This window comes from Shewanella algicola, assembly GCF_014648035.1.
Lineage (GTDB): Bacteria > Pseudomonadota > Gammaproteobacteria > Enterobacterales > Shewanellaceae > Shewanella > Shewanella algicola.
The window spans coordinates 1-50929 of sequence record NZ_BMQI01000035.1 but is presented as its reverse complement, the minus strand read 5'-3'; the positions used below and the strand labels follow the sequence as shown (position 1 = coordinate 50929).

Annotated in this window: 43 protein-coding genes, 1 tRNA gene and 2 pseudogenes; 32 read left to right on the top strand and 14 right to left on the bottom strand. The window is 43.2% G+C overall.

Annotated elements, in window-relative coordinates; all coding sequences use genetic code 11:
- The first annotated feature begins 297 nt into the window (after nt 1-297).
- The 3 genes from IEY42_RS14925 (at nt 298) to msrA (ending at nt 4243) form a co-directional block, all read left to right on the top strand.
- A complete protein-coding gene (locus tag IEY42_RS14925; protein WP_188925984.1) occupies nt 298-2253 on the top strand; it encodes a DNA topoisomerase III in 1956 nt (651 codons plus the stop codon).
- An 85-nt stretch (nt 2254-2338) separates the two neighbouring features.
- Nucleotides 2339-3487, top strand: coding sequence for a hypothetical protein (locus IEY42_RS14920; protein ID WP_188925983.1), 1149 nt, complete (start codon nt 2339-2341; stop codon nt 3485-3487).
- 162 nt (nt 3488-3649) lie between these two features.
- Nucleotides 3650-4243 (top strand): peptide-methionine (S)-S-oxide reductase MsrA, encoded by a 594-nt coding sequence (gene msrA / locus IEY42_RS14915; protein WP_188925982.1) that lies wholly within the window; start codon nt 3650-3652, stop codon nt 4241-4243.
- Nucleotides 4244-4356: 113 nt separating this feature from the next.
- On the opposite strand, the gene IEY42_RS14910 is transcribed toward msrA, so the two are convergent.
- On the bottom strand, nt 4357-4896 hold the full coding sequence (locus IEY42_RS14910; RefSeq protein ID WP_229780088.1) for a substrate binding domain-containing protein: 540 nt from the start codon (nt 4894-4896) through the stop codon (nt 4357-4359).
- A gap of 135 nt (nt 4897-5031) precedes the next feature.
- Here IEY42_RS14910 and tnpB point away from each other — a divergent pair, with 135 nt between their 5' ends.
- The 7 genes from tnpB to IEY42_RS14875 all read left to right on the top strand — a co-directional run bounded on the left by tnpB (nt 5032) and on the right by IEY42_RS14875 (nt 11830).
- Nucleotides 5032-5379 carry an IS66 family insertion sequence element accessory protein TnpB gene (gene tnpB, locus IEY42_RS14905; RefSeq protein WP_188925981.1) on the top strand — a complete coding sequence of 116 codons (348 nt, stop codon included), beginning with the start codon at nt 5032-5034 and terminating at the stop codon, nt 5377-5379.
- Nucleotides 5380-5490: 111 nt separating this feature from the next.
- Nucleotides 5491-7047 carry an IS66 family transposase gene (gene tnpC / locus IEY42_RS14900; protein WP_188925980.1) on the top strand — a complete coding sequence of 519 codons (1557 nt, stop codon included), beginning with the start codon at nt 5491-5493 and terminating at the stop codon, nt 7045-7047.
- A gap of 41 nt (nt 7048-7088) precedes the next feature.
- Nucleotides 7089-8114, top strand: a complete 1026-nt coding sequence (locus IEY42_RS14895; protein WP_188925979.1) for a zinc-binding alcohol dehydrogenase family protein — start codon at nt 7089-7091, stop codon at nt 8112-8114.
- Nucleotides 8115-8187: 73 nt separating this feature from the next.
- Nucleotides 8188-8478 carry a putative quinol monooxygenase gene (locus IEY42_RS14890; RefSeq protein WP_188925978.1) on the top strand — a complete coding sequence of 97 codons (291 nt, stop codon included), beginning with the start codon at nt 8188-8190 and terminating at the stop codon, nt 8476-8478.
- 166 nt (nt 8479-8644) lie between these two features.
- The gene (locus IEY42_RS22675) at nt 8645-10123 is read left to right on the top strand and encodes an ATP-binding cassette domain-containing protein (protein ID WP_188925977.1); all 1479 of its coding nucleotides are present in this window, start codon (nt 8645-8647) and stop codon (nt 10121-10123) included.
- A 248-nt stretch (nt 10124-10371) separates the two neighbouring features.
- Entirely contained in the window at nt 10372-10917 is a 546-nt protein-coding gene (locus IEY42_RS14880) for a thioredoxin family protein (RefSeq protein WP_188925976.1), read from the top strand.
- Nucleotides 10918-11173: 256 nt separating this feature from the next.
- Nucleotides 11174-11830: a nitroreductase family protein gene (locus IEY42_RS14875; protein ID WP_188925975.1), complete on the top strand. Its 657-nt coding sequence runs from the start codon at nt 11174-11176 to the stop codon at nt 11828-11830.
- A gap of 105 nt (nt 11831-11935) precedes the next feature.
- Here IEY42_RS14875 and IEY42_RS14870 read toward each other — a convergent pair whose 3' ends face one another.
- Nucleotides 11936-13225, bottom strand: a complete 1290-nt coding sequence (locus IEY42_RS14870) for an alpha/beta fold hydrolase (RefSeq protein ID WP_188925974.1) — start codon at nt 13223-13225, stop codon at nt 11936-11938.
- 169 nt (nt 13226-13394) lie between these two features.
- Here IEY42_RS14870 and IEY42_RS14865 point away from each other — a divergent pair, with 169 nt between their 5' ends.
- The 9 genes from IEY42_RS14865 to IEY42_RS14825 all read left to right on the top strand — a co-directional run bounded on the left by IEY42_RS14865 (nt 13395) and on the right by IEY42_RS14825 (nt 24703).
- Nucleotides 13395-14039 (top strand): MBL fold metallo-hydrolase, encoded by a 645-nt coding sequence (locus tag IEY42_RS14865; protein ID WP_188925973.1) that lies wholly within the window; start codon nt 13395-13397, stop codon nt 14037-14039.
- A gap of 120 nt (nt 14040-14159) precedes the next feature.
- Nucleotides 14160-15179, top strand: a complete 1020-nt coding sequence (locus IEY42_RS14860; RefSeq protein WP_188925972.1) for an XdhC family protein — start codon at nt 14160-14162, stop codon at nt 15177-15179.
- A gap of 2 nt (nt 15180-15181) precedes the next feature.
- Nucleotides 15182-15799: a nucleotidyltransferase family protein gene (locus IEY42_RS14855; RefSeq protein WP_188925971.1), complete on the top strand. Its 618-nt coding sequence runs from the start codon at nt 15182-15184 to the stop codon at nt 15797-15799.
- Between the two features lie 133 nt (nt 15800-15932).
- Entirely contained in the window at nt 15933-16385 is a 453-nt protein-coding gene (locus tag IEY42_RS14850; RefSeq protein WP_188925970.1) for a (2Fe-2S)-binding protein, read from the top strand.
- 2 nt (nt 16386-16387) lie between these two features.
- Nucleotides 16388-18631, top strand: a complete 2244-nt coding sequence (locus IEY42_RS14845) for a xanthine dehydrogenase family protein molybdopterin-binding subunit (protein ID WP_188925969.1) — start codon at nt 16388-16390, stop codon at nt 18629-18631.
- 241 nt (nt 18632-18872) lie between these two features.
- Nucleotides 18873-20318 (top strand): methyl-accepting chemotaxis protein, encoded by a 1446-nt coding sequence (locus IEY42_RS14840; RefSeq protein ID WP_188925968.1) that lies wholly within the window; start codon nt 18873-18875, stop codon nt 20316-20318.
- A gap of 88 nt (nt 20319-20406) precedes the next feature.
- On the top strand, nt 20407-21096 hold the full coding sequence (locus tag IEY42_RS14835) for a cupredoxin domain-containing protein (RefSeq protein WP_229780086.1): 690 nt from the start codon (nt 20407-20409) through the stop codon (nt 21094-21096).
- Between the two features lie 2 nt (nt 21097-21098).
- A complete protein-coding gene (locus tag IEY42_RS14830) occupies nt 21099-23432 on the top strand; it encodes an EAL domain-containing protein (protein WP_188925967.1) in 2334 nt (777 codons plus the stop codon).
- A 5-nt stretch (nt 23433-23437) separates the two neighbouring features.
- Nucleotides 23438-24703, top strand: coding sequence for a hypothetical protein (locus IEY42_RS14825; RefSeq protein ID WP_229780084.1), 1266 nt, complete (start codon nt 23438-23440; stop codon nt 24701-24703).
- A gap of 85 nt (nt 24704-24788) precedes the next feature.
- Here IEY42_RS14825 and xthA read toward each other — a convergent pair whose 3' ends face one another.
- From xthA to IEY42_RS14780, 9 genes and pseudogenes are all read right to left on the bottom strand, one after another.
- Nucleotides 24789-25595, bottom strand: a complete 807-nt coding sequence (xthA, locus tag IEY42_RS14820) for an exodeoxyribonuclease III (RefSeq protein ID WP_188925966.1) — start codon at nt 25593-25595, stop codon at nt 24789-24791.
- The gene (locus IEY42_RS14815) at nt 25595-25894 is read right to left on the bottom strand and encodes a YciI family protein (RefSeq protein WP_188925965.1); all 300 of its coding nucleotides are present in this window, start codon (nt 25892-25894) and stop codon (nt 25595-25597) included. Before IEY42_RS14815 ends, xthA begins: the two co-directional genes overlap by 1 nt.
- Nucleotides 25895-25929: 35 nt before the next feature.
- Nucleotides 25930-26481 carry a septation protein A gene (locus IEY42_RS14810; protein WP_188925964.1) on the bottom strand — a complete coding sequence of 184 codons (552 nt, stop codon included), beginning with the start codon at nt 26479-26481 and terminating at the stop codon, nt 25930-25932.
- A 328-nt stretch (nt 26482-26809) separates the two neighbouring features.
- The gene (gene trpA, locus IEY42_RS14805; protein ID WP_188925963.1) at nt 26810-27613 is read right to left on the bottom strand and encodes a tryptophan synthase subunit alpha; all 804 of its coding nucleotides are present in this window, start codon (nt 27611-27613) and stop codon (nt 26810-26812) included.
- Nucleotides 27606-28773 (bottom strand): annotated as a pseudogene (gene trpB, locus IEY42_RS14800) (tryptophan synthase subunit beta). Before trpB ends, trpA begins: the two are co-directional and overlap by 8 nt.
- 56 nt (nt 28774-28829) lie before the next feature.
- Entirely contained in the window at nt 28830-30233 is a 1404-nt protein-coding gene (trpCF, locus tag IEY42_RS14795) for a bifunctional indole-3-glycerol-phosphate synthase TrpC/phosphoribosylanthranilate isomerase TrpF (RefSeq protein WP_188925962.1), read from the bottom strand.
- Nucleotides 30226-31269: an anthranilate phosphoribosyltransferase gene (trpD, locus tag IEY42_RS14790; RefSeq protein WP_275974617.1), complete on the bottom strand. Its 1044-nt coding sequence runs from the start codon at nt 31267-31269 to the stop codon at nt 30226-30228. The genes trpCF and trpD overlap by 8 nt, the downstream gene beginning before the upstream one ends.
- Nucleotides 31269-31871 (bottom strand): aminodeoxychorismate/anthranilate synthase component II, encoded by a 603-nt coding sequence (locus tag IEY42_RS14785; RefSeq protein WP_188925987.1) that lies wholly within the window; start codon nt 31869-31871, stop codon nt 31269-31271. Before IEY42_RS14785 ends, trpD begins: the two co-directional genes overlap by 1 nt.
- A gap of 29 nt (nt 31872-31900) precedes the next feature.
- Complete coding sequence (locus IEY42_RS14780; protein ID WP_188925986.1) at nt 31901-33472, bottom strand: anthranilate synthase component 1; 1572 nt, start codon at nt 33470-33472, stop codon at nt 31901-31903.
- 444 nt (nt 33473-33916) lie between these two features.
- Between IEY42_RS14780 and rnm the strand changes: the two genes are divergently transcribed.
- From rnm to scpB, 4 genes are read left to right on the top strand one after another with little or no spacing between them, the layout of a single operon-like run.
- On the top strand, nt 33917-34777 hold the full coding sequence (gene rnm / locus IEY42_RS14775; protein WP_188925961.1) for an RNase RNM: 861 nt from the start codon (nt 33917-33919) through the stop codon (nt 34775-34777).
- A complete protein-coding gene (locus IEY42_RS14770) occupies nt 34774-35394 on the top strand; it encodes an L-threonylcarbamoyladenylate synthase (RefSeq protein ID WP_188925960.1) in 621 nt (206 codons plus the stop codon). Before rnm ends, IEY42_RS14770 begins: the two co-directional genes overlap by 4 nt.
- A 33-nt stretch (nt 35395-35427) precedes the next feature.
- A complete protein-coding gene (locus IEY42_RS14765) occupies nt 35428-36216 on the top strand; it encodes a segregation and condensation protein A (protein WP_188925959.1) in 789 nt (262 codons plus the stop codon).
- A gap of 35 nt (nt 36217-36251) precedes the next feature.
- A complete protein-coding gene (gene scpB / locus IEY42_RS14760; protein WP_188925958.1) occupies nt 36252-36899 on the top strand; it encodes an SMC-Scp complex subunit ScpB in 648 nt (215 codons plus the stop codon).
- A 22-nt stretch (nt 36900-36921) separates the two neighbouring features.
- Here the strand turns inward: scpB and IEY42_RS14755 are convergent, their stop codons facing one another.
- Nucleotides 36922-37845 (bottom strand): LysR family transcriptional regulator, encoded by a 924-nt coding sequence (locus tag IEY42_RS14755; RefSeq protein WP_188925957.1) that lies wholly within the window; start codon nt 37843-37845, stop codon nt 36922-36924.
- 186 nt (nt 37846-38031) lie between these two features.
- Here IEY42_RS14755 and IEY42_RS14750 point away from each other — a divergent pair, with 186 nt between their 5' ends.
- The 6 genes from IEY42_RS14750 (at nt 38032) to IEY42_RS14725 (ending at nt 45831) form a co-directional block, all read left to right on the top strand.
- On the top strand, nt 38032-39111 hold the full coding sequence (locus IEY42_RS14750) for an efflux RND transporter periplasmic adaptor subunit (RefSeq protein WP_188925956.1): 1080 nt from the start codon (nt 38032-38034) through the stop codon (nt 39109-39111).
- A gap of 3 nt (nt 39112-39114) precedes the next feature.
- The gene (locus tag IEY42_RS14745; RefSeq protein WP_188925955.1) at nt 39115-42198 is read left to right on the top strand and encodes an efflux RND transporter permease subunit; all 3084 of its coding nucleotides are present in this window, start codon (nt 39115-39117) and stop codon (nt 42196-42198) included.
- A 213-nt stretch (nt 42199-42411) separates the two neighbouring features.
- A complete protein-coding gene (gene rluB / locus IEY42_RS14740; protein ID WP_188925954.1) occupies nt 42412-43284 on the top strand; it encodes a 23S rRNA pseudouridine(2605) synthase RluB in 873 nt (290 codons plus the stop codon).
- Nucleotides 43285-43471: 187 nt separating this feature from the next.
- Nucleotides 43472-43804, top strand: coding sequence for a hypothetical protein (locus tag IEY42_RS14735; protein WP_229780083.1), 333 nt, complete (start codon nt 43472-43474; stop codon nt 43802-43804).
- Between the two features lie 247 nt (nt 43805-44051).
- A tRNA-Leu gene (locus IEY42_RS14730) sits at nt 44052-44137 on the top strand.
- Between the two features lie 332 nt (nt 44138-44469).
- On the top strand, nt 44470-45831 hold the full coding sequence (locus tag IEY42_RS14725) for a DUF4397 domain-containing protein (protein WP_188925953.1): 1362 nt from the start codon (nt 44470-44472) through the stop codon (nt 45829-45831).
- Nucleotides 45832-46224: 393 nt separating this feature from the next.
- Here the strand turns inward: IEY42_RS14725 and IEY42_RS14720 are convergent, their stop codons facing one another.
- Nucleotides 46225-46500, bottom strand: a complete 276-nt coding sequence (locus IEY42_RS14720; RefSeq protein WP_188925952.1) for an HU family DNA-binding protein — start codon at nt 46498-46500, stop codon at nt 46225-46227.
- Nucleotides 46501-46769: 269 nt separating this feature from the next.
- Here IEY42_RS14720 and IEY42_RS14715 point away from each other — a divergent pair, with 269 nt between their 5' ends.
- The 3 genes from IEY42_RS14715 to rplY all read left to right on the top strand — a co-directional run bounded on the left by IEY42_RS14715 (nt 46770) and on the right by rplY (nt 49434).
- Complete coding sequence (locus IEY42_RS14715) at nt 46770-48191, top strand: L,D-transpeptidase family protein (RefSeq protein ID WP_188925951.1); 1422 nt, start codon at nt 46770-46772, stop codon at nt 48189-48191.
- Between the two features lie 287 nt (nt 48192-48478).
- A complete protein-coding gene (gene mepK, locus IEY42_RS14710; protein WP_188925950.1) occupies nt 48479-49030 on the top strand; it encodes a peptidoglycan L,D-endopeptidase MepK in 552 nt (183 codons plus the stop codon).
- A 116-nt stretch (nt 49031-49146) separates the two neighbouring features.
- On the top strand, nt 49147-49434 hold the full coding sequence (gene rplY / locus IEY42_RS14705) for a 50S ribosomal protein L25 (RefSeq protein WP_188925949.1): 288 nt from the start codon (nt 49147-49149) through the stop codon (nt 49432-49434).
- Between the two features lie 296 nt (nt 49435-49730).
- Here the strand turns inward: rplY and IEY42_RS14700 are convergent.
- Nucleotides 49731-50858 (bottom strand): annotated as a pseudogene (locus IEY42_RS14700) (translocation/assembly module TamB domain-containing protein); the annotation flags it as partial.
- Nucleotides 50859-50929: the final 71 nt, after the last annotated feature.

Genomic DNA, 50929 nt, shown 5'->3' with positions numbered 1-50929 from the left:
TACGACTGCATGGATGCAGGAGGTAGAGCAACGCAGGAGCAGTTGCCGAGAACAACTATGCCTGCAATTCTATTATTTGCCTAGAAGGCACAGAACTCCCGCTGAATGACCAGATAATTAGTGGAATTGGTATTATTCGTTTATAAAAATAAAACCCGCATTGTAATGATTTTTGTCGTGAATACTATGTGATTTGCAGCAAGATAAATTAACAGGTAATCTATACTGTAATTTTATACAGTTAATTGGCGCGATTTATGTTTTGTTCATTGAATCTTTGCTGCCTGATAATGGATTATGATTTTATATATTGCTGAAAAACCCAGTTTAGGCCGAGCCATTGCTGACGTACTGCCAAAGCCTCATAAAAAAGGTGATGGTTTTATAACCGCCGGCAACGGTGATTGTGTGTCATGGTGTATTGGCCATTTGCTCGAACAGGCTGAGCCAGATGCCTATGACGATGCCTTTAAGTCATGGAAGCTTGAGCATTTGCCCATAGTGCCACAAACCTGGAAGCTACAACCAAAACCTAAAACTCGCAGCCAACTGACCGTGTTGCGTAAACTGGTTAAGCAAGCATCATCAATTATCAATGCGGGCGATCCTGACAGAGAAGGGCAATTGCTGGTTGATGAGGTGATTTCATATCTGGGCGTAAAAGGCGACAAACTCAATCAAGTTCAGCGCTTATTAATTAGCGATTTAAACCCACAAGCGGTAAAACGAGCTTTAGGGCAGTTACGCAGTAATCGTGAGTTTGTGCCATTATCAACCTCTGCATTGGCACGCAGTCGCGCCGATTGGTTATACGGTATGAACATGACCCGTGCTTATACTATTCAAGGTCGTAAAGTGGGTTATCAGGGGGTACTGTCGGTTGGCCGAGTTCAAACGCCTGTGCTCGGGTTAGTGGTGCGCCGCGACGATGAAATTGCCAACTTTAACCCAAAAGCATTTTACGAAGTGCTAGCCCATTTACTGACAGACCAACAACAAGCGTTTACTGCCAAATGGCAACCTAGCGAAGCGTGCCAACCCTACATGGATGAAGATGGCAGAGTGTTAGCCAAAGGATTAGCTGAAAACGTGGTTTCGCGCATATCAGGTCACCCCGCTGAAGTTACCAAGCTTGAAGCTAAAGATAAACGGCAAAATCCGCCACTTCCATACAGCTTATCGGCGTTACAAATCGATGCCGCTAAACGCTTTGGCTTGTCGGCGAAAGAGGTGCTCGACACTTGTCAAAGTTTATATGAGCGACATAAGCTCATTACTTATCCACGCTCAGACAGCCGTTATTTGCCTAAAGAGCAGCATGCGTTAGCGCCTAAAGTGTTAGATGCCGTGCTTAAAGGTGCCGCTGGGTTAGTTGAAGGCTGCGATAGCCCTAATGCCAAGCTTAAATCTAAAGCCTGGGATGACAGTAAAGTCGATGCTCACCATGCGATTGTTCCAACCGAAAAAGTCGCTAACTTATCGGCATTATCAAGTAATGAGGCTAAGTTGTATCAACATGTGGCGCGCCAATACCTTGCGCAATTTTACCCCGCTTATGTGTATGCCGAAACCGCCGTTGAAGTCACTATTGCTGGTGGCTTATTTACCACCAAAGCGCGTCAGGATAAAACCCTAGGTTGGAAACAACTGTTTAAGCGGGCAGTAGCAAACCAAAACCAATCAAGTAACAATGAAGATGAAAACGACGATGTCGTACAGTCATTGCCGCCGTTAGCAAAAGGCCAAATACTGCAATGTGAGCGTGGTGAGTTATTAGAAAAAATGACTCAAGCGCCCAAGCATTTTACTGACGCGACCTTATTAGGTGCCATGACGGGTATTAGCCGTTATGTGACCGATAGTGAGATTAAAAAAATCCTCAAAGAAACTGATGGTCTAGGCACAGAGGCCACACGGGCAGGCATTATTGAGTTGCTGTTTAAACGCGGATATTTGGTTCGCCAGGGGAAAGCCATTAAAGCGACGCCAGTGGGCGTTGGCTTAATACGCAGTTTGCCCGAATCATCCACTACACCCGACATGACTGCCTTATGGGAAAACAGCCTCGATGCCATCAGCCAAAAACGTTTAAAGTACGATGCCTTTATGCAGCCATTGCTGAGCCAGTTAGATGGGCTAATTACTCAAGCGTCAAATCAGTTACCCTCAGCATTACAAGGTGTTGCCAGTACTGCGCCAAAGCGCAGTTTTAAAAAACCGTATAAAAAGAAGACCAAAGCAAAAGCGAAATAATGGTAAGGTAATGTAGCGCTTGAGGTTTTTCTCAGTTGAAGGGGTTTACAGCTGTTTTACCCATATACTTAATGGAAACAATAAAATGGATCTTTTAACAAGAATAAAAAACTTGCTTAAGAAGCAAAATATTAATTTTGAAACTGATTTAGGTGATCTCGAGTCGAGCAATGATTTATTTCAAATTTTCGAAAGTCTGACACCAGAACGCTTTCTTCATTATGATCCAGAGTGTATCGATGGGATCGAATCCTATATCAACGTATTTAAGCAGCATGTAGATGTGACTCTTGGCGAATTTAAACCTAGCAATATTTCTGTTACTGGGAGTATAGATACAACTGTCACGTTACAGTTTGAATATAGTGAGAAAAAAAAGAAATTTAACATTCTTCAAGATGGGTCTAGCTGGGTTACAGATAGTTTTTATGACAAGCTAAATAATTATATTCAAAAAGAATTGCAAAGTAAGTACCTGATCCTTCCGACTAATGATCAAACGATGGCTGTGGTTTATTTACCTAAAAAAGCCGCTAATACAATTAATAAGCATTATATGGGCATGAATAGTGCCGATGATATTGTCGCGTTTTTGGTTAAAGGCGGGCTTATTGAGCATATTAATTGGGAGCATACCGCACCAGATGCATATAATGGTTATACCTCAGAAGGCGAAACCATTGCGACCGCAATACTAAAAGCAAAATTACCCAAAGGCACTCCTTACCCGCCAAATCCGCGTATAGACGGTATGTTTGAAATGTTCACTCAGACAATACCTGTTAATGTTCATCTACAGAATAAAAAGGGAGAAACACCTTACCGCTTGGCGCTGACTGGTGACTCCGTATTTTTGAAAAAATCTTTAGGTGAAATAAGTCAAGATTGCATCAGTTTTTCTAAGTTACTTAGTAGGGAATTGCTTTCTATTAATCCGGAAATTTTGAAAGTTATTGAGCCAATGAAAGACAGTTTGCAGCGCGCTAAATTCCATTCTCACTCTGGTTTTTATAGTGTGCTATTTTCTCTAGAAGACAATTTCATCATTAGTGAAAATGCATTTTCTATCGAGGGTATAAAAAATACTGAGGGTGCTTTTTATTATAAAGTGTTCATTCAGAAAGCTGGAAACGGTAATAACACGATATTAAGAAACTTCTCTGAAACAGAAATTGAAGATATCCAAGCTCTCATCAAGCAGTATTGCGATAATACCCTTTGGCACGAGAGCTAAGCGGAAAACACGTATGAGTCTTGTGCCATTTAGGGTTAACGGAGGTTATTTGACTCTGGCATTTAAAGTTTAATCAATGCCATAGTGAACCTTTAGCCCTTTAAATTCATATAGTAGTGTTGTGATCGGTAGCATAATCAATAAAAAATTAAAGGAGGGTGTATGAAAAGCACACCAGTATTAACAATATTAGCAGTAAGTTTATTGGCTTATGCATCGAATGCCAGTGCAGATAAAGCCATTTTGGCTGGTGGATGTTTCTGGTGTATGGAGTCTGATTTTGAAAAACTTGATGGTGTAACAGATGTTATTTCAGGTTTTACTGGCGGAAACATTAAAGACCCTACCTATAACGGCAACCACCGAGGTCATTATGAAGCGGTTGAAATTACCTATGATCCTAACAAAGTTAGCTACAAAGAGTTGTTAGATTATTACTGGGTTAACATTGACCCTTTTGATACCCAAGGGCAATTTTGCGATAAAGGCTCGAGCTATTTAAGTGCGATTTTTGTGGCAAACGATGCCGAAAGAGCGATTGCGCAACAGTCTAAAAGCCAGGTTGAAAAGCAATTCCCCAATAATAAAGTGGTCACGCCTATTTTAAATGCATCTATATTTTATCCGATAAAAGGCGATGAGAGTTACCATCAGGATTACTATAAAAATAACCCTATTAGATATAATGCTTACCGCTGGAGCTGCGGCAGAGACAAAAGATTAGCAGAGATTTGGGGAGATAAAGCAACACATTAAGTTTAACGTTTAAGGGATTTTGAGCTGTTACTTATAATCTGCGGTGTCGAATGTCGTCACCGCAGGACATTAATGGTGTAAATAAGAAATCGCTGAACCTCACCTTAACAATATTAATCCAGCACGCTTTTATCTAAAATGCCTTTAGCGATTAATTGTTGCAAAATAACTCTGGTTTTTTGTTTCAATGTATCGCGAAGTAGGCGAGCAGCAGGAGTGATAGATTGTCTGCTAGGGAAGATTAACCACAGTTCTGTCGCGTTGGCGCTGTATTCAGGCAGAATATTGATGAGTTTTCCGGACAATAAATCATTTGAGATATCAAGAGATGACTTTAACCCGATCCCTTTGCCTGATAGGCTCCAGCGGTGGACTAGTTCGCCGTCGTTAGACACTCGATTGCCTTTCATTTTAATTTTAAACTGTTCTTTATCTTTAGAGAATTCCCACACGTCGTAGGTTATATCATTCAGTTGGTATAATAATCCGTTGTGGGATACTAAGTCTTGTGGGTGGGTTGGTGTGCCGTATTTATCTAAGTAGGCTTGAGATGCACACAATAAACGAGGCACGTTACAAATTTTAAAACCATATAAGTTGGCATTGACTGAAGGCGCCTTTCTCTGCGCCCAAATATCACAACATAAAGTCACTGAACACCAAGTGACTCAGCTCAAATTCGAGCAGCCACAAGCTGCTATCACTTTAGAATTCGCTCATGCCAAATTGCATTTACCTCACTCAGCCACGCCGAGTTTTCTTGCGCAATTATTGCGAGAGCTTACGCCATGAAGATGTTTATCAACCCTCCTACCATTTATTTGCATCGTGATGCCGTTGATTTTCGTAAATCCATTGATGGCCTTGTGGCGATTGTTGAACAAGAACTCGCGCATGATGCTTATACTGGCGCATTGTTCGTGTTTTGTAATAAAGCTAAAAATAAGCTCAAATTGCTGTATTGGGATAAAACGGGATTTGCGCTGTGGTATAAGCGCTTGGAAAAGCAAAGATTTAAATGGCCAAGCAAAGTTGACCATCAAGCCTACAGCTTAACCGAGCAGCAACTTTCATGGCTGTTATCAGGCTTTGATGTGATTGGACATCAATCACTTAACTATCAATCTTTAACTTAAATGAGACAAATAAACGCGATCGTTTTGTAGTGAAGGATCGTTGACAGTCCCCCTGACACTGATTAATGGCTAACCCCTTATTTGACTTGCTATTTCTGATACACTGCGGGCATGAAAATCTTGCCTCATGAATTACCTGACGACCCAGCACAACTCAAGCAAATGCTGCTTGAGTTGCAGCAAACGTTGGCTCAAAAAGATGCCTTGATTGCCGAGCAAAGTGCGCAAATCCATGACTTATTAGCCCAATACAACGCTAAGCTCGCCAGAGAGTTTGCTAAAAAGTCAGAGAAACTGCCTGGCGCAGGGGAAGTCTTTAATGAAGCGGAAGCCGAGTTAGATGCAGAGCAAGTCGATACTCTTGATGCGCAAGATAAGGCGCTGCTTGCAGATAAACCAGTAACAAGTGGCACATTAAGCCAACCTAAGCGTCAACCATTGCCAGCTGAACTTCCTCGTGAAGAGGTCATTGTTGATATTGATGAAGCCGGCAAATACTGTGATTGTTGCCAAGGACCGCTGCATCAAATGGGGCAAAGCAGTAGCGAGACGTTAGAATTCGTCCCCGCACACATCAAGGTGATTAAAACCATTCGACCGAAATATGCTTGTCGTCAGTGTGAACAACAAGGTGTTGAGGTAGCGATAAAAACCGCATCAATGCCAGCCACGCCCATCCCAAAAAGCATGGCGACGCCGAGTTTGCTCAGCCATATCATCACTTGTAAATATCAGTTTGGCCTGCCTTTATACCGCCAAGAAACCTTGTTTGCGGATATTGGTGTTGTGCTCAATCGTAAAACCATGTCGAGTTGGATGATACGCTGCGCCGACTTTCTTGAGCCTTTATATCAACGCCTGAAAGTCAGCTTACTGGAGCAAGATGTTATCCACGCTGATGAAACCCCGCTTAAGGTATTAAAAGCCGATAAACTGACCAGTTACATGTGGTTGTACTGCTGTGGTGATGACTCTCCCAAGGGGAATATCAACATCGTACTCTATGATTATCATAACAGCCGAGCAGGCCAATGTGCCGTTGACTTTCTTGCGGGATTTTCTGGTTATCTGCATGTGGACGGTTATCAAGCCTACGCGCAAACCGATGCGACCTTAGTTGCTTGTTTGGCGCATATTCGTCGCAAATTTATCGAAGCCAAGGGGAATAATAAAAAAACAGGCAAAGCTGATGTGGCATTAAACCTTATCGGTAAACTTTATGGCATAGAGCAGCAGATTAAAGGTAAGTCAGCTGAAGATAAATATGCCATAAGGCAGCAAAAATCTAAAATCATCGTAGATGAACTTCATCAATGGCTATTACAGCATCAAGATAAAATCCCCCCGAAAATGCCATTGGGTAAAGCCATCCTTTATGCGCTGAATCAATTTGAAAAGTTCAGGCGCTACTTAGATGATGGCCGATTGAATATCGACAACAACCGCGCTGAGCGGGCAATAAAACCTTTTGTGATAGGTCGCAAGGCATGGCTATTTTCAAATACACCGCGTGGTGCACGTGCCAGCGCAATACTTTACAGTCTCATCGAAACGGCGAAAGCCAACGACCTAGTCGTACATACGTATATCGCTGATTGCTTGAAAGGCTTGGCGGATAACCCAAGTGACGTTGAGTCTTTATTACCGTGGAATATCAAACAAAGCTAAATGGCTAAGTGTCTTTGCCTAGACGCTTACGGAACAACAACATGAAAGCCATCGGATATAAGCAGTCTCTACCTATCAATAACCCAGAATCATTAATCGACATTACTCTAGCGCAGCCTATTGCAACTGGTCGTGATTTATTAATTAAAGTCGCAGCCATTGCAGTTAACCCTGCTGATTACAAAGTGCGTTTAAACATGCCACCTGCTGAGGGTGAAGTTAAAGTGATTGGTTGGGATGCAGTAGGCGAAGTGATTGCGGCCGGTGACAAAGTGAGCCAATTTAAACCAGGTGATCTTGTATATTATGCGGGCGATATTACCCGTTCAGGTAGCAATGCTGAATATCAATTGGTTGATGAGCGATTAGTGGGTTTTAAGCCAAAAAGCTTATCAAATGCAGAAGCCGCCGCTTTACCATTAACAGCCATTACCGCATGGGAATTATTGTTTGAACATTTAACCATTAAGCAGCAGAGCCCAACTTCAGTAGAAAAATCAAATGAAGTGATTTTAGTGGTTGGCGCTGCGGGTGGTGTGGGTTCTGTTTTTGTGCAAATTGCTAAAGCCATTACAGGTGCAACTATTATTGCAACGGCATCACGTGAAAGCTCAAGTGATTGGGTTAAAAAACTGGGCGCTGATTATGTTGTTGACCACACTAAGCCACTGACTGGGCAAATCGAAGCATTAAACATTGGTCCTGTAACGCATGTAGCTAGCTTAAATAGTACCGATGCTTACTTTGAAAGTTACACAGAAGTGTTAGCGCCATTTGGCAAGATTGCCATGATTGATGATCCAGAAGCGCTTGATGTGACTAAACTGAAGTTAAAGAGCTTGTCATTGCACTGGGAGTTCATGTTTGCTCGCTCAATGTTTAATGCAGCAGATATGCAAGAGCAAAGCCGTTTACTAAACCGTGTGGCTGATTTAGTTGACCAGGGTTATATTCAAACGACTTTAGGCCAACACATGGGCGAAATTAATGCCGCTAACTTACGTGCAGCTCATGAGGCATTAGAAGCTGGCCGTTCTATTGGCAAAATTGTACTCGAAGGTTTTTAATTTTAAGTCATATAAAGTATAAATATATCAATATTATAAAAATATCAATTAGACTCAAAATAGAGGATCCAAGATGTCACAATTAACGATTGTTGCCAATATTAAAGCGAAAGCGGACAAAATCGAGTTAGTGAAAGCTGAATTACTTAAACTGGTTGAAGCCACGCGCGCTGAAGAAGGTTGCATTAACTACGACCTACACCAAGATAATGCTAACCCAGCTCATTTTATGTTTTATGAAAACTGGCAGAGCCGTGAGTTATGGCAAGCACATATGGGTAACCAGCATATTGCTGAGTACGCCGCCGCTGTTGAAGGTGCTGTTGTAGAGTTTGTATTACATGAAATGACCATTATTGCGTAGTGTTTACCGTTGCTACAATTAACATAAAAAGCAGATCATAATCATGATCTGCTTTTTGTGTTGTAAAGTTAATGCTTGGTTGGACACTCAACCAATGTAACTGATATAACAGGTATATTTATCCCTAATTTAGATTGTTTAGTGTAAAGCGTATGGAAGGGTAACAATGGAAATTAGATTTGCGCAACTGCAATGCAGCTCATCGAGCGTCACGATGAATATTGATGACTGGCGTATTGAGTCGCAACAATCTTGGGGGGTGTTTAGTACCGAAGGTGATGTGGGTGAAATGCTCGGCCAATTACTGACCCAATCAGCTGACGACAAAACCCTTGCGTATTCGGGGCAAATCACTGGGGCCGACCCATCACAAGTTGCATTTGTGTCATTGCAACAACAACAGCAATTGCTTGAAGATATTTTAGAGCAGGATGACAGCGAATCTCTGGGGTATACCGACCCTAAAACCACTGTTTTTAGAGTTATTTATGATCAGTGCCATGATAACAATTTAAGCCATCAATTATTGCAACAGTTAGATTTAACCCACCTCAGTCAAAGCAGCTTTAGTCAATTATCTACCGGTGAAGGTCGCAGAGTCATGTTAGCCAGAGCTCTGGCGACAAAAGCGCCTTTTTTAGTATTAGATGAACCCTATGCAGGGCTTGATATTGAGCATCGAAGCACCTTGACCCCGTTTCTTGAGCAACTATCACACACCATGCAAATGTTGGTTGTGGTATCGCGCGAAGAAGATATGCCGCAGTGGATAGAGAAAATAGCCTTGTTTAACCAGGGTAAACTCGACAGTGTGATGAGCAAAGACCAATGGGTTAATCATCCAGTTATTCATCAATTAACCGCACAGTCTGGGCAGCAAAGTGAAGAGCTATTAGCACTTATTCGACGTCACCGTCACTGTGCCAAGTTTGCCGACCCGGTATTTGAACTGCATAACGGCCGAGTTGCTTACAGCGATAGAGTGATTTTTTCTGGGGTGAACTGGCGTATTGATAATGGTGTGCATTGGCAAGTAAAAGGGCCAAACGGTTGTGGTAAAAGTACCTTGTTAGGCCTTATTTTTGGCGATCACCCGCAGTGCTATAGCAACGATATCGATATCTTTGGTAAAAAACGAGGCTCGGGCGAAAGCATCTGGGAAATCAAACAACATATTGGCATGGTGTCGTCAGCGCTGCATATGCAGTATCGTGTTAACTGCAGTACCATTGATGTGATTGTGTCGGGCTTTTATGACTCGATTGGTTTGTATCAAAAGCCTACGCAACAGCAAGTGGCTATAGCAACCGAATGGTTAGCCATGTTACATATGGGGCATTTAGCTAAAACCGCATTTAAACAGTTAGAGTATGGCCAACAACGTTTATTGTTAATTGCGCGGGCAATTGTTAAGCAGCCAACATTATTGATCCTCGATGAACCCTACCAAGGCTTAGATTACTTAGGCCGCAGGCTGATTAAAAACTCACTTGAGCTTATTGCCAAAGAGCAGTTAACCCAATTGCTATATGTATCACACTATCAACAAGATAGCCTTGATAGCATTGAGCACTTTATTGAGTTTGTTGCCGATGATAGCCATCAAGGTTATCGGGCCGAGGTCTCTGGGCCAACGCTAAAATAAATCCTTATATATGCCATTTATTTTGCTGTACCGCTTAAGGGGCTGGCAATCTTGTGGGTAATTTTCATCCGCCAAGCTCGTTAGCCCTTCATTCGATTATTAAATAAAAATTGAAAATGTTTCAATTTTTATGATGTTTATGGCGATTTAAAATATCGGTATGATGACTTCAACAAAATATGGTTTGCCAAAGAGTTGGTGTCAGTGAACTCAGTGCAGCATCAACCCATCAATATTGGTAAATAAATATGTTACTCGATACGCCGATTTGTGACTTTGGCTGGAAAGCACCCGATTTCACTTTAAAAAATCCTAATGGTGATGCGTTTACCATGAGTGAACATTTGGGTGAAAAGGGTTTGTTGATTATGTTTATTTGTAATCATTGTCCTTATGTTAAAGCCATCGCATCGCGTTTGGCTAAAGACACCCAGCAATTGATGGCAGAAGGAATTAACGTGTTGGCTGTGATGTCGAATGACTATCAAACAGTTGACGCAGATTCGCCAGCTAATATGCTTCGCTTTGCCGAGCAACACGGTTTCTCATTTCCGTATTTGGTCGATGAAGACCAGCACGTCGGCAAGCAATATGGCGCAGTGTGTACCCCTGATTTTTTTGGTTTTAATCACCTTGGTGAGTTGCAATATCGTGGTCGCCTAGACGATGCACGTTTGGAAGATGATCCAAATCGTGAGCCTGAATTAGTCAATGCGATGCAGATGATTGCAGCCATTAATAAAGGCCCGAAACAGCAAACGGCCAGCATGGGCTGTTCAATTAAATGGCGTTAAAGCTGTTTACCGCATTGAAAAAGCAAACCTAAGCACCATATAGCTGTAATCACAAAATAGCGCTGATTAAACGGTGCTATCGAATACCGATTTTTTAACCATACAGCTCAGACTCGTTTGAATTGTATTATCCAGATTTTGCAAATTATCAGCACTCAATTGCTGAGCAGATAATGAGCATAAAAATTTATCGATAATCCAGTTGATATCGATATCTAAACATTATTAGTTGTTTAACATTTTTACGGAGCATCACATGACCCACGCTATTATTTCTGATTTAGAAAAACGTTACACAGCAAAACGCTACGATGCGACTAAGCGCGTATCAGCTGAAGACTTAGCCGTTATTTATGATGCAATGGTGTTATCACCTTCATCAATTAACTCTCAACCATGGAAGTTTATCGTGATTGAAAGTGATGAAGCCAAGCAACGTTTGCATGACTCTTTTGCTAACAAATTCCAGTTTAACCAACCACATGCTAAAGCGGCTTCGCACACAGTATTGTTTGCTTATAACCCTAAGTATACTCGTGACGATTACGCCAAAGTGGTAGATCAGGGCATTACTGATGGCCGTACTAAGCCAGAAGATCGTGAAGGTGCATTTGGCGCGTTTGCGTTTGTGGATTTAAACACAGACGAAGCGGGTAATAACGCAGCTTGGACTAAGTCACAAACTTATTTAGCACTGGGTAACACCATGCACACACTTGCACGTCTAGGTATCGACTCTACTCCAATGGAAGGTGTTGACAGCGAAATGCTTGGTCAAATCTTTGCTAAAGAGCTTGATGGTTTTGTATGTGATGTGGCATTAGCTTTTGGTTACCATCATTCAGATGAAGACTACAATGCTAAACTACCTAAGTCTCGCTTAGCGGCTGAGCAAGTATTGCAAGTATTGTAATGGCTTAATCGTTGTAAAACGGTACAATCCCCATAAAAAGAGGCATAAGATTCAATCTTATGCCTCTTTTTTATGCTCGGGTTATTTGGTATTGATTATCAGAGTTTAACGCAAACAATGGCCGCGATTAAGGCTAATGAGCTTATCGAGAATACGTTCGCCATCCATTCTAATGCCGTTGTGCTCATACTCTGAAGTGAGCCAATATTTAAGATTACCCACCTGTTTGGCTGTTTCTAGGCTGTATTGCATTTCAACATACATATCTTCACTATAAATGGCTGCCGCCACCGGAACCTTATTCGCGGACAGTGTTTCAAGGTTATACAAATTTGGCCAATCTTTTTTCGCGGCGATTAAATCTGCTGCTTGCTGTAAAGGCTCAAGTTGTTCAAATTGTGCAAACATCCACGGATATATCATTTCGCCAGTAAATAATAATGCTTTATCTGGTCGATAGTTAAATTGGCTTAACTCGGCTCTGACTCTATGCGCTGCCCAGGCTGAAGCGTGTTGCTGGCAGTAAATTGACTCATGCATTAAGGCAAAAATGGGGTTGGTGTTGTAATCAAGAAACTGGTTAAATTGATGTAAAAATAATGGGTTTACATCAATACCATGGGGCGTGTCTATTAAGGCCTGTTCCAGCAAATAATAAACAGCTTCTGGCCCTTGCTCCATACCTAAATTAATGCCAAGGAGCTGGAGTTTTTCAACGGTGAGTAATTCGCCTGTCGCTAAATACACTTTATTGTCGAAAATATATTTGGCCAAATTGTCGACTAAGCTGCGCGCATCTTTAAAGCGAGTAAAAAAGTCATTATTTTTGGCAATCACGCGCTGATAAGTCGCTCGATACACCTCATCTGCCGTGCGGGTTAATGATGGAATACCGCCAGTAATATAAGCTTCTTTTAAGCCTTCTGGCGCGGCAGATAAATAATGCAATACACAAAATCCACCAAAGCTTTGGCCTAAAATACTCCATGGCTCGCCGGGTGACAGCTTAGTGCGAATATACTCGGCATCGCGAATAATATTGTCAGCACGAAAGTGAGTTAAATAATCAGCTTGGTCTGTGGCGCTCATGTAACTTAAGCTGGTGGCATTGACTGGTGTTGATAACCCCGTGCCACGTTGATCAAGCAATAATACTCGGTACTCGGTTAACGCCCGTTTAATCCAACCACTATTGCTCACAGGCCTTACGGCCGCAAAGCCCGGACCGCCTTGAAAAAACACTAAATAAGGTAGTTGCTTATGTTGATTTTCAACGCTAACAATTTCTCTCACAAAGACGGTAATTTGCTTACTGGGGCTTTGTTGATAATCGAGCGGTACCGAGAAAAAATGTTTACGAACTTTGATGTCTGATAAGGTGTTATCAATGTGCATATATCGCCTACTGAGTCTTTGCGGGTTGCAATCGCATTTTTTTATTACTTATATTGTACATCAACAATGCAAAGCTTGATGGGTATCACATTAAAAAGCTATCTAGATCAACACTGCCTAGGTAAAATTAACTGATAATCAACATATGATCATAAGCGCGAGGTTGTCGATGAAGTATCAAATCATCCCTGTCACCCCTTTTCAACAAAATTGCAGTGTTATTTGGTGTGAAAAAACCTTAAAAGCAGCGGTGGTTGACCCCGGTGGCGATATAGAACGTATTTTGGCTGAAGTGACCAAATTGGGTTTAACAGTGGAGAAAATTTTACTGACTCACGGCCATATTGATCATGTTGGTGGCGCTGCCAGTTTAGCGGCTAATTTATCGGTGCCCATTATTGGCCCGCATGAGGCAGATAAATTTTGGTTAGAAAACTTAGTGAAGCAGAGCCAAAATTTCGGTTTTCCGCGTACAGAAGCATTTGAACCCACGCAGTATCTCAAAGAAGGTGATGAGGTGAGCGTTGGTGAGCAAACCTTAAGTGTATTGCATTGCCCAGGCCATACTCCGGGCCATATTGTGTTTTACAACGCCAGTTCAAATTTAGCCTGGGTGGGCGATGTGTTGTTTCGTGGCTCCATTGGTCGTACTGATTTTCCGCAGTCTAATCACCAGGACTTATTACATTCTATTACCACTAAACTATGGCCATTAGGGAAAAATGTGAACTTTATTCCCGGTCACGGACCTATGTCGACTTTTGAGGATGAACGCCAGCATAATCCGTTTGTTGCTGACCAGTTATTTGACTAAAAATTATCTATTTGTAAGCCATTCATAAAATTACGACATAAATTGAAACCATTGATTATTTGCATTGTAAAGGCAGTCTGTTAGCTTAGAAGGCTGCGTTTATTATGATGGACAGTTTTCATGGTTCAACACCTTGTTGATTTACTCGATACCTGGTTACCTACTTATCAAGAAGACTGGGTTGTAGCAGTGTTAACTCAAGTGCAAGGGTCTTCTTATCGTAAACCCGGCGCTATCATGTTATTTCACCCTATGGGTAAAAGCTTAGGCATGTTAAGTGGCGGTTGCCTTGAGGCCGATCTTCGTCGCCATGCCCAGCGTGCAATCCAAACCCAGCAAGTTTTGCAATTAACTTACGATGCCACAGATGAGTCTGATACCAGTTATCAACTTGGTTGTGGTGGTATCGTCAACATTATGATGGTGTCGCTCAATAAGGCGAACAATTACTTAGGGTTAGTGAACGTTCACGATGCATTAATGCGCGGTGATAGCGGCTTATATCAGCTTAATATTGCCGATGATGGCGCGCCGAGCAATGCGGTTTCTGGTAAGTTCATTGAACAAAATCAAGATGGCCAGATTACGGTTACCCTGAATACCAAAACTAAAAAAGTGATTGAGCAAGATACGACGCTATTAAATATTCCACTTCGTCCTCCGGTGCACATTGGTATTTTTGGTGGCGGTTTAGACGCGAAACCTATTGCACAAATGGCCCAAACCATGGGTTGGAAAGTCACTGTTTTTGATGAGCGTACCGCTTATGCTCGCACTTATGACTTTCCCGGTTGCCAAATTATTAAGCACCCGTGCCCAAGTGTCTCTTCTGACTTACTCAATACTTTAGATGCGGCATTTGTGATGAGCCATAATTTGCAAATAGATGCTAAAACATTGGCCACTTTGCAACCTTTGTCATTAGCGTATATCTCGTTATTAGGCCCAGTGCATCGCCGTGACAAAGTGCTTGAATTAGCCCAATTAAGTCTAGATGATTTTAATGGCTATTTCTCAGCACCTGCAGGTTTAGCGTTAGGTGGTGAGCTACCGGGCTCTGTAGCATTGAGTATTTTATCTCAGTGTCATGGCGTGCTGTATCACAGCAAATTAACCAGCCTTGATAGTGTGATGTTATAACCATGACAGCGCAATTAACGGCCAATATTACCACGGTTATTTTGGCTGCAGGTGCCAGTAGTCGCTTTAATGGTTGTAAAATTACCGCCCCAATTCAGGGCGGGCAAAGCCTTTTAGCGCATAGCATTGCAATACTCAAAAAGGTGACTCAAACTGCCAATATCGCCCCTGCAGCAGTGGTGTTAGGCGCGCATATTAATGATGATATTCTGTCGATGACTGAAGGTTTGCCGAGGATAATCAATCCACATTGGCAAACTGGGTTATCGAGTTCTGTAAAACAGGCTGTGGCTTATGCAATTGACGCTAAAGCGGATGCGTTATTGTTGGTATTAGCCGATCAAGTCGCCATCACTGCAAATGAGTATTTGAGTTTAATAGAGGCTTTTTTGCATAACAGGCAAACCTGCTGCAGTTTTTACCTGCAAGATGTGGGTGTGCCTGCCATTTTTTTAGCGGATGATTTTAGCGCGCTAATGTCGATAGAAGGCGATAAAGGCGCTAAAAGCGTGTTAAAGCAACATGCAAAAAATAATAATGTCACTATATTGCCTATCGATAATGCCGCCCGCGATATTGATACCCCTGCCGATTTAGCTCATTGGCTAAATCAACCATAATCCGCTGAACTTAACTTAAGCCAGTTCAGCTAAGTTTAATCGAATTCAAGTAACGTGATGTAGCTGCAAGTCATTGCGACGAGACTGCAATAATTTATATCAGTATACCGTCTGCCCTAATTAAGGAGTGATTATGACAACCTCAACACAAAAACTACTGGTCAACGGTAAGGACTTTACCCTTGATGCCGACCCCAACATGCCGGTGTTATGGGCATTGCGTGACATCCTAGGTTTTACTGGGACCAAGTTTGGTTGCGGCGCGGGCTTATGTGGTGCGTGTACTATTCATGTGGATGGCAGCCCCATGCGCGGCTGTTTAACCAGTCTAAAGCAAGTGCAGGGTAAACAAGTCACTACGATTGAAGGTCTTGAAGCACAAAAACTTAAGCAAGCCTGGTTAGAACACAACGTGCCTCAATGTGGTTATTGTCAGGCAGGACAATTAATGTCTGCTGCTGCACTATTAAAAACCACAGCAAAACCAACCGATGCACAAATAGATGATGCCATGTCGGGCAACATATGCCGCTGTGGAACCTATCCGCGCATCAAAGCGGCAATCAAATCAGTATCGGAGGCTTAATCATGACGACATTTACCGCAGTTGAAAATATTAGCCGTCGTAATGTGCTTAAGTTATTTGGTGCAGTGGGTGGTGGTTTAGCCCTTGGTGGAACCAGTTTAGCTTGGAGTCCAATGGCGCTCGCCCAAGACAAACAAGCATTAATGAATTTATTTGTCGCCATAGGTGAAGACAACAAGGTTTACCTAACGTGCCATCGTTCTGAAATGGGCCAGGGTATTCGTACGGGTATTCCACAAGTATTAGCCGATGAGCTTGAAGCGGATTGGGGAAACGTCGTTGTGGTGCAAGGTTTAGCCGATAAGCGTTATGGCAGCCAAAATACCGACGGCAGTCGCAGTATTCGTAAGCATTATCAACGTATGCGTCAAATGGGCGCTACCGCCCGTACCATGTTAGAACAAGCCGCTGCACAGCAATGGAATGTCCCTGTCACTGAAGTGTTTGCTAAAGCACATAAAGTGCATCATAAAGACAGCAATAAAACACTCTCTTATGGTGATTTAGCGCTTGCAGCTTCAAAGCTTGCTATGCCTGACTTAGAAACGGTGAAGTTGAAACCTGAAAGTGAATTTATTCATATTGGTAAGTCACATACCATTGTCGACATGGACGCTATGCTCACAGGCAAAGCCAAGTATGGTTATGATATTAAGCTTGATGGCATGTTATACGCCAGTATTACTCGACCACCTGTTCTGGGGAGTGATGTTGTCACTCTGGATGACACTAAAGCGCGCAGCATTGCGGGTGTTGTCGATATTATTACCTTACCGGTGCCTAAAGGTGCGCCGTTATTTCAGCCACTTGGTGGCGTCGCTGTGATTGCCACCAACAGTTGGAGTGCGATTGAAGCGCGTAAAGCGTTGAAAATAACCTGGTCTGAGTCTATCAACGACAGTCACGACTCAGATGAGTACCTTAAAGGGCTTGTTGAGCGGGTTAATCAGCCAGGTAAGATTGTCCGCCAATTGGGTGCAACTGTTAACGACTGGCCAGCTGAAAATATGGTTAAGGCTGTGTACACCGTGCCTTATTTGACCCATGGCATGATGGAACCTCCCGTGGCAACGGCGAGTGTGACCAAAGATGGTTGTGAGTTATGGGCATCAAGCCAAACGCCGCAAAGCACTCAACAGAATGTAGCAGGTGCATTAGGGCTTAAAGAAGAACAAGTTAAGGTTAATGTAACCTTACTGGGTGGCGGCTTTGGACGTAAATCAAAGCCTGACTTTAGTGTTGAAGCCGCTATTTTATCGCAAAGACTTAATAAGCCGGTTAAGGTTTGTTGGAGCCGTGAAGACGAAATTCAAAATGGTTATTACCATGCGATTAGTGCGCAAATGTACCAGGCAAAAGTTGATGACAACAAGTTGCCCACGGCTTTACTTACGCGCACTGGATTTCCTGCGATTAGTTCAACCTTTGCTGAAGGAGTTGAATATCCGTCAGACGGAGAGCTAGATCTTGGTTTTCGCGATGTGCCATTAGCACTAGAGCATATTCAACTTGAAGCCGTTAAGGCCACTGCCCATACTCGTATTGGTTGGATGCGCTCAGTGTGTAATATTCAGCATGCATTTGGCATGGGCAGTTTTGTAGATGAACTTGCGGTCAATGCCAACAAACCCTGTATTGATATGTGGCGCCAATTATTAGGTAAACCACGTATCGAAAACTTTGAAAATAATCACTTTAAATACGCAAACTATGGTGAAGAGTTTGCGGATCATCCGGTTGATGTTGCTCGATACCTTAAGGTGTTAGATGCTCTAGAAGCTGCGCTGGCCAAAGCGCCTAAAGCGACTAAAAACCAGGGGTGGGGCATGGCGGTACACCGCAGTTTTGTGAGTTATGTGGCGGTAGCGACATTAGTTGAAGTGGTTGATAATCAGCTAAAAGTGATTAAATCTATCGCGGTAATGGACGCCGGCACTGTGGTGAATCCTGATCGCGTTCATTCGCAGTTAGAAGGTGCGGTGATTTTCGGGTTAAGCCTTGCGATGATGGGCGATATTAGCTTTAAAAATGGCAAAGTGGTGCAATCTAATTTTCATGATTATCCGCAGCTGCGTTTACCGCAATGCCCTGACATTGAAACGCATATTGTCTCGTCGACGGCCAAACCTGCTGGTGTCGGTGAGCCTGGGGTACCGCCTGTTGCGCCAAGTTTAACCAATGCCATTTTTGCCGCAACGGGTAAACGTTATCGTGACTTACCGTTAAATAAGGTGCTCGCGGTGTAGTGTTAACTGCCTTAGACAGTAAATTTACTGGATGTAGCACTTAAGTTTTACTAATTTAAGTCGATAAAAGTTAAGCCAAATGCCTAAGTGTATTCGCACTTAGGCATTTTTACTTTTTTTTGATTGGCTCAACAATGGAATCGACTCGCTCGGCTATACTGATATAGAGTTGAATCCCACAAATAGATTGATTTTCCAATAAAGTTTTCGTTTGCATTAAATTGCCTTAGGAAGCGTAAAGATGAAGCAAATCCAGTTTAGAAAAATTGACGCAATCATGATTAAATTCAGCCTTAACGGTAAATTTTGGATTGTGTGTTCAATGGTCGCGGCAATTACCTGTGTGATTGCATTACTTAACTACCAGCAAGCAAACGCTCTTATCGGGCAGGCATCACAAGCCAGAGTCAGCGCCAGTGTGCAAAGTTTTGCCGCTGTCGCCAACCAACAGAATTTACCCGCAGCTGAACTTCAGCAATTTGCCTCTGACAATCAATTACAATTAACCTCTCGTGAGAACACTGGCCGAGTAGGGGATACCGTCACCGCTGCTGCAAGAGTTGGTAATCAGTATTTGTCTTTAAATCAGAATGTAGCCCAGTGGGAGCAAGCTCCTTTGGGGGATGCGCAATTTATGCTGATCATCGCACTAGTGGGATTACTGCCGCTGTTTCAATTAAGCTATTGGATTTCGACCTCATTAGGCGGTGGACTGTGGGACATGTACATGGCCATTAAACGCTTAGCTGATGGGGATTTAAGTTTTAGGTTAAACTTTTTTGGTACCGATGATTTTAGTTTAATTGCCAAAGATATTGACCGCTGCGCTGATAACATGAGTGAAATGGTTAAGGCCATACGCGACAATGCGCAAACGTTAGCAACTGCGGCGAATGAGTTTAATCATCAGGCGGTGACAAATGATGAGCTAATAGATCAACAACATCACTTTTTAGATTCAGTGTCTCATGCAATGGAGCAAATGACCTCAGCTATTGCTGATGTGTCTCATCATGCGGGTGAAACCTCGTCATATACGCAAAATAATGCGCAGCAAATGAAGCAAAGTCAGCAAAAAATTGACGACGCGGTTAAGCGAATTAACTACCTATCTGAGCGCATAGGCGAAGCGTTTTCATCTGTAGAACAATTGTCTCTTGATGCCACTCAAATTAATGACGCTGTGACGACCATCGACAGTATTTCTGAACAAACTAATTTATTGGCATTAAATGCTGCCATTGAAGCGGCTCGCGCAGGTGAACAAGGCCGAGGCTTTGCCGTTGTTGCTGATGAGGTGAGAACCCTTGCTGGCCGCACGCAGGAAGCCACGGTGCAAATTCAAAAAATGATTGAAGGGCTGCAAAAGGGCTCTAAAAATTTAACCCATATTACCAACGTGATTGTTGAACAGGCCGATCAAGGCTGTGTGAGTATTAAAGGTGTGGGTGATGATATTAAACAAATGGCGGGTTCAATTGAATCGGTGTTTGATATGAGCAGTCAGATTGCTGCATCAGCCGAACAGCAGAGCACGTCGGCGAGTGATATTTCAGGGCAAATTAATCGTATTCGCCAACAATCAGAAACCATTAGAATCTCGGGTAAGCAGTCAACCGCATTAGCTAAAGAGCTTAATGACTCATCTAAAGGTCTCGCTGAAATTTTAAGCCAATATAAAATATAACTAACATGAAATAAATCATGCTGTTGTTTGGTCTATTATGATTGGTATGACTCAGAGAATGAAAGCTTAGTTTAATAAAGGAGTGTTGATGGCTGTTTTGTGTGTAAGTGGTGCTAAATTAAAGTCTAGTTTTAGAATATTGTTGGCTAGCGTAATCGGTTTGTTGTTTACGCTCAGCGCCAACGCGCAGCAAATTACTGTGCTCAATCAACAAGGCCAACCCGCAGCAGATTTAGTGGTGTACTTACAGCCGCATCATGATGCTAATCTTGTGGTTGATTTTGTGCCAGTAAAAGCTGAGGTTCATCAAAAAGATAAACAATTTTCACCTTATATTACTGTGGTGCAAAAAGGCCAAGAGGTTGCGTTTGTCAACGAAGATGACATCACTCACCATATCTATTCAGCCTTAGGCCCAAAGCGATTTTCATTTAAATTGCGTAATGAGCAAGCACAAGAGTTAATGTTGTTTGAAAAAGCAGGGCATGTGTCGATGGGATGTAATATTCATGACTGGATGTCAGGACATTTACTGGTGGTTGATTCGCCATTTTATGCTATCACTGACAGCCAAGGGCTGGTTGTGTTTAATTCACTGCCAGAGGATGACTTTACTGTGCAGGTATGGCATCCGCAATTAAAGCTCACCGACAACCAACAGTCACAAACATTTCATTTACCTCAAGAACAACCACTCACCATTACCTTAGAGGCAGAATTTGATAGTATCCCTAAACAACAAAGTTTAGATGAATTTGAATTCCTAGAGGGATATTAATATTGGTTTTGTTTAATCGTCTGCAGACACGGATTTTTGCGTTTTTTGTATTGGTTATTATTGCGGTACTGGCCCTGTCTTTTTGGCTTTCATATCAATCTAATCAACGGCTCGAACAACAATACGTTGCCAATCAACTTGAGGTAGCGAGTTTAGTGTTTGAGTCGCAATACGATAATCGTAATTATTATTTGGCGGCGTTTGCCTCTACCGCGGCAAAAGACTTTGGCTTAAAAGACATATTTATTGACGGTGACAACCGCAGTTTTTTGGTGGCGCTCAATAATCATCGTAGCCGAATTAATGCGTCACTCGCCATGGCGGTGTCCGGTGACGGTACGATAATAGGGCAGTTGGTTGCCTCGCAAGATGATTTGGGTCAAGAAGTGGTGGCGTTAGGTTCAGAGCAACATGCGCCTTTTCGTTACCAAATTGACACTGAGTTTGACCAAATCAGTCCGTTTTATTTGCTTGATGACAAGTTATATCAAATCAAGTTTTCGCCGCTGACCAGCGGTGGTAATAGCGTAATTGGTTGGGTGGGTTTTGGTTTTTTAATTGGCGATTCATTAGCTAACTCTTTGCAAAAACTCACCGGGTTGAACAGTGGCTTTATGTTAATTGAGCAAGACACCATTACTAATGTAGGTCATTCTGGCTTGGCAATAGAGCAACATGATACCCAACTAGTGACTCAATATATTGTTAAAGATCAGCTCGATAATGACTTCATTTTATGGAAGCAATTTTTAGGTGAGGTGGATAATAAATCATTACATGCCTACATGTTTAAATCGCGCTCTGATTTACTGGCCTCACTAGAGTCGCAATGGTTACAACAAGTGGCGGTGTTGCTGCTAATGCTGCCTGTATCATTATTATTGGCTTTTTGGATTTCGGGCACAATTACTCGGCCCATTAAGCAATTAATTGGCCAAGCGCGGTTTATTGCTAAAGGAAACTACCATTCGAATGTGAGTGTCGATTCGAGCGTTGAGTTACAGCAGCTAGCGAGTGAGTTTACCTCAATGCAACAGGCGATTGTGGCGCGTGAGCAAGCTATTGAGCATCAAGCCTTTCATGATCCCTTAACTAATTTAGCTAATCGAAACCAACTACACCGGGTGTGTAAACCTTGGATTGAGGCGGGTTCATCGATGGCGATATGCTTAATCAATATTCGCCGTATGACCGAGGTGAACGTCACGTTAGGTCATGTTGTGGGTGATGAAGTGATAAAAGAAGTGGCTAAGCGTTTGTGCCATATCAACCCTAACGCCTTGGCATGTCGTTTATCGGGTGATGAGTTTGTACTGGCTTTTAAAGAGTTTGAGCGCTCAACCTTTGACGCTTTTCTTGCCATGTTGCAAGTACAAATTGGTCAACACTATTGTTATAAAGATATCTCGCTGCATTTACAGTTTACCGCGGGAGTGAGCTTTTCTCAGCCTGGTGTTGATATTGTGACCTTATTAAGGCAAGCCGATACTGCGTTGCAGCATGCTAAAATGAACAAGCGCGATTATCAAATTTACGATGCTAATATCGATAAAAACAGTATTGAACGTTTTCAATTAATTAATGAACTGAAAGAAGCAATTGAACAAAATCAATTAGTGCTTTACTACCAACCTAAATTGAATTTAGCCCAGCAGAAAATTACCCATGTTGAAGCCTTAGTGCGCTGGATACATCCTAAACGCGGCATTATTCCGCCTGATACATTTATTCCTATTGCTGAAAAAACCATGCAAATGGATGCGCTCACTCGCTGGGTCATTACCGAGGCAATGGCGCAATATCATCGTTGGCAAACACAAAGCATCGATATGTGTATTGCGGTAAATATTTCAGCTGAGAACTTAAAAGACGAACAGTTTTGTTATTGGGTGATAAATACCTTGGCTGAACAAAACGTGCCCGTATCGGCAATGACCCTTGAAATCACCGAAGATGCGGTCGTGTCAGATCCTGAGCTTGCGATTAAACAGCTGACCTTATTACGTAACAATGGTTTGACCTTATCTATTGACGATTATGGAACGGGTTATTCATCATTAGCGCAATTAAAACAATTGCCTGTAGATGAACTTAAAATTGATAAGTCTTTTGTGCAAAAATTACTGCATACCGAGGCTGACCAGATCATTGTGCAATCAACCTTACAATTGGCGCATAACCTAGGACTTAAAGTCGTTGCAGAAGGTATTGAAGATAAAGAGACCTTGCAATGGCTCACTGAGCGCCATTGTGAAATGGGTCAAGGGTTTTATTTGTCTAGGCCATTACCAGAGCGGCAATTTAATGATTGGTTAAGCCAATCTGCTTATGTATAGGAGTGATGATTATCAACCGCTTAATAACTCGCAGCATCTGTTTATCGCTTTTAACCTTGCACATAAGCGTCGCGGCGATGGAATGGGGTGGTGTTGAGCATCATGTCAGTGGCGTACTTGATACCCGTATAAAGTATGCAGACAGTATCGATTCTTACCTTGATGGCGGATTGGGTAAGTTTGCTGCCAACAATGGCGGCCAAATTGCGTTGTCGCAACTTGGGCTGAATTACCAGGCTCAGTGGGGCGACGCTTGGTCTAGCCGTATTGTTGCGAACGGCTATATGGATGGTTTCAACAATGGCATTGGCTTAACTGAAGCCAGGGTGCGTTATCGCGATATTCCAAGCGAATCGGGTATTCGACTCGATGTCGAATTTGGCTTAATGTACCCCCAAATTTCATTAGAAAACGTCGCCACAGCATGGGCATCGCCTTACAGTTTAAGTTATTCGACAATGAACAGCTGGCTTGCTGAAGAGGTAAGGCACATCGGTTTGTCAACCACGGTAGAGTCTTTAGGCAAATACCGCCAATCAGCTCATGATTTTTCGGTAACAGCCGAAGCATTTATGTATAACGACACCACGGGTGCCATGCTCGCGTGGCATGGTTGGACGCAAAGTTCGCGGCAAACATTATTACAAGAAACCCTTCCCATCACCACCATACCGGCAATGCAACCTGGCGGTATGCTCGACGAGCAAGCAGCAAACTCAGACCCCTTTACTGAGCTCGATGATCATATTGGTGCTCATGTTGTAGCTAAGTGGACCTGGCGCGAAAAAGGCAGTGTCCAAGCCGGATATTACGACAATAACGCGGATACCTTAATTGTTAAGCAAGGCCAGTATGTGTGGTTAACTCAATTCGGTCATATTGGCGCCAAATGGCGTTTGCCCATGGGGATCAATTTAATCAGCCAGTATATGCAAGGCAATACCTTAATGACCAATACCGATGGCTGGCCCGTGGTCGATAATGACTTTCACTCTGGTTATATCATGCTTAGTAAGCGTTGGTCGCAGCACAGAGTCAGTCTACGAGTAGAAGATTTCTCGGTTACTGATAACGATGACACACCTGAAGATGATAACAACGAGGATGGGCAGTCGTTTACTATAGCTTATCAATATCAGCTTGATAGACCCTGGTTTATGCAGTTTGAATACAATGTGATTGATTCAACTAGGCCTGCAAGAAAGTATCTAAACCAACCAATCGATCTTGTTGAACAGCAATGGCAAGTGTCTAGCCGCTACTTTTTTTAAAGCCAATAAAAAATGCTACACCATTAATGGCGTAGCATTTTTTGTTGAACAAGTTTTAGCTAGACTGTCTAAGTCACAAGACTGCTTAACTTAATGTTGTCCAGATGGGCGCATGATCAGACGGTTTTTCAATGCCGCGTAAATCATAATCAACGTCAGATTCAACGAGGCGGGCAACCATAGGCTGAGTGACCAAAATCACGTCAATACGCAGTCCGCGGTTGTCATCAAAGCCTTTGCTGCGATAGTCAAACCATGAATAACGCTCAGTTCGACTTGGGTGTAAATGACGGAAACTGTCAATAAAGCCCCATTGTTGCAGACGCGCTAACCACTCACGTTCTTCTGGCTGAAAGCTGCATTTACCGGTTTTTAACCAACGCTTTGCATTGACATCGCCAATGCCGATATCTAAATCAGTGGGTGAAATATTAATATCACCAATAATCGCGATGTCTTCATCTGCTTGATGGTGCTTTTCTAAGTGCAGCATCAAATCTTGATAAAACTTACGTTTGGCTGGGTATTTCGTTTCATGGTTAATGTTTTCGCCTTGGGGGAAATAACCATTGAATACGGTTAATGTACGGCCATTATCTTGTTTGAACTGACCAATGATTAAACGGCGCTGAGCATCTTCTTCGTCGGTTTCAAAGCCTTTAATAATGTTTAAAGGCTCAGCCTTAGACAGCATAGCCACACCATAATGGGCTTTACCACCATGATAATGAACCTTATAACCCATGGCTTCAATGTCTGCCAATGGGAAGGCTTCGTCGTGCACTTTGGTTTCTTGCAGGCCAATAATGTCTGGCGAATGGCTGTCGATTAGCGCTTGCAATTGATGCAAGCGTGCGCGCAGACCGTTAATGTTAAATGAAACAATCTTCATTAAGGCAATACTCGTTTAAATGGCTTAACGATAACGCTTTTATAAACACCTGCAGCAATATACGGGTCAACGTCAGCCCAGGCTTGTGCGTCTTCTAAAGATGGGAAATCAGCAACCACCAATGAACCAGTAAAGCCTGCGTCACCTGGATTTTCGTTGTCAATGGTAGGGTGTGGCCCAGCCGTTAATAAGCGACCTTCATCAGCTAAAGCTTGTAAGCGAGCTAAATGGTCTGCGCGAACTGACATACGTTTTTCTAAGCTATTCTTTACGTCTTGAGATGAAATCATGTACCACATATTGACGGCTTCCTTATTGAAATACGAATTGATGATCACTGACCATCTTCAGGGTTAATTGGTTCTTCTTGCATATTTCTGTACAGATAAACAACGGTTATTACTGTATTAATTAAGGTGAGGGCAGTAAGGCCGAACACCTTGAAGTTTACCCAGGTTTCAAGCGGTAAACTAAAGGCAATATAAATATTTGCTAAACCACATAATACAAAAAAACTGACCCAATACCATGTGAGCTGAGTCCAGATTTTATCGCCTACTGTCATTTCTTTTCCGAGCATGCTTTTCAGCGCTGGTTTTCCCATGACTTGTGACACAATTAATCCAATCGCAAACAAGGCGTAGACGATAGTGACTTTCCATTTAATGAAGGCATCGTCATGAAAAAACAAGGTTAACGACCCAAATACTGTCACCATTGCAAAAGTGGCTAAATGCATCTTTTCAATGTGTTTATACAATAAGTAGGTGACAACTAATTGAATGGCCGTTGCCGCGATTAATACGCCCGTTGCGGTGTAAATATCGTAAAATTTATACACGGCAAAAAAGATCACTAAAGGTAAAAAATCTAACAGTTGCTTCATAAATATCTCAAACAAAAAAAGGTCGAAAATCGCACTAGCAAGGCGATCAACTAGGTAATGACGTTCGATTGTACATGAGGCTACAGCGTTTATGAACAGTAAGCACTAGGTGATTGGCAATTGAAGCAGGTTTTACCCTCGAATGTGATCCACTGATACGACTTGTAAGCAATGCAATATTTTTTAGCCGCACTAGAGAGGAGGAGGGAGAATAATATTTGAAGCGTTTATTATCCCGAGCTCAGGTTATTTAGGTATGATTATGTCATGGTCATAAAAAAAGGAGCAAACCTGTTGCTCCTTTTATTTGGTATATACCCAATCGACGTTAAGTTGCCGCTTTCATTGCGCGGGTAAACTCCGCTAGCTTAGCCAACAGTGTGGCTTCATCATGTTGATGCGCTTCAATAATTTTAACCACAGCAGACCCTGAAATAGCACCAGCAGCACCTGCGCTGATAGCGGCACGAACTTGTTCAGGCTCGGCAATGCCAAAGCCAAGTAATGGCGGTGGGGCATTAAACTCTGCAAGCTGAGCTAAAATATTTTCAATCGGTTGGCCTGCTTTTGACTCAGTACCTGTTACGCCTGCGCGCGACAATAAGTAGGTATAGCCTTCGCCACTGCCACTGACAAGTTTTAATGTGTCAGCGTCGGCATTAGGAGGCGCAATAAAAATAGGCGCAATACCGTGAGCTTTAGCTGCTTGACCAAAAGGTGCTGACTCTTCAACAGGCACGTCGGCAATAAGCACTGAATCAACGCCAACCGCTTGTGCTTTGGCATAAAATGCATCAATACCGTTAGCAAACACCAAGTTCGCGTACAGTAATAAGCCGATTGGTAAGTCTGGGTGTTGTGCGCGGATGTTAGCGATAAGCTCAAAACAATCATCAGGTTTAGTGCCTGCGGCTAAAGAGCGCAAATTGGCACCTTGAATGACTGGGCCGTCAGCGAGTGGGTCTGAAAACGGAAAGCCTAATTCAAGGGCATCGGCGCCATTATCAACCAAGGTTTGAATAATTTTTAACGATAGCTCAAGGTCTGGGTCGCCAATGGTCACAAACGGAACGAACGCGCCTTTTTGTTGGGCTTTAAGGGCTGCAAATGTTGCTTGATAACGGTTACTCATTGCCGCTCTCCTGTTGTTTGGCTTCTAGAATATCTGCCACGGTGAAAATATCTTTGTCACCACGTCCTGATAAGTTAACCACGAGGATGGTTTCTTTAGTGGCTTCTTTTGCCATACGAACGGCATACGCCAGTGCGTGGGCAGATTCTAATGCAGGAATAATCCCTTCACAGCGAGCCAGAGTTTGGAACATGTCTAGTGCTTCATCATCGGTGGCAGACTCGTAACGAGCACGGCCAATGGCATTCAAATGTGCATGCTGTGGTCCAACAGACGGGAAATCAAGCCCGGCAGACACTGAGTATGATTCTTCAATTTGGCCTGAAGTGTCTTGCATTAACGGTGACTTCATCCCAAAAAATATACCGGTTTTACCGTGTTTAAGCGGCGCGCCGTGCATTGGGGTGTCGATACCTTTACCTGCAGGTTCTACACCAATCAGCTCAACAGATGGCTCATCGATAAAGTCAGCAAACATACCAATGGCGTTTGAACCACCGCCAACACAGGCGATCACGGCATCAGGCAAGCGGCCTTCTTTTTCAAGCATTTGCTTTTTATGTTGGGAAGGGATGTGGACCCGCGGCGGTGCCTAATAAGTAATGCGCTTTGTCGTAGCTTGCTGACCAGTCGCGCATGGCTTCGTTACAGGCATCTTTTAGGGTTGATGAGCCAGAGGTGACTGGAATAACTTCAGCGCCCATTAGTTTCATGCGGAACACATTTGGCGACTGGCGTTCAATGTCTTTTGCGCCCATATAGACTTTACATTTTAAACCTAAAAGCGCGCAGGCTAGGGCGGTTGCTACACCATGTTGGCCAGCGCCTGTTTCGGCAATAATTTCTTTTTTACCCATGCGTTTAGCCAATAATGCCTGGCCTAATACCTGGTTTGTTTTGTGCGCGCCACCGTGGAGTAAGTCTTCACGCTTAAGGTAAATTTTTACCATTGGGTTCGGGCTTAAGTTACGGGTTAAGGTCAATGCTGTTGGGCGACCCGCATAGTTTTTCAGTAAGTCAGTAAATTCAGCCTGAAAGCTTTCATCTTGCTGCGCTTCAACAAAGGCGGTTTCAAGTTGCTTTAAGGCTGGCACTAGAATTTGCGGTACGTACATGCCGCCGTATTCGCCGAAATAAGGGTTAAGCTTGAGCTCGGTCATAAATGTTCCCTTCGAGTAATCGTGTTATCGCTAAAAATCGTGTCGTAATATACAAATTAGTTACGGCGTAATTGGGTAAATGCAGCAATCAGTTTTTGATGATCTTTATGACCAGGCGCTGATTCTACACCAGAGTTAATATCTACCCCATAAAAGCCTTGCTGACTGGCCTGATAAACATTGTCTGGGGTTAAACCGCCAGCCAACATGGCATCAGCCTTATTGTCGATGTCAGCTTGCCAATTAAAGGTTTGGCCTGTACCGCCAAATTGTTCGGCCGATTTGCTGTCATACAAATATCGGTCAGCACCTTTCGGTTTGTTAGCCACGGCACCTGTTTGATTGTCGATGGCAATGGCTTTCCAAATTTGTGTACTGAGCTGCTTTTGTGTCAACAATGCGCGCAGGGCATCAATTTCAAGTTCGGTTTCATTGCCGTGTAATTGCACAGCAAAAAGATTGAGTGTTTGCGCTAAAGTTGCAATGGTTTCAACCTGTTCGTTAACAAATACCCCGACCATATTAAGTGCGATGTGTTGTTGCTGCATTTGGGCAATGAGTTGGGCGGCTGTTTCTGCGCTGACGGCTCGTGGCGATTTAGGGTGGAAAATCAATCCACCAAAAACGGCACCCGCTTTAGCGACTGCAGCAATGTCATCAATACGGGTTAAGCCACAGACTTTATTGTTGCCATAAATAAGCTGACGGCAGGCAAGGTCGATATCGGCTTGTGCCATGATTGAACTGCCAACAAGGTAGCCATCCACTAACGGGTTAAGACGACGTGTTTGCTGGTGGTTATAAATGCCTGACTCGCTAATCACTACGCGATCCGCTGGGATTTGCGGCGCCAAAAGTTCGGTGGTGGCTAAATCAGTACTCAAGTCACGTAGGTTGCGATTGTTAATACCAATAATCGGCGCATTAAGATCAATCGCTCGCTGTAGCTCTGGCTCATTACTGACTTCCGTTAAGGTATCGAGTTGATACTTAGCGGCTTCGTCGGCCAACAGGCGATATTGAGCATCATCGAGCACCGAGAGCATTAATAAGATGGCATCAGCGCCTTGATGGGCCGCGAGCTTCACTTGATATGGGTCGACAAAGAAATCTTTACAGATGATAGGTTGAGTCACTCGAGCGCGTACCCGAGGAATGTAATCCATGTCGCCCTGGAAAAATTCTTCGTCTGTTAACACCGAAATACCCGCAGCATAATGATTGTAAATATCGGCAATGGCTTCGACGTTAAAATCTGGGCGGATAAGTCCTTTAGACGGACTGGCTTTTTTACATTCTAAAATAAATTGTGCATTAGGCGCTTTAAGCGCCGAGTATAAACTGCGATCAGATATCTTAGGCTGCAAACTGGCTTCAGGAAAGCGCAGTTTAAGGGCTGCAATATGGGCAACTTTAGTATCAACAATGCGCGTTAATACATTACTTTCTGGGTTACTCATTGTTTTCTCCAGCTTGGCTAGCAGCGGCTAAATCGGTTAAAAGTGTGTAGGCTTTACCTGTGGCTAAGGTGGCTAACGCTAATTGTGTACCTTGCGCAACAGAGGCGCAAATACCGCTAACGTATAAGGCGCACCCGGCATTGATGGCAACCGCATCACGATGTGCGCTCTGGCCTTGTCCTTGTAAAATGGCTTGAGTGATCAGCGCATTGTCACTAGGCTCGCCGCCGGTTAACGCGGTGATATCCGCGCGCGTGACCCCAAGGTCTTCAGGGGTAAGCTGATAAGTACGTACCACGCCGTCTTTTAGTTCTGCGACATGGGTAATGCCGTGCAGTGCCACTTCATCTAAGCCGCTACCGTACACAACCATGGCGCGTTTTACCCCAAGGGCATTGAGCACTTGTGCTATCGGCTCAATCAATTCGAGCGAATAAACCCCAAGTAGCATTGACTCAGGCTTGGCAGGGTTAATTAATGGCCCAAGTACATTAAAAATGGTACGGGTTTTGAGTGCCGCTCTAACCGGCACTGCATGTCTGACACCGCCGTGATAATGCGGCGCAAATAAAAAGCATAACCCTAGCTCATCTAAACATTGGCTTGCCGCTTCTGGTGCCATCGTGAGCGCGATACCACAATGGGATAATAAGTCAGATGAGCCTGATTTACTCGACACACTGCGGTTGCCGTGCTTGGCCACTTTAGCGCCAGCAGCGGCGGCCACAAAGGCTGCCGTGGTTGAGATATTAATGGTGTTATAACCATCGCCGCCTGTGCCGACAATATCGACAATCCCAGTTTCTATCGATGCTTTAGAGCGAGGGAACGCCTTAGCGGCGTGTCTTAAAGCATCTGCAGCACCAGTGATTTCGTCAATGGTTTCGCCGCGCATTTTAAGAGCTACTAACATTCCCGCCATGGTGGCCGGTTCCATTTCGCCCTCAATAATCGTACTAAACAGCTCGGCGGTTTGCTCACGGTTGAGGTGTTGCCCCTGGTAGAGTTGGTCGAATAAAGGTTGTAAGTTAGCCATTATGCGCCTCCAATAGCAGTATTGTCTTGGGTTAAATAAGCCAGTGTTTGCGTCAGCAATTGGCTACCTAGGGTAGTTAATATCGATTCTGGATGAAACTGAAATCCAACGGCTTGATGTTGAGGGTGTAATATTGCCATTGGCATGTCCTCGGTGGTGGCGATAACCTCTAGGCAATCAGGCACGCGAGTGGCCACTAAGCTGTGATAGCGGGCCACCGGCAGTGGCGATGGTAAGTTAGCAAATACACCCTGGCCATTATGAAATGTTGGGCTGGCTTTACCGTGTACGACAAATGGCGCGCGCTCAACTTTGCCGCCATAGTATTCCGCCATGGCTTGATGACCTAAACAAATGCCTAGCATAGGCACTTTGCCGGCAACCTTACCGATAAGCTCCATCATGCAGCCAGCTTCGTGTGGCGCGCCAGGCCCTGGTGATAGCACTAAGGCCGCTTTGCCAGTTTCGTTAATCAGTTTTTCAGCTAAATAGTCGGCGCTCACATCGTTACGATAAATCAATACTTCACAGCCTAAACTGCGGAATTGATCCACAAGGTTGTAGGTAAACGAGTCGAAGTTATCGAGTAGGTATAATTTCATTTTAGCGCTCGCTTGTGGGTGAGAGTTGCTCATAGACCACCTCCCATTTTAATGGCAGAAATCACCGCCTGGGCTTTTTGACGGGTTTCATCTGCTTCGGCTTGTGGGTCTGAGTCGAACACCACACCTGCACCGGCTTGAATATAAGCGACGTCATTTTTAACAAACGCTGAACGGATAACAATGCAGGTATCCATGTCGCCCAAACCGTTAACGTAACCCACTGCGCCGCCATAACTGCCGCGACGAGCTTGTTCAGCTTCGCGCACCAATTGTGATGCGCGTACTTTTGGGGCACCCACTAAGGTGCCCATGTTCATACAGGCTTGATAAGCGTGCAGGGCATCTAAATCACTGCGTAACTGGCCTGTGACTCGACTGACTAAATGCATCACGTGCGAGTAACGGTCAACTTTAAGTAATTCGGCCACTTTACGACTGCCGCTTTGGCTAATACGGGCAATGTCGTTGCGGGCTAAGTCGACCAGCATTAAATGCTCAGACAACTCTTTTTTGTCTAAACGTAACTCAAGTTCGATACGGCTGTCTAAATCAAAGTCGATTTCGCCTTGGGCGTTTTTACCGCGTTTACGGGTGCCGGCAATTGGATACACTTCTACTTGATTGCTAGCCGCGTGGTATTTCAAGGCGCTTTCTGGTGAGGCACCAAATAAGGTGAAATCAGGGCCGCGAAAATAAAACATGTACGGGCTGGGATTGGTAAGTCTTAAAGCGCGGTATGCTCCTAATGTATTAGGGCAAGGCAAGCTGAAACAACGAGACGGCACGACCTGGAAAATATCGCCAGCAACAATGTGCTCTTTTAAATCGACGACTGTTTTTTTGAATTGCTCGTCGCTGATGTTCACTTCAGCCTCAGCGTCAATCGGTGCTAATGTAGCGACATCGCCCAGAGTCGTACATTGCTGGCTGACGCTATCGATTTGTGTTTGCAGCTGCGCTTTAATGCCTGGGTCTTGATTAAATTGATGACTGACAATGTCTGCTTGCTGAGTTTGATGATCAACTAATATCAAGGTTTCTGCGAGGTAGAATAAATAATCTGGGCAATCATTATTGGCATTGGGCGCGGCAGGAAGCGGCTCTACAGTGTCAATTAAGTCGTATGCCAGTACGCCACCTAAAAATAAGTCTTCAAATTTAACCGCATTATTGGTGTGAATGTGCTGCACAAACATGCGTAAACCATCAAGCGGTGAGGTCGATTTTAAGCGCGCATCTTCATCTTGTCGCTCGGTGGCTTTTTGTAAGGTGACGATTAATTGTTTTGGCTGACGTTGTAATCCGGCGTGATTAAAGAATGTGGCAATTGGCTCAAGTAAGCTGGCGCCGTTTTCAGTTAGTGCGCTAAACGTCAGTTGATAACCGTCACAGCGGATCATCATGGCGGCATGGGTTAACACGATGCTTTTAAGATGATCTTTACTTTCGACCTCAGCGGATTCAAGCAGCATAGTGTGCGGCGCGTTTTGGGTGACATGCTGATACAGATTTAACGGATCAGTATGGTAGGTTAGCGCTTGTTTTTGCGTGCTAACCTGAGCGAGTTGGTTTGGTGTGATCACTGTAGTCGTCACTATGCTGCCGCTCCTTGTGTATTAATGTTTATCATCTGGTCACCTTAACTGCTGTTTAACCCGAGTAATCCTATGGGCCAAATAACAAGAAAGCCCACATCTCTGCGGGCTTTCTGGTAAAATCTTGTCTCTTAAAAATGAGCACAACGCTTCACACCACCCGTTAATTAGGGAAGTGCCACCACCAAGTAATGTGTAATGAAGCTAATGAGTGTGTCATTGTTAATCGCTATATTAAGTTCTGTATTTCGTGCCTATAGGAAAACCCAGCTGGGTTATAAAGTCAATTGAATATTACTCAAAAACACTGAAAAATGTATCTAGAGATGTCTATTGTTGATTTATTGAACGCAAAACGCAGCTTTACCCTAAAAATAGTTATTATTTGACATAATTAATTCACTAATCCCAGCAGTATTTTTATTGGTATTCTTGTACAATAAACAGATGATTACAGAGACTCTATTGGCCGATCTTCACAGCCACACGACCGCATCAGACGGTCAACTTACACCTACTCAATTAATTTCTCGCGCCATAGAAAAAGGCGTAGAAATGTTTGCGATTACCGACCACGACACCGTGGGTGGTTTAGCAGAAGCACATATTGCAAATCGTGCGCATGAAACACCATTGAAGCTGATTAATGGTTGTGAAATCTCGACGCGCTGGAACAGTTTTGATATTCATATTGTGGGCCTTAATCTAGATATTACTCATTCGGGCTTATTAGACTTTTTAACTCAGCAACGTCAATTACGTGAAGTGCGCGCTCAAGAAATTGGCGAGCGTTTAGCCAAAGCAGGCATTGAAGGGGCGTATGAAGGGGCCAAAGCCATTGCTGGCGATGCGGCATTAAGTCGTGGCCACTATGCAAGATGGTTAGCCGACAATGGCCATGCGACAGATATGCCCAGTGTGTTTAAAAAGTATTTAGCCCGCGGGAAAACCGGTTATGTGCCCAACAATTGGGGCGACATGGCCAATGCCATTGAACATATTCATCAAGCGGGTGGTGTTGCTGTGCTTGCACACCCAAGTGGTTATAAATTGTCGGCAAAGTGGCTTAAGCGTTTAGTGCGTGAATATGCAGAAGCGGGCGGCGATGCAATGGAAGTTATTTTGGGCCAGCAAACGCTGGATGATCGTAATAACCTTATTGCACTGAGTAAACTCAATAACCTGCTTGCGTCTGTGGGCAGTGATTTTCATTTTCCTAGTAATTGGATTGAACTAGGCAAAAACTTATACCAACCCCAAGGTGTTGAGTGGGTTTGGCAATCTCAAAATTGGATGGAACGGACATGAGTCAATTTTTCTATATTCACGATGAAAATCCACAAGCTCGGTTAATTAACCAGGCTGTGGCGATTCTTAAACAAGGTGGGGTAATTGTATATCCTACCGACTCGGGTTATGCATTAGGTTGTATGATTGGCGACAAAAATGCCATGACACGCATGGTGCGTATTCGTCAGATTGAAAACGACACTAACTTTTCGTTAATGTGCCGTGACTTATCTGAGCTGGCTAACTTTGCCCGAGTAGACAACCAGGCGTATCGCTTACTTAAAAGCTGCACCCCAGGACCTTATACTTTTATTTTTAAAGCGACCAAAGAAGTGCCGCGCCGTTTACAGTGCGATAAAAAACGCACCATTGGTATTCGTGTGCCGAACAACTTAATTGCACTTGCTTTACTTGAAGCCTTAGATGAGCCAATGATGACCACCAGTTTGGTCATGCCAAATGAGCAAGCGGCAGAGTCTGACCCTGAGCATATCCGCGACATTTTAGAACACCAAGTTGATGGCATTATTCACGGCGGATATTTACCCGAGAAGCAAACCACCGTCATTGATATGTCAGAAGATGAAGTGGTTATTTTGCGTTACGGCGCAGGCGATACCAGTGCATTTGAATAAGCAATCGATTTGTTTGAACCCAAAGGGATAACCATGCAGGGCATTCAACAGAGCCTCCCACTAGCGGTGGTGCGTGGTCAAGCGATGGACAGCATGCCACTCGATTTGTTTATCCCGCCTGAGGCACTTGAAGTCTTTTTAGAAACCTTCGAGGGGCCTCTGGATTTACTGCTGTACTTAATTCGCAAGCAAAAGCTGGATGTGGTTGATTTACCTATTCAGCAAATTACCCAGCAGTATTTAATTTATATTGAGATATTGACCGAAGCACGAATTGAATTAGCCGCAGATTATTTGGTTATGGCGGCCACTTTAGCCGAAATTAAATCCAGATTATTATTGCCTAAAATGGCCAGTGAAGATGACGAGGAAGAAGATCCTCGCGTGGTGCTTATTCGCCAATTAAAAGCCTATGAAGTGATTAAGCAAGCTGCAGCTGATTTAGATGAATTACCGCGAATAGAGCGTGATGTGTATCAAGCCTCTGTGGTTGCAGCGCCGGGCATTAAACCTGTCGTTGTGCCACCTGAAGTGTCGTTAGCCGATATTGCTCGCGCCTTTGGCGAAGTACTTAAGCGCATTGATGCCAATGAAGACCATCATGTTAAGCGCGAGCAATTATCAACCCGTGAGCGTATGAGCCAAATTTTGGCTAAGCTATCGAGCACAGAATTTATTGGCTTTGAAAGTTTATTCGATGTCAATGAAGGTCGTGCTGGCGTTGTTGTCAGCTTTTTAGCGTTAATGGAGCTGGTGAAAGAGTTGTTGGTTGAGCTTGTGCAAAATGAGCCATTTTCACCTATTTACGTTAAAGCGTTTTAACGGCCGTTTACCATTGTTATTGAGTCCTGAGTGTTATGAATCAAATTAATGCCATTCAATTAAAACAACTTATTGAAGCCAGTTTGTTTGTGTTGGGTAAGCCTTTATCTAGTAAGGCATTAAAAGAAACCGTATTGGCTGACTTTGCTGTCTCACGCGTGCGTATTCAAGAAGCCCTGGATGAACTGCAACAAGATTATCAAGACCGTGGCGTACAACTGGTTAAAGTTGCCAGTGGTTATCGTTTTCAAACCCAAGAAATTCTCAGCCCATTTTTACAGCCGCTATGGCAAGAAAAAGCCCCTAAATACTCACGTGCCACCATGGAAACCCTTGCGGTTATTGCCTATAGGCAGCCGGTGACCCGTGGTGATATTGAGCAAATTCGTGGTGTGGCAATTAGTAGCCATATTATTAAAAGTTTACTTGATCGCCATTGGATTAAAGCGGTTGGCCATAAAGAAGTGCCCGGCCGACCGGCCTTGTATGCTACTACTAATCAATTTTTAGATTATTTTAGTTTAAAAAAATTGGCAGATTTACCGGCACTAACCGATGTTGCGTCATTGCAGGCATTATTTGATAAAGCCAGTATCGCCCTTGATGAACCACTGCCAGATAATGACAGTGAACAAATCGATAACAATATCAATCAACAGCCAGAATTGCCTGATACCCTCTAACTCAGTCGCTTTTTTTGAACGGTTAAATCCAAGGTTTGGCACCCATGTTTGAATCAGATGTGTTTGGGAGTGGAAACTCGGTTTGCATGTAATCCAATAAGCGTTGGCCTGTTAAGTTTAAAAAACGCCGCGATGGGTACACCAAAAACACGACCCCAATATAAGGGGGTAAATCATCAAATAAGCGCACCAATTTACCTTGTTGTACATCATCGACGCATAGCCCTTTTGGTAAGTAACCAATACCTCTCCCGAGGCGAGTGGCTTCATAAGCCAGATGAATGCTATTGGTGCACAGATTGCCTTTTACCGCTTGTAAGACATCGTTTGCTAACGGCACCTCACTGAATGTTTTACCATTAGGGAAGCGAAATAATATTGAATTATGCTGCTCAATATCTGTTAGCTTTAAAGGCGTGCCTGCTTTTTTTAGGTATTCAGGGCTGGCAAAAAAGCACATTTCTTCACTGAGGATAGGTTTAGCCACCATATCAAACTCGGTAAAGGTTTCATTGACCATAAAGGCAATATCAATGTTGTTACGCACCATATCTAAGGGTTCTGTGCTAGTGATTATCTCGATAGAGACTTTGGGGTTTTCATCCATAAAGGCAAATATTTTGCGGATGACATCCATTATTTGCGGCACTGGGAATATCAAAATACGTAAATGCGCGGTTAACTCCGCTTTTGTGTCGGTAATTTCTGCTAAAGTTTGCTCAAGTTCTGCCAGCATTGTTAATGTTTTTTGATAAAATTGACTGCCAGCAGACGTCAACGAAATTGAGCGGCTTAAACGATGAAACAGCTTAATATTTAAGGATTCTTCTAAAGAAATTAACCGCCGGCTAACGGTCGATTTTGGCAAGTTAAGTAAGTTTGATGCTTCAAGTATGCTGCCGGTTTCGGCAATTCGATGAAATAAGGCTATGTCTTCGGTTTTCATTAATCATGCTCAAAATGATGACGGATAAGTCAAACTCAAATAATGGGATTGATATTCCCAAACAAACCCGTTTAATGCAACTCTAATTCAGCGTATTGTGCACATACTTCTGTCAATGTTTACCTCCTTCGGACTTATTATCAATATTTTTATGTCTGTCGCATTATTATCACCAAGGATTTTTCGATGAAATATCACTCAATGTTACCGTTAACATTGCTTGTTTCTGTGTTTTTTGTTGGTTGCTCGCAAGCCGAAAAAACCGTGGAAAAAGACGTTATTCGCCCAGTTAAATTATTTGAAGTCTCAGAATCGGCGGCTAATCAAATACATAAATTTCCAGCTAAAGTGGCGGCTAATAGCCGTGCTGAATTATCGTTTAGAGTGTCAGGACAATTGGTCAAACTTGATCTTGTTGAGGGAGAGCAAGTTAAACAAGGTTATTTACTGGCAAAGCTAGATGATCGCGATGCCAAAAATAGCCTCATGACCAGCGAAGCCAATTACGAGTTTTTATCAGCTGAATATACCCGTAATCAAGCCATGTTTAGCCGTAAATTGATTTCTCAAGCGGCCTTTGACAGCAGTAAAGCGCAATTAAAAACGGCTAAAGCAACCTTAGAAGCCGCTAAAGACCAACTCAGTTACACCCGCCTTGAAGCGCCTTTTAGTGGCACCATTGCCAAGCGCATGGTTGATAATCATCAAATCGTACAAGCTAATCAAGGTATTTTGACGCTACAAAATAACCACTTATTGGATATTAGCATTCAAGTACCAGAAGCGATTGTGGCCAAGTATGCACAAAAAGTGAATCACGACTTAAAAGCCAAAGTACGTTTCAGTGCGATGAACGACAGAGAGTTTGAAGCAAGTTTTAAAGAATACTCTACGCAAGTGACACCCGGTACTCAGGCGTACGAAGTGGTATTTTCATTAGCGCAACCTCAAGATGTACGTTTGTTGCCTGGTATGAGTGCAGAATTAACCATTAGCCAAATGTCGGTTGATGACAGTGTCTTTACCGCAATAGTGCCGATGACTGCAGTAGATAAAGCGGATTCTAACGGCCAAGTGACAGTGTGGAAGTTTGACCCTAAAAGCGGTGTTGTTAGCCCTGTTGATGTCACTATTGGCCGCGTGAGCAATGACGGTGTTGAGGTATTAACCGGCTTGAATAAAGGCGATTTTATTGTTGCTGCAGGCGTCTCTCAACTGAGCGCAGGTATGAAGGTCAAGCCATTACACTGGCAGCGGGGAGTATAAGCGATGAGTGTTGCTGAGTACTCGATTAACAACAAAGTCATTAGTTGGATGTTTACCCTGTTACTGCTCATTGGCGGTAGCGTGGCGTTTACTGGTTTAGGCCAACTCGAATTTCCTGAATTTACCATCAAACAGGCGTTGGTTATTACAGCATACCCTGGAGCATCACCTGAGCAAGTTGAAGAAGAGGTGACCCTACCGCTTGAAAATGCTTTACAGCAGTTAGATGGGGTAAAACACATTACCTCAATTAACAGTGCTGGTTTATCGCAAATTCAAATCGAAATTAAAGACAGTTACGATAAAACTCGTTTGCCACAAGTGTGGGACGAATTGCGGCGTAAAGTGAGTGATACTGAAGGCCAATTGCCTCCAGGAACTGCGACACCACAAGTGATTGATGACTTTGGTGATGTGTACGGTATTTTACTTAATTTATCCGGTGATGATTTTAATAATCGTGAATTAAGCAACTATGCTGACTTTTTACGCCGTGAACTTGTGTTGGTTCCAGGGGTTAAAAAAGTATCAGTTGTGGGCAACATTACTGAACAAGTGGTTATTGAAATATCACAACAAAAGCTGTCTGCTTTAGGATTAGATCAAAGCTACATTTATAGCTTGGTTAACAATCAAAACGTGGTGTCTAATGCCGGCAGTATCGTTATTGGTGACAATCGCATTCGATTACATCCAACAGGTGAGTTTAGCTCTGTAAAAGAGTTGTCTCGTCTCGTGGTGAGTTCACCAGGGAGCACTGAGCTTATTTACCTAGGCGACATTGCCCATATTGCCAAAGATTATGATGAAACACCGAGCGTGATTTATCACAACCGTGGCCAATTGGCGCTCAGTTTGGGGATTTCATTCTCTGGCGGTGTCAACGTGGTTGATGTGGGTGAGCGAGTTAATCAACGCATACAAGAATTAGAGTCGCAACGACCTATCGGTATGGCGTTAGATACTGTTTATAACCAAAGCCATGAAGTGGATAGCACAGTTCAAGGCTTCTTAATTAACTTGCTTGAGTCAATTGGGATTGTTATTGCAGTATTATTGCTCTTTATGGGGCTGCGCTCTGGTTTATTAATGGGCCTTATCCTGTTACTGACCATTTTAGGCACTTTCATTATGATGAAAGTACTTGGCATTGAGCTACAGCTTATTTCGCTAGGGGCATTAATTATTGCACTAGGGATGCTGGTGGATAACGCCATTGTGATCACTGAAGGAGTGTTAATTGGATTGCAGCGTGGTAAAACACGTTTAGCCGCGGCCAAGCTGATTGTATCGCAAACTCAGTGGCCGTTATTAGGTGCAACCATTATTGCCATTATCGCTTTCGCGCCAATTGGTTTGTCGCAAAATGCTGCGGGTGAGTTTTGTCGTTCGTTATTCCAAGTATTGATGATTTCTTTATTCATTAGCTGGATTACGGCTATTACGTTAACGCCATTCTTTTGTAATGTGTTGTTTAAAGATGCTGAGCCAACAAATGAAGAGGTTGATCCTTACAAAGGCTGGCTATTTGTTGCTTATCGCGCCACATTATCATTCGTGCTTCGTAATCGCATCGTCACCTTGTTGTTCGTTTTGGCGATGTTAGTGTCGGCGGTGTTTGGTTTTGGTTACATTAAAAATGTATTTTTCCCTGCTTCTAATACGCCTATTTTCTTTGTCGATGTATGGATGCCAGAAGGCACAGACATTAAAGCCACTGAGCGTTTTGTATCGCAAATAGAACAAAAGCTGATGCAAGAAGACGAGAAAAACAATACCGGTATGGTGCATTTGTCGAGTGTGATTGGCCAAGGTGCACAACGTTTTGTATTGCCATATCAGCCTGAAAAAGGTTACGCCGCATTTGCACAGATGATCATCGAAATGGAAGATTTAGATGCCGTTAAAGCGTATATGCCCGAAGTCGAACACTATTTAGCAGAGCAGTTCCCTCAAGCACAATATCGCTTAAAGATGATGGAGAATGGCCCTTCGCCAGCAGCCAAAATTGAGGCGCGTTTTTACGGTGAAGACCCACAAGTGCTTCGTGCTTTAGCAACAAAGGCCAAAGCTATTTTTAATCCTGAACCCACAATGGATGGTGTGCGTCATGACTGGCGTAATCAAGTGCCCGTTATCCGCCCGCAATTACTCAATGCTCAAGCGCGTGAAACAGGCATAAGTAAGCAAGACTTAGATAACGCACTGTTACTTAACTTTAGCGGTAAGCAAATTGGCATCTACCGTGAAACCAGCCATTTATTACCCATTATTGCTCGTGCACCTGCAGAAGAGCGTTTACACGCAGACAGTTTATGGAAAATGCAAATTTGGAGTACCGAGAACAATACCTTTGTACCAGCAACTCAAGTTGTTAGTGAATTTAGCACTGAATGGGAAAACCCTCTGGTGATGCGCCGCGACAGAATTCGCATGTTAGCCGTATTAGGCGATCCTAAATTGGGTTCAGACGAAACGGCAGACTCGGTGCATCGTAAAGTGAAAGCGAAAGTTGAAGCTATTGAGTTACCTGCGGGTTACCGCCTAGAGTGGGGCGGTGAGTATGAATCAGCAGGTGAAGCACAAACGGCTGTATTTAGCTCAATTCCGTTAGGGTATTTGGCGATGTTTTTGATTACCGTATTATTATTTAACTCGGTAAGACAACCTTTAGTGATTTGGTTCACTGTGCCACTTGCGGTAATTGGTGTATCTGCAGGCTTATTGTTGTTTGACGCACCATTTAGCTTTATGGCCTTGCTTGGCTTATTGAGCTTATCGGGCATGGTGATCAAAAATGGCATTGTATTGGTTGAACAGATAAACCTTGAACTTCATGACGGCGCTGCACCCACAAATGCATTGGTTCACTCTTGTGTGAGCCGTGTTCGTCCGGTAATGATGGCGGCAATTACGACCATGCTTGGGATGATCCCACTTATCAGCGATGCTTTCTTTGGTTCGATGGCGATTACAATCATCTTTGGTCTTGGGTTTGCGTCATTGTTAACCCTAGTGGTATTGCCAGTGATGTACAGTTTATTGTTTAACATTCGTTTTGATAAACAAGACATCACTCACGCTTAAATACTGGGTGATCTAAGCTTAATGACCGCCGACCCATATAGTTGGGTCGGCGGTTTCTTTTGTTATTTTTTGCTCGTTTGTCACATTCAGCGTATAATCAGCGCACTTTTCTAATTGTATGCGCTATAAGCGTGTACAATCCTAAAAAGACAATAAAGCAAAATGTAATTAACCTTCTGCTTTCTATAGAATTTCTTTAAAGAGTCCCCGCTAATGAGTGAAAAATTGCAGAAAGTCTTGGCCCGTGCAGGCCATGGCTCCCGTCGTGAGATGGAGGCATGGATTGCTGCAGGCCGAGTTAGTGTTGACGGTGAAATTGCTGGTTTAGGCGATCGTGTTGAGGCTGATGCCAAAATACGTATCGATGGCCGTGCCGTTTCATTAAAATCAGCAGATGACATTGTTTGTCGTGTGCTTGCTTACCATAAACCTGAAGGTGAAATTTGCTCGCGCAAAGATCCTGAAGGTCGTACGACCGTGTTTGAACGTTTACCTAAAGTGCGTGATGCTCGCTGGGTAGCTGTTGGCCGTTTAGATATTAATACTTCTGGATTACTCTTGTTTACCTGTGATGGTGAACTCGCTAACCGTTTGATGCATCCATCAAACGAAGTTGAGCGTGAATATGCAGTACGTACTTTTGGCGAAGTACCAGAAGTCGCGGTACAACGTTTACGTACTGGTGTGACTTTAGAAGACGGCCCAGCACAATTTGACAGCATAAAAGCTGCTGGTGGTGAAGGGATTAACCAATGGTGGCATGTGACCCTACGTGAAGGACGTAACCGTGAAGTACGTCGTTTATGGGAATCACAAGAAGTGCAGGTAAGCCGTTTGATCCGTGTGCGTTACGGGCAAGTTGAATTACCTAAAACACTGCCTCGTGGAGGCTGGATTGAGCTACCGATTGACCAGGTTAACTATTTACGTCAACTTGCCGGTCTAGAACCTGAAACTCGTTCTATGCTGGGTACAGACAAACACAGTGTTGCGCGCTCTAAAGTGAAGAGTGCTAAAATTCGCCGTGCGGTACGTAAACATAAAGTGGGTTCAAACCACGGAAAACCAACTCGTCAACGTGACTAATTATTTGGTGAAGGTTTTATCTTTAAAGGTCGCTAAAGCGGCCTTTTTTTATTGTGTTAGTTTATAGATTAAATCTAAGTCATCCTGCTTGTATAAAGTCCAATTTCAGATATTATCCGCAACATTAATAAACGCTATACCTTACAAGCGCTTTGCAAGACTTCGGTATTATTGTGAGTGATTGAAAATGATGAAGAAACTGTTTGCTGGTCTATTGGTGTCATTGGTTGTTGGCTGTGCTTCAGCACCAAGCTGGGAAGGCATGTCAGAGCGTGAAATTAGCCAATGGAAATCGATTGGCTTTGATGCGGCTCAAGCTCAAAATTGGCGTGTCCGTGGTTTTGGTGCAACTGAAGCTGATGGTTGGGTGCAAGCTAATTTTAGTTTAGACACTGCGACAATTTGGGCTAAAGAGTCTTTTAACGTAGAAGAGGCGCAAGTTTGGTCGCAAGCGGGTTTTGACATTGAAGATGCTGTGACTAATCGCAGTAAAGGGCTAACACCTGTTAGAGCGAATTAATTACGCTGCTTATGTTGGGCAATATAGAGAACTGCTGGCGTTAACTTACTCAGTTCGCTGTAATTTAAATCGATTTGTCGAATTTTAAAGCGTTCAGTTCAAGCAAAATAATATTTTTGTTGCCTAGCGTAAAAAAATCAGTAAAGTATGCACCAAGTTAAGCGGGACGCTAGATACGACCTAGATTAACTTGATAAAAATCAAAATTTAGTGCCTTGATATTTGATATCAGAACACAACAAGTTTTGCCCGAGTGGTGGAATCGGTAGACACAAGGGATTTAAAATCCCTCGCTGAATAAGCGTGCCAGTTCAAGTCTGGCCTCGGGTACCATTATTTACATACGTAAGTATGGTGTAAAAGAGCCTCAACATAAGTTGGGGCTTTTTTACGTCTGAAATTTGGGTTTTAAGCTAAAAGCAAAATCCCTCGCGCTCTGGTTGAACATCAGGTGTGCCATTCTTGGATATCGAGAGTCGTCTGGTCTCGGGTACCATTTATTGATATACGAGCGGCTAGCAATAGAGAGTCGTATAAAAGAACCGCAACATGAGTGTGTTTTTTAATCGTTAAAATTAATGTAAAAAAGTTGTCGATAATTTGAACCGATAAAAAAATACCACCGTATAGAAATTCGTCATAACATTATATGAGGAGTTACTAACATGAAACGGATTTACCCAATTGCAGTTTGTATGTCGCTTGTAGGTTTAACAGCTTGTTCTGACGATGATGATAAAGCGGTGACAGAATCGGTTGCACAAAACGCTCAGGTCAGAGTGATCCACGCTGGCAGTGATGCACCAATGGTAAATGTGTCGGTCGATGGTACCGAGTTACTGACTGGTGTTGATTATGCGATGTCCAGTGGTTTACTTGAGGTGACATCAGCCTCCTACGACATCGATGTGGATGCCATTCTTGCTGATGGTACAACGACGACGGTACTGAACACTACCTTGATGGCTGAAGCGGATATGGAATATACTGCTATTGCGCTGGGTAAAGTCGCTGATGAATCGTTAACATTAAAGCTTGTGACTAATCCTGTGGCTGAGATTGCAGCGGGTTATGCCAGAGTACAGGTTTTACATGCGACACCATCCGTAGAGCTAGTTGATGTGTATGTTACTGCGCCTGGCGATGATATTTCAGCGGCCTCGCCAACGCTTTCAGCCAATTATATGGATGTGAGTACACAGTTAGAAGTGCCAAGTGGTGATTATCAAGTTCGTATCACGGCCTCTGGAATGAAAGAGGTGGTATACGATTCTGGCACGCTAACGTTAGCCGATATGACCGACTACTTTATTAGTGCTATTCCAAATACCTGGTCTGGGGAATCACCTGTTGCTCTGCATGTGGCATTGCCCGATGCTGAAGTGATTGTGAATGACAATAATAGTGGTAGCGATATTAGAGTGGTGCATGCTGTTGCAGACACGCCAGCGGTAGATGTGTTTCTCGATGATGCCACCGATCCAGCGGTAGATATGTTGTCGTTTGCTAATTCAACAGCATACTTAAATATACCAGAGGCCGATCACACCGTCACGGTTGCTGCTGATGCCGATAACAGTGTGGTGGTGATAGATGCGGCACCAGTGTTGTTGATGTTAGGTAAGAGTTACAGCGCCTTTGCCGTTGGTTCACTAACTGATGATGCCATTGAACCTTTAGTATTAGAGGAGCAAACTCGTCGGGTAGCGACTGAAGCTAAGTTATCTGTCGTTCATAGTGCGTACTCAGCACCTGAGGTTGATGTATACCTTACAGAAACGGCAGATATTTCTGACGCGACTCCTGCTCTTGCAAATGTAGCGTTTAAAGCGGCTTCGGGCAGCTTAAGTGTTACACCAGGTACCTACAACATTAGTGTAACGGTTGCGGGCACTAAAACAGTGGCAATCGGACCATTAGAAGTCACGTTAAACGCTAATGGCATTTATGGAGTTGCTGCTGTCGACAATGAAGCGGGTGGAGCACCATTTGGCGTGATTTTACTGGATGACTTTACCGCTATGTAGTGCTGATTCAAGCTTTTAAGTTTGTTGATGACAAAACGGCTTAGCATTTAATGCTAAGCCGTTTTTGTTGGTTATACTTTCTCATACCATTTCCATTAATTATGTGACCAATCAGAGTCACTCAGACTGTCCAGTTTGAGGCGCATTGTTGAAATAATGGTTATTCCCTTCTAAGACAATGCAACAAAGAAATGGACAGTCTGAGCGTCTCCTGCAAGGCGGGTTTCTGTGTCTTCTATACTGCTTAATAGCATTTTGACGAACGACTGCATGGGTGCAGGAGGTAGAGCAACGCAGGAGCAGTTGCCGAGAGCAACTATGCCTACAATCCTATTACTTGCCTAGAAGATACAGAACTCCTGCTGAATGACCATATAATTAGTGGAATTGGTATCAGTTATTAAGCGATTGCTTTAAGCTTGGAGAGGCTTTAAAGCTTGGCTGATTAAATCCTGCTATTTCCATCGCTTCACCCGTTTGTGGATTTCGGCCTGTTTTAGGTAAATAGAAGCGTAATTCAAATGTACCAAATTGTGGGATATAAATTTTCTCGCCTTCCGATAAACCTTGATGAATGACGTGTAAAATTTGCTCAAGCTGTGATTTAGCTTGAGTTTGAGGGATATCCAGTTGGCTTGCCATCGATTGGATAAGTTGCTTTTTATTCATAGGTTCCTCTTTACGAAAAGACTGCTAGCGCACCTTATATCAATTCATATTCACTGTTCCTAGTTGTCTATCCATTATTTAATGTTAACTGGTTATTTTTTATGTGTTTGCTTGATTAATACACTCTTAGGTAACGCTTTGGTATGAAGTTTTGTAGCCTAAATGTATCTGTCATTCAAAGGTGATATTTTTTGCCATACTCAATTTAGCGATTTCACCATGATGTGAAACGTGACAATATGGAGGTGTAATGGCGGATGGGGAAGTGCATGCTTAACAAATCGAAGCGGTCAGTCGTTGTGAGTATCATCAGTTTATGGCTGATGTGTTTACTACCATCTTCATTGGCTCAAGCCTCTGAACAATACAATAACTTAACCCAACATCTATTACTGCAATATTTAGCTGAGCCCACGGCTGAGCGTGAAAAATTTCTCGCCATTTTACAAACAGGCTCTGCTGCTCAGCAATTAGAATACATTGATAATATTCAACAAAGTGTGGCTGATTTTTGGCATAAAAAACAAGTGCTATTGCCATTTGATGCGTTAGACAGCCATGCATCTGTAATTGATAAAAATATAGCTCTAGAGCCTGCCGTAGACGATTACCTTGGGGTTATCAATTATCTGCGCAAATTAATGTGGTTAGCTGAAACACAAGAATGGCAAGCAATTGAGCCCGGTGGTTTACTGAGACCCGGTGATGGCCATCCTAGTATCAAGCAAATTAGCCAGCGCCTGTGGTTACTCGGTGACGCCAATGAATACCTTGTTGATGAAGTAGTGTATTTGCCCACTTTAGCTAAGAGTGTACAGCGTTTTCAGTCTCGTCATGGTTTAAAGGCCGATGCTGTTATTGGCCCAAGAACCTTATTTTGGTTAAACCAAACCCCTCAACAACGGGCAACAATATTAGCCAAAAGTTTTGTGGAAAAAACCACCTACCTGAGTCAGTTACCGCAGCCTTATTTGTTGGTTAATATCCCCGCATTTCAAATGGCGTTAGTCGACAAAGATCAGGTGGTGTTGTCATCGAAAGTGATTGTCGGAAAGCCTTATCGACAAACCCCGCAGATGACAGGACAAATATCGAACATCATTATTAACCCGACTTGGACAGTGCCAAGGCAATTGTTGACCCAAGATATTCTGCCGCATGTGAGACAAAACGGGCATTACTTTACTGAAAAACATTTTGATGTATTTGATTATGAGGGTAATCGAGTTGATTTTACACCGCAGCAATGGCAGCAAGAGGCCAGAGGACGCTTTCCTTATCGAGTTGTACAACGCCCTGGTGGTGATAATGCGCTAGGTCGATATAAATTTCATTTTAATAATGATCAAAACATCTATTTACATGACACTCCAAGCAAGTCTTTATTTGCTCAATCAGATCGTGATTTATCGTCTGGATGTGTGCGTATTGAAAAAATACAGTTGTTGGCAGATTGGTTTGCTAATCGTTTGGTTATCGATAAGCGCACCTGGAAACGCTTGCAGCCTAATTACACTCAAACTCAGTGGTTTGCTTTGTCGTCGACTTTACCTGTACACATGGTGTATTGGCCAGCTTGGGTAGATGAACAACACCTTGCTCAGTATCGCGATGATATTTATCAATTGATACCTCCCCAATCTCTGAACTTGTTAAGTCAAAAAGAACAACCTAAAGGTGTCGTGCAATAACGATGGCACTAACCGAAACCGTAAAACGACACGATAATTGTTTAAATGAAACAAAGTTAATGAATATCTTGTTTTAGCTAACCGCTTGAGCGGTATCACACTATTACCCCTATTTTTGTGTCAATCGACTATCCCTACATTACCAGACTTGCATTTATCGGTATTAATGTTTAATTTACTCATCAGCTGGATAAAAAAGCAACAATGCGAATTTGACGTTGTGATGACGAAAATCGTGCTTTACTAGCCGATAAGTAATGTAAATTAGTAATTAAAGTGGTGTGTAAATGACAATTGAGTGCATAACTCGTCGGCAAGTTTTATTGGGCTTAAGCGGTGCCGCTGTGGCAACTATGTTGCCCAATACCGCGCAAGCAAGCCGTTCTACTCACGGTGTTAAAGACCTTCATTTCTACAATCGCCATACAGGCGAAAGCAGCCACGGTAGTTTCTGGGTTGATGGCCAATATCAAGCAGATATTTTGACTGAGTTTAATCAGGTTCTGCGCGACCATCGCCAAAATGTAGCAGCGCCTATAGATAAGCGATTATTTGAGTATTTGTATAAATTACAGTTTACCCTAAATAATGAAGATGAAATCCATGTTATTTCAGCTTATCGTTCACCTAAAACCAACCAGATGTTAGCGTCGAAAAGCAAAGGTGTTGCCAAAAATAGTTATCACATGAAAGGCATGGCAATGGATATTGCGATTCCCGGTGTGAGTACTAAAAATCTTCGCGACGCGGCGGTGTCTTTAAAGCTGGGCGGTGTCGGGTTTTATCCTCGTGATGGCTTTGTCCATGTTGATTGTGGACCGGTTAGGCTTTGGGGTTAACATTCACTTGTGAGGCGCCAATGGTTATGGTAATATCCGCGCGCTTTATTTGAGTCATCGTTGGTCGAAAATGATGACGCCTTTATACTTTTATTATTAAGTGAGTGACTAATCTTATGTCTTACACATTCAACGCACAAACCCGCACTGAAATCGGGAAAGGTTCGAGCCGCCGCCTACGTCATGCTGGTCAAGTTCCTGCAGTTATCTATGGTGCTGGTCAAGAGCCTGTATCAATCCAGATGGCACACAAAGATATCATCAACCTTCAATTAAATGATGATTTCTACACTTCTGATTTGACTATCGTTTTAGATGGTAAAGAAATCAAAGTACGTGTACAAGCTGTACAACGTCACGCGTTCAAGCCAATGATTGAACACTTTGACTTCAAATTCGCTTAATTGCTAATTTGAAAAAAAGCGCCCTTGGGCGCTTTTTTTGTGTGTTAATTTTATGCTAGAACCTAGAACCTAGAACCTAGAACCTAGAACCTAGAACCTAGAACCTAGAACCTAGAACCTAGAACCTAGAACCTAGAACCTAGAACCTAGAACCTAGAACCTAGAACCTAGAACCTAGAGCCTAGAGCCTAGAACCTAGAACCTAGAACCTAACGCAGCACCTGGATCCCCAATAAAAACATTTGGGGACGGGGCTTAGAACCTAGATCCCCAATAAAAATATTTTGGGACAGAGGCTAATCGATTTCGAAGCTATAGTAGATGTCTAACGATTGGCTCAAGGTACTGGATACACTCTCAAGATACAGTTGTGATAATAAATAATAGCGTACGGTCATTTCATACCCAGGGTTAAATACCCCGACACCGTATTTAATCATTAAATCTTCACCGATATAGCCACTTACAGCGACTTTGCCATCATCATTGGTATCTAATTGAACGTTAGAGAAACCAAATTTCTCAATTAATCCTGTAGCCGTGCTGCCGATGCTGTTCATGGCGCCACCATCAAATTGGGCTCCTAAACTGAGTGCTGCTCCCATCATCAATGAGTTACTTTGTTCATTTGAGGTAGAGGTGAAACCCTTACCGGTCAAAATATATGACAACACTTCAGCTTGTTCTTTTGCAGGGCTCGAAAACAATGTCACTACCGGACGCATTGGGGTGCCTGTGACTCTTACGCCAGCGGTGATATCTTCATCTTTAATGTCGCGGGTGGCTTCAATATTCAAATTAGGCACTGATGTTGGGCCGACAAACTGAACCTCACCTGTATCGATAGTGAGTGTTTGCCCCATAAATTTGTAACTGCCATTAGTGACCTTAATATCGCCAAATAACATTGGCGGTTTAAAGGCTTGTTGTTGTAATAATAAATTACCAGAAAGCTTTCCTTTGAGGCCCATACCATCAATGGTGAGGTTTTTACCTACATTGACTTTCACATCTGCTGTAATGGCATATGGAATGGTTTTTACCGTCATTTCAGAAATTGAGTCGTTAAACACCACATCATTTGATACAGCGATACCACCTTCTGCTAGTGGGACAATTTTGATCTGTCCTGATGGCACATTTACCTGGCCTTTAACGGCAAATAACTTCTCATCAAACGTCATGTTTATGTCAGGGGAGACATTTAAAATTGCCATTGGCGGTTGAATAACCGCTAAATTGCTGCCTTTAACATTAATGTCACCACTAAATTGGCCTTGTGGCCACGTTAAAGAGCCTTGGGTGCTCACTTCGCCATCGCCCATATGCCATTGGCCACTCAATTGGCCTTGTTGCCCTTCAAGCGCTAAAGACAAATACAGCTTGTCAATCAATGTAGGGTTAGAGGAGAGGGCAAACGCACCATCACTGATGTCGTTGGAAGCAAAGTCTGACATAGGCAACTTCCAGCTTTCAATAACTTACAGAAAAGATA

Excerpts from the sequence above, each read along its gene's own strand:
- IEY42_RS14925 (WP_188925984.1), top strand. The coding sequence starts at position 298 with ATGATTTTATATATTGCTGAAAAACCCAGTTTAGGCCGAGCCATTGCT.
- IEY42_RS14920 (WP_188925983.1), top strand. The coding sequence starts at position 2,339 with ATGGATCTTTTAACAAGAATAAAAAACTTGCTTAAGAAGCAAAATATT.
- msrA (WP_188925982.1), top strand. The coding sequence starts at position 3,650 with ATGAAAAGCACACCAGTATTAACAATATTAGCAGTAAGTTTATTGGCT.
- tnpB (WP_188925981.1), top strand. The coding sequence starts at position 5,032 with ATGAAGATGTTTATCAACCCTCCTACCATTTATTTGCATCGTGATGCC.
- tnpC (WP_188925980.1), top strand. The coding sequence starts at position 5,491 with ATGAAAATCTTGCCTCATGAATTACCTGACGACCCAGCACAACTCAAG.
- IEY42_RS14895 (WP_188925979.1), top strand. The coding sequence starts at position 7,089 with ATGAAAGCCATCGGATATAAGCAGTCTCTACCTATCAATAACCCAGAA.
- IEY42_RS14890 (WP_188925978.1), top strand. The coding sequence starts at position 8,188 with ATGTCACAATTAACGATTGTTGCCAATATTAAAGCGAAAGCGGACAAA.
- IEY42_RS22675 (WP_188925977.1), top strand. The coding sequence starts at position 8,645 with ATGGAAATTAGATTTGCGCAACTGCAATGCAGCTCATCGAGCGTCACG.
- IEY42_RS14880 (WP_188925976.1), top strand. The coding sequence starts at position 10,372 with ATGTTACTCGATACGCCGATTTGTGACTTTGGCTGGAAAGCACCCGAT.
- IEY42_RS14875 (WP_188925975.1), top strand. The coding sequence starts at position 11,174 with ATGACCCACGCTATTATTTCTGATTTAGAAAAACGTTACACAGCAAAA.
- IEY42_RS14870 (WP_188925974.1), bottom strand. The coding sequence starts at position 13,225 with ATGCACATTGATAACACCTTATCAGACATCAAAGTTCGTAAACATTTT.
- IEY42_RS14865 (WP_188925973.1), top strand. The coding sequence starts at position 13,395 with ATGAAGTATCAAATCATCCCTGTCACCCCTTTTCAACAAAATTGCAGT.
- IEY42_RS14860 (WP_188925972.1), top strand. The coding sequence starts at position 14,160 with ATGGTTCAACACCTTGTTGATTTACTCGATACCTGGTTACCTACTTAT.
- IEY42_RS14855 (WP_188925971.1), top strand. The coding sequence starts at position 15,182 with ATGACAGCGCAATTAACGGCCAATATTACCACGGTTATTTTGGCTGCA.
- IEY42_RS14850 (WP_188925970.1), top strand. The coding sequence starts at position 15,933 with ATGACAACCTCAACACAAAAACTACTGGTCAACGGTAAGGACTTTACC.
- IEY42_RS14845 (WP_188925969.1), top strand. The coding sequence starts at position 16,388 with ATGACGACATTTACCGCAGTTGAAAATATTAGCCGTCGTAATGTGCTT.
- IEY42_RS14840 (WP_188925968.1), top strand. The coding sequence starts at position 18,873 with ATGAAGCAAATCCAGTTTAGAAAAATTGACGCAATCATGATTAAATTC.
- IEY42_RS14835 (WP_229780086.1), top strand. The coding sequence starts at position 20,407 with ATGGCTGTTTTGTGTGTAAGTGGTGCTAAATTAAAGTCTAGTTTTAGA.
- IEY42_RS14825 (WP_229780084.1), top strand. The coding sequence starts at position 23,438 with ATGATTATCAACCGCTTAATAACTCGCAGCATCTGTTTATCGCTTTTA.
- xthA (WP_188925966.1), bottom strand. The coding sequence starts at position 25,595 with ATGAAGATTGTTTCATTTAACATTAACGGTCTGCGCGCACGCTTGCAT.
- IEY42_RS14815 (WP_188925965.1), bottom strand. The coding sequence starts at position 25,894 with ATGTGGTACATGATTTCATCTCAAGACGTAAAGAATAGCTTAGAAAAA.
- IEY42_RS14810 (WP_188925964.1), bottom strand. The coding sequence starts at position 26,481 with ATGAAGCAACTGTTAGATTTTTTACCTTTAGTGATCTTTTTTGCCGTG.
- trpA (WP_188925963.1), bottom strand. The coding sequence starts at position 27,613 with ATGAGTAACCGTTATCAAGCAACATTTGCAGCCCTTAAAGCCCAACAA.
- trpCF (WP_188925962.1), bottom strand. The coding sequence starts at position 30,233 with ATGAGTAACCCAGAAAGTAATGTATTAACGCGCATTGTTGATACTAAA.
- trpD (WP_275974617.1), bottom strand. The coding sequence starts at position 31,269 with ATGGCTAACTTACAACCTTTATTCGACCAACTCTACCAGGGGCAACAC.
- IEY42_RS14785 (WP_188925987.1), bottom strand. The coding sequence starts at position 31,871 with ATGAAATTATACCTACTCGATAACTTCGACTCGTTTACCTACAACCTT.
- rnm (WP_188925961.1), top strand. The coding sequence starts at position 33,917 with ATGATTACAGAGACTCTATTGGCCGATCTTCACAGCCACACGACCGCA.
- IEY42_RS14770 (WP_188925960.1), top strand. The coding sequence starts at position 34,774 with ATGAGTCAATTTTTCTATATTCACGATGAAAATCCACAAGCTCGGTTA.
- IEY42_RS14765 (WP_188925959.1), top strand. The coding sequence starts at position 35,428 with ATGCAGGGCATTCAACAGAGCCTCCCACTAGCGGTGGTGCGTGGTCAA.
- scpB (WP_188925958.1), top strand. The coding sequence starts at position 36,252 with ATGAATCAAATTAATGCCATTCAATTAAAACAACTTATTGAAGCCAGT.
- IEY42_RS14755 (WP_188925957.1), bottom strand. The coding sequence starts at position 37,845 with ATGAAAACCGAAGACATAGCCTTATTTCATCGAATTGCCGAAACCGGC.
- IEY42_RS14750 (WP_188925956.1), top strand. The coding sequence starts at position 38,032 with ATGAAATATCACTCAATGTTACCGTTAACATTGCTTGTTTCTGTGTTT.
- IEY42_RS14745 (WP_188925955.1), top strand. The coding sequence starts at position 39,115 with ATGAGTGTTGCTGAGTACTCGATTAACAACAAAGTCATTAGTTGGATG.
- rluB (WP_188925954.1), top strand. The coding sequence starts at position 42,412 with ATGAGTGAAAAATTGCAGAAAGTCTTGGCCCGTGCAGGCCATGGCTCC.
- IEY42_RS14735 (WP_229780083.1), top strand. The coding sequence starts at position 43,472 with ATGATGAAGAAACTGTTTGCTGGTCTATTGGTGTCATTGGTTGTTGGC.
- IEY42_RS14725 (WP_188925953.1), top strand. The coding sequence starts at position 44,470 with ATGAAACGGATTTACCCAATTGCAGTTTGTATGTCGCTTGTAGGTTTA.
- IEY42_RS14720 (WP_188925952.1), bottom strand. The coding sequence starts at position 46,500 with ATGAATAAAAAGCAACTTATCCAATCGATGGCAAGCCAACTGGATATC.
- IEY42_RS14715 (WP_188925951.1), top strand. The coding sequence starts at position 46,770 with ATGCTTAACAAATCGAAGCGGTCAGTCGTTGTGAGTATCATCAGTTTA.
- mepK (WP_188925950.1), top strand. The coding sequence starts at position 48,479 with ATGACAATTGAGTGCATAACTCGTCGGCAAGTTTTATTGGGCTTAAGC.
- rplY (WP_188925949.1), top strand. The coding sequence starts at position 49,147 with ATGTCTTACACATTCAACGCACAAACCCGCACTGAAATCGGGAAAGGT.